52 protein-coding genes, 8 tRNA genes, 1 pseudogene and 1 riboswitch (1 of these 62 cut by a window edge) are annotated in these 56,173 nt (G+C 59.6%); of the genes and pseudogenes, 37 read left to right on the forward strand and 24 right to left on the reverse strand.

Annotation, left to right across the window (positions count from 1 at the left end; genetic code table 11):
• A protein-coding gene (lpxL, locus tag M2366_RS12000) for an LpxL/LpxP family Kdo(2)-lipid IV(A) lauroyl/palmitoleoyl acyltransferase (protein ID WP_042041704.1) crosses the window boundary here: on the forward strand, nt 1-880 show its 3' portion. The gene continues 44 nt to the left of window position 1, outside the view; the window shows 880 of its 924 coding nt (coding positions 45-924); its start codon lies beyond the left edge, outside the window; it ends in the stop codon at nt 878-880.
• 141 nt (nt 881-1,021) lie between these two features.
• Nucleotides 1,022-1,495, forward strand: coding sequence for an energy transducer TonB (locus M2366_RS12005; protein ID WP_042041705.1), 474 nt, complete (start codon nt 1,022-1,024; stop codon nt 1,493-1,495).
• Nucleotides 1,496-1,638: 143 nt separating this feature from the next.
• On the opposite strand, the gene M2366_RS12010 is transcribed toward M2366_RS12005, so the two are convergent.
• Entirely contained in the window at nt 1,639-2,589 is a 951-nt protein-coding gene (locus M2366_RS12010) for an inorganic triphosphatase (protein WP_259269842.1), read from the reverse strand.
• A 171-nt stretch (nt 2,590-2,760) separates the two neighbouring features.
• Between M2366_RS12010 and M2366_RS12015 the strand changes: the two genes are divergently transcribed.
• Together M2366_RS12015 and M2366_RS12020 are read left to right on the forward strand one after the other, a co-directional pair.
• The gene (locus M2366_RS12015) at nt 2,761-3,441 is read left to right on the forward strand and encodes a TIGR00153 family protein (RefSeq protein ID WP_005894260.1); all 681 of its coding nucleotides are present in this window, start codon (nt 2,761-2,763) and stop codon (nt 3,439-3,441) included.
• 25 nt (nt 3,442-3,466) lie between these two features.
• Complete coding sequence (locus tag M2366_RS12020; RefSeq protein ID WP_042041709.1) at nt 3,467-4,732, forward strand: inorganic phosphate transporter; 1,266 nt, start codon at nt 3,467-3,469, stop codon at nt 4,730-4,732.
• A gap of 113 nt (nt 4,733-4,845) precedes the next feature.
• Here the strand turns inward: M2366_RS12020 and M2366_RS12025 are convergent, their stop codons facing one another.
• On the reverse strand, nt 4,846-6,087 hold the full coding sequence (locus M2366_RS12025; RefSeq protein ID WP_259269894.1) for a multifunctional CCA addition/repair protein: 1,242 nt from the start codon (nt 6,085-6,087) through the stop codon (nt 4,846-4,848).
• Between the two features lie 146 nt (nt 6,088-6,233).
• Here M2366_RS12025 and M2366_RS12030 point away from each other — a divergent pair, with 146 nt between their 5' ends.
• The 5 genes from M2366_RS12030 to mltC all read left to right on the forward strand — a co-directional run bounded on the left by M2366_RS12030 (nt 6,234) and on the right by mltC (nt 11,400).
• Entirely contained in the window at nt 6,234-7,802 is a 1,569-nt protein-coding gene (locus M2366_RS12030) for an ExeA family protein (protein WP_224431977.1), read from the forward strand.
• A 73-nt stretch (nt 7,803-7,875) separates the two neighbouring features.
• Nucleotides 7,876-8,565, forward strand: a complete 690-nt coding sequence (exeB, locus tag M2366_RS12035; protein ID WP_224431976.1) for a GspB family T2SS assembly factor variant ExeB — start codon at nt 7,876-7,878, stop codon at nt 8,563-8,565.
• A gap of 206 nt (nt 8,566-8,771) precedes the next feature.
• Nucleotides 8,772-9,845, forward strand: a complete 1,074-nt coding sequence (gene mutY, locus M2366_RS12040; RefSeq protein WP_224431975.1) for an A/G-specific adenine glycosylase — start codon at nt 8,772-8,774, stop codon at nt 9,843-9,845.
• On the forward strand, nt 9,842-10,114 hold the full coding sequence (locus M2366_RS12045) for an oxidative damage protection protein (protein WP_005895067.1): 273 nt from the start codon (nt 9,842-9,844) through the stop codon (nt 10,112-10,114). Before mutY ends, M2366_RS12045 begins: the two co-directional genes overlap by 4 nt.
• Nucleotides 10,115-10,296: 182 nt before the next feature.
• Entirely contained in the window at nt 10,297-11,400 is a 1,104-nt protein-coding gene (mltC, locus tag M2366_RS12050) for a membrane-bound lytic murein transglycosylase MltC (RefSeq protein ID WP_224431974.1), read from the forward strand.
• 104 nt (nt 11,401-11,504) lie between these two features.
• On the opposite strand, the gene M2366_RS12055 is transcribed toward mltC, so the two are convergent.
• On the reverse strand, nt 11,505-11,885 hold the full coding sequence (locus M2366_RS12055) for a YgiW/YdeI family stress tolerance OB fold protein (RefSeq protein ID WP_224431973.1): 381 nt from the start codon (nt 11,883-11,885) through the stop codon (nt 11,505-11,507).
• A gap of 243 nt (nt 11,886-12,128) precedes the next feature.
• Between M2366_RS12055 and M2366_RS12060 the strand changes: the two genes are divergently transcribed.
• The gene (locus M2366_RS12060; RefSeq protein WP_224432930.1) at nt 12,129-13,133 is read left to right on the forward strand and encodes an SGNH/GDSL hydrolase family protein; all 1,005 of its coding nucleotides are present in this window, start codon (nt 12,129-12,131) and stop codon (nt 13,131-13,133) included.
• Nucleotides 13,134-13,356: 223 nt separating this feature from the next.
• On the forward strand, nt 13,357-14,412 hold the full coding sequence (gene ompA / locus M2366_RS12065; RefSeq protein WP_224431972.1) for a porin OmpA: 1,056 nt from the start codon (nt 13,357-13,359) through the stop codon (nt 14,410-14,412).
• 78 nt (nt 14,413-14,490) lie between these two features.
• Here ompA and M2366_RS12070 read toward each other — a convergent pair whose 3' ends face one another.
• The 3 genes from M2366_RS12070 to M2366_RS12080 are packed head-to-tail and all read right to left on the reverse strand — an operon-like array spanning nt 14,491 to nt 17,982.
• Nucleotides 14,491-15,054 (reverse strand): membrane integrity-associated transporter subunit PqiC, encoded by a 564-nt coding sequence (locus tag M2366_RS12070; RefSeq protein WP_224431971.1) that lies wholly within the window; start codon nt 15,052-15,054, stop codon nt 14,491-14,493.
• Entirely contained in the window at nt 15,051-16,700 is a 1,650-nt protein-coding gene (pqiB, locus tag M2366_RS12075) for an intermembrane transport protein PqiB (RefSeq protein WP_259269843.1), read from the reverse strand. The genes M2366_RS12070 and pqiB overlap by 4 nt, the downstream gene beginning before the upstream one ends.
• Nucleotides 16,693-17,982 (reverse strand): paraquat-inducible protein A, encoded by a 1,290-nt coding sequence (locus tag M2366_RS12080; RefSeq protein WP_224431970.1) that lies wholly within the window; start codon nt 17,980-17,982, stop codon nt 16,693-16,695. Before M2366_RS12080 ends, pqiB begins: the two co-directional genes overlap by 8 nt.
• 153 nt (nt 17,983-18,135) lie before the next feature.
• Here M2366_RS12080 and hfq point away from each other — a divergent pair, with 153 nt between their 5' ends.
• Nucleotides 18,136-18,498 carry an RNA chaperone Hfq gene (gene hfq / locus M2366_RS12085; protein WP_005895045.1) on the forward strand — a complete coding sequence of 121 codons (363 nt, stop codon included), beginning with the start codon at nt 18,136-18,138 and terminating at the stop codon, nt 18,496-18,498.
• Nucleotides 18,499-18,835: 337 nt separating this feature from the next.
• On the opposite strand, the gene M2366_RS12090 is transcribed toward hfq, so the two are convergent.
• The 3 genes from M2366_RS12090 to dapA form a co-directional block, all read right to left on the reverse strand.
• Nucleotides 18,836-19,426 (reverse strand): HAD family phosphatase, encoded by a 591-nt coding sequence (locus tag M2366_RS12090; protein ID WP_042041942.1) that lies wholly within the window; start codon nt 19,424-19,426, stop codon nt 18,836-18,838.
• Nucleotides 19,427-19,486: 60 nt separating this feature from the next.
• Complete coding sequence (locus tag M2366_RS12095; protein ID WP_259269844.1) at nt 19,487-21,184, reverse strand: diguanylate cyclase; 1,698 nt, start codon at nt 21,182-21,184, stop codon at nt 19,487-19,489.
• 99 nt (nt 21,185-21,283) lie between these two features.
• The gene (gene dapA / locus M2366_RS12100; RefSeq protein WP_259236874.1) at nt 21,284-22,156 is read right to left on the reverse strand and encodes a 4-hydroxy-tetrahydrodipicolinate synthase; all 873 of its coding nucleotides are present in this window, start codon (nt 22,154-22,156) and stop codon (nt 21,284-21,286) included.
• Between the two features lie 278 nt (nt 22,157-22,434).
• Between dapA and rsmC the strand changes: the two genes are divergently transcribed.
• From rsmC to M2366_RS12140, 8 genes are all read left to right on the forward strand, one after another.
• Nucleotides 22,435-23,463, forward strand: a complete 1,029-nt coding sequence (rsmC, locus tag M2366_RS12105) for a 16S rRNA (guanine(1207)-N(2))-methyltransferase RsmC (protein ID WP_224431967.1) — start codon at nt 22,435-22,437, stop codon at nt 23,461-23,463.
• A 140-nt stretch (nt 23,464-23,603) separates the two neighbouring features.
• Entirely contained in the window at nt 23,604-24,821 is a 1,218-nt protein-coding gene (gene glgC / locus M2366_RS12110; protein ID WP_224431966.1) for a glucose-1-phosphate adenylyltransferase, read from the forward strand.
• A complete protein-coding gene (gene glgA, locus M2366_RS12115; RefSeq protein WP_259269845.1) occupies nt 24,811-26,268 on the forward strand; it encodes a glycogen synthase GlgA in 1,458 nt (485 codons plus the stop codon). Before glgC ends, glgA begins: the two co-directional genes overlap by 11 nt.
• Nucleotides 26,269-26,396: 128 nt before the next feature.
• Nucleotides 26,397-26,482, forward strand: a tRNA-Leu gene (locus M2366_RS12120).
• 53 nt (nt 26,483-26,535) lie between these two features.
• Nucleotides 26,536-26,621, forward strand: a tRNA-Leu gene (locus tag M2366_RS12125).
• Nucleotides 26,622-26,665: 44 nt separating this feature from the next.
• Nucleotides 26,666-26,751 (forward strand) — tRNA-Leu (locus M2366_RS12130).
• Between the two features lie 69 nt (nt 26,752-26,820).
• Nucleotides 26,821-26,906: transfer RNA gene (locus M2366_RS12135), tRNA-Leu, on the forward strand.
• A 96-nt stretch (nt 26,907-27,002) separates the two neighbouring features.
• Entirely contained in the window at nt 27,003-27,272 is a 270-nt protein-coding gene (locus M2366_RS12140; RefSeq protein WP_042041732.1) for a late competence development ComFB family protein, read from the forward strand.
• A 7-nt stretch (nt 27,273-27,279) separates the two neighbouring features.
• On the opposite strand, the gene M2366_RS12145 is transcribed toward M2366_RS12140, so the two are convergent.
• Nucleotides 27,280-27,489, reverse strand: coding sequence for a hypothetical protein (locus M2366_RS12145; protein WP_259236871.1), 210 nt, complete (start codon nt 27,487-27,489; stop codon nt 27,280-27,282).
• Nucleotides 27,490-27,793: 304 nt separating this feature from the next.
• On the opposite strand from M2366_RS12145, the gene nhaC reads away from it, so the two are divergent.
• Nucleotides 27,794-29,200 carry a Na+/H+ antiporter NhaC gene (gene nhaC, locus M2366_RS12150; RefSeq protein ID WP_259269846.1) on the forward strand — a complete coding sequence of 469 codons (1,407 nt, stop codon included), beginning with the start codon at nt 27,794-27,796 and terminating at the stop codon, nt 29,198-29,200.
• Between the two features lie 78 nt (nt 29,201-29,278).
• On the opposite strand, the gene M2366_RS12155 is transcribed toward nhaC, so the two are convergent.
• Together M2366_RS12155 and M2366_RS12160 are read right to left on the reverse strand one after the other, a co-directional pair.
• Nucleotides 29,279-31,345, reverse strand: a complete 2,067-nt coding sequence (locus M2366_RS12155) for a tRNA(Met) cytidine acetyltransferase TmcA (protein ID WP_396021388.1) — start codon at nt 31,343-31,345, stop codon at nt 29,279-29,281.
• Nucleotides 31,327-31,629, reverse strand: a complete 303-nt coding sequence (locus tag M2366_RS12160; RefSeq protein ID WP_224431962.1) for an HlyU family transcriptional regulator — start codon at nt 31,627-31,629, stop codon at nt 31,327-31,329. Before M2366_RS12160 ends, M2366_RS12155 begins: the two co-directional genes overlap by 19 nt.
• Before the next feature lie 135 nt (nt 31,630-31,764).
• On the opposite strand from M2366_RS12160, the gene M2366_RS12165 reads away from it, so the two are divergent.
• From M2366_RS12165 to M2366_RS12175, 3 genes are all read left to right on the forward strand, one after another.
• Nucleotides 31,765-31,953 carry a bacterioferritin-associated ferredoxin gene (locus M2366_RS12165; protein WP_259269847.1) on the forward strand — a complete coding sequence of 63 codons (189 nt, stop codon included), beginning with the start codon at nt 31,765-31,767 and terminating at the stop codon, nt 31,951-31,953.
• A 107-nt stretch (nt 31,954-32,060) separates the two neighbouring features.
• A complete protein-coding gene (gene bfr, locus M2366_RS12170) occupies nt 32,061-32,537 on the forward strand; it encodes a bacterioferritin (RefSeq protein ID WP_042041738.1) in 477 nt (158 codons plus the stop codon).
• 170 nt (nt 32,538-32,707) lie between these two features.
• On the forward strand, nt 32,708-33,166 hold the full coding sequence (locus tag M2366_RS12175) for a methylglyoxal synthase (protein ID WP_042041739.1): 459 nt from the start codon (nt 32,708-32,710) through the stop codon (nt 33,164-33,166).
• Between the two features lie 69 nt (nt 33,167-33,235).
• Here M2366_RS12175 and M2366_RS12180 read toward each other — a convergent pair whose 3' ends face one another.
• The gene (locus tag M2366_RS12180) at nt 33,236-33,823 is read right to left on the reverse strand and encodes a superinfection exclusion B family protein (RefSeq protein ID WP_259269848.1); all 588 of its coding nucleotides are present in this window, start codon (nt 33,821-33,823) and stop codon (nt 33,236-33,238) included.
• A 204-nt stretch (nt 33,824-34,027) separates the two neighbouring features.
• Nucleotides 34,028-34,134, forward strand: a riboswitch (yybP-ykoY riboswitch).
• 89 nt (nt 34,135-34,223) lie between these two features.
• Here M2366_RS12180 and M2366_RS12185 point away from each other — a divergent pair.
• The gene (locus M2366_RS12185) at nt 34,224-35,210 is read left to right on the forward strand and encodes a sodium:calcium antiporter (protein WP_259269849.1); all 987 of its coding nucleotides are present in this window, start codon (nt 34,224-34,226) and stop codon (nt 35,208-35,210) included.
• Between the two features lie 95 nt (nt 35,211-35,305).
• Here the strand turns inward: M2366_RS12185 and ansB are convergent, their stop codons facing one another.
• The 3 genes from ansB to M2366_RS12200 form a co-directional block, all read right to left on the reverse strand.
• Nucleotides 35,306-36,364, reverse strand: a complete 1,059-nt coding sequence (ansB, locus tag M2366_RS12190) for an L-asparaginase 2 (protein WP_259236867.1) — start codon at nt 36,362-36,364, stop codon at nt 35,306-35,308.
• 128 nt (nt 36,365-36,492) lie between these two features.
• On the reverse strand, nt 36,493-36,687 hold the full coding sequence (locus tag M2366_RS12195) for a heavy-metal-associated domain-containing protein (RefSeq protein ID WP_224431959.1): 195 nt from the start codon (nt 36,685-36,687) through the stop codon (nt 36,493-36,495).
• Between the two features lie 90 nt (nt 36,688-36,777).
• Nucleotides 36,778-37,728 carry an AEC family transporter gene (locus M2366_RS12200; protein ID WP_259269850.1) on the reverse strand — a complete coding sequence of 317 codons (951 nt, stop codon included), beginning with the start codon at nt 37,726-37,728 and terminating at the stop codon, nt 36,778-36,780.
• A 138-nt stretch (nt 37,729-37,866) separates the two neighbouring features.
• On the opposite strand from M2366_RS12200, the gene treR reads away from it, so the two are divergent.
• The 6 genes from treR to M2366_RS12230 all read left to right on the forward strand — a co-directional run bounded on the left by treR (nt 37,867) and on the right by M2366_RS12230 (nt 46,442).
• Nucleotides 37,867-38,814 carry a trehalose operon repressor TreR gene (gene treR / locus M2366_RS12205; RefSeq protein ID WP_042041745.1) on the forward strand — a complete coding sequence of 316 codons (948 nt, stop codon included), beginning with the start codon at nt 37,867-37,869 and terminating at the stop codon, nt 38,812-38,814.
• A gap of 187 nt (nt 38,815-39,001) precedes the next feature.
• The gene (gene treB / locus M2366_RS12210; protein WP_042041746.1) at nt 39,002-40,432 is read left to right on the forward strand and encodes a PTS trehalose transporter subunit IIBC; all 1,431 of its coding nucleotides are present in this window, start codon (nt 39,002-39,004) and stop codon (nt 40,430-40,432) included.
• A gap of 91 nt (nt 40,433-40,523) precedes the next feature.
• A complete protein-coding gene (gene treC / locus M2366_RS12215) occupies nt 40,524-42,185 on the forward strand; it encodes an alpha,alpha-phosphotrehalase (RefSeq protein WP_259269851.1) in 1,662 nt (553 codons plus the stop codon).
• Nucleotides 42,186-42,188: 3 nt separating this feature from the next.
• Complete coding sequence (locus M2366_RS12220) at nt 42,189-42,794, forward strand: sugar O-acetyltransferase (RefSeq protein ID WP_259269852.1); 606 nt, start codon at nt 42,189-42,191, stop codon at nt 42,792-42,794.
• Between the two features lie 619 nt (nt 42,795-43,413).
• Entirely contained in the window at nt 43,414-44,907 is a 1,494-nt protein-coding gene (locus M2366_RS12225) for a DUF1254 domain-containing protein (protein WP_259236864.1), read from the forward strand.
• Between the two features lie 71 nt (nt 44,908-44,978).
• Complete coding sequence (locus M2366_RS12230) at nt 44,979-46,442, forward strand: DUF1254 domain-containing protein (RefSeq protein ID WP_224431953.1); 1,464 nt, start codon at nt 44,979-44,981, stop codon at nt 46,440-46,442.
• A gap of 102 nt (nt 46,443-46,544) precedes the next feature.
• Here the strand turns inward: M2366_RS12230 and M2366_RS12235 are convergent, their stop codons facing one another.
• Complete coding sequence (locus M2366_RS12235) at nt 46,545-47,189, reverse strand: helix-turn-helix domain-containing protein (RefSeq protein WP_259269853.1); 645 nt, start codon at nt 47,187-47,189, stop codon at nt 46,545-46,547.
• 228 nt (nt 47,190-47,417) lie between these two features.
• Between M2366_RS12235 and M2366_RS12240 the strand changes: the two genes are divergently transcribed.
• Nucleotides 47,418-48,242, forward strand: coding sequence for an AraC family transcriptional regulator (locus M2366_RS12240; protein ID WP_224431951.1), 825 nt, complete (start codon nt 47,418-47,420; stop codon nt 48,240-48,242).
• A 16-nt stretch (nt 48,243-48,258) separates the two neighbouring features.
• The gene (locus tag M2366_RS12245; RefSeq protein WP_259269854.1) at nt 48,259-48,864 is read left to right on the forward strand and encodes a LysE family translocator; all 606 of its coding nucleotides are present in this window, start codon (nt 48,259-48,261) and stop codon (nt 48,862-48,864) included.
• Nucleotides 48,865-48,950: 86 nt separating this feature from the next.
• Here the strand turns inward: M2366_RS12245 and M2366_RS12250 are convergent, their stop codons facing one another.
• The 6 genes and pseudogenes from M2366_RS12250 to plsY all read right to left on the reverse strand — a co-directional run bounded on the left by M2366_RS12250 (nt 48,951) and on the right by plsY (nt 50,854).
• Nucleotides 48,951-49,460: a DUF1993 family protein gene (locus M2366_RS12250; RefSeq protein ID WP_042041757.1), complete on the reverse strand. Its 510-nt coding sequence runs from the start codon at nt 49,458-49,460 to the stop codon at nt 48,951-48,953.
• A gap of 266 nt (nt 49,461-49,726) precedes the next feature.
• Nucleotides 49,727-49,802: transfer RNA gene (locus M2366_RS12255), tRNA-Asn, on the reverse strand.
• Between the two features lie 44 nt (nt 49,803-49,846).
• A tRNA-Phe gene (locus tag M2366_RS12260) sits at nt 49,847-49,922 on the reverse strand.
• A gap of 10 nt (nt 49,923-49,932) precedes the next feature.
• A tRNA-Thr gene (locus M2366_RS12265) sits at nt 49,933-50,008 on the reverse strand.
• A 51-nt stretch (nt 50,009-50,059) separates the two neighbouring features.
• Nucleotides 50,060-50,135, reverse strand: a tRNA-Phe gene (locus tag M2366_RS12270).
• Nucleotides 50,136-50,182: 47 nt separating this feature from the next.
• Nucleotides 50,183-50,854 (reverse strand): annotated as a pseudogene (plsY, locus tag M2366_RS12275) (glycerol-3-phosphate 1-O-acyltransferase PlsY).
• Nucleotides 50,855-51,006: 152 nt separating this feature from the next.
• Between plsY and folB the strand changes: the two are divergent.
• The 4 genes from folB (at nt 51,007) to M2366_RS12295 (ending at nt 54,551) form a co-directional block, all read left to right on the forward strand.
• Complete coding sequence (folB, locus tag M2366_RS12280) at nt 51,007-51,378, forward strand: dihydroneopterin aldolase (protein ID WP_042041768.1); 372 nt, start codon at nt 51,007-51,009, stop codon at nt 51,376-51,378.
• A 46-nt stretch (nt 51,379-51,424) separates the two neighbouring features.
• Nucleotides 51,425-51,931, forward strand: coding sequence for a 2-amino-4-hydroxy-6-hydroxymethyldihydropteridine diphosphokinase (folK, locus tag M2366_RS12285; protein WP_042041769.1), 507 nt, complete (start codon nt 51,425-51,427; stop codon nt 51,929-51,931).
• Nucleotides 51,932-52,067: 136 nt separating this feature from the next.
• The gene (locus M2366_RS12290; protein ID WP_259269855.1) at nt 52,068-52,649 is read left to right on the forward strand and encodes a YbaK/EbsC family protein; all 582 of its coding nucleotides are present in this window, start codon (nt 52,068-52,070) and stop codon (nt 52,647-52,649) included.
• A gap of 66 nt (nt 52,650-52,715) precedes the next feature.
• Nucleotides 52,716-54,551 (forward strand): methyl-accepting chemotaxis protein, encoded by a 1,836-nt coding sequence (locus tag M2366_RS12295; RefSeq protein WP_259269856.1) that lies wholly within the window; start codon nt 52,716-52,718, stop codon nt 54,549-54,551.
• A 94-nt stretch (nt 54,552-54,645) separates the two neighbouring features.
• On the opposite strand, the gene mdtD is transcribed toward M2366_RS12295, so the two are convergent.
• A complete protein-coding gene (gene mdtD, locus M2366_RS12300) occupies nt 54,646-56,046 on the reverse strand; it encodes a multidrug transporter subunit MdtD (RefSeq protein ID WP_224431946.1) in 1,401 nt (466 codons plus the stop codon).
• Nucleotides 56,047-56,173: the final 127 nt, after the last annotated feature.

Genomic DNA, 56,173 nt, shown 5'->3' on the forward strand with positions numbered 1-56,173 from the left:
CCCCCGCTATTGGGGCAGCTGGTTAGGGCTTTCCCTGCTCTGGTTGCTGGTTCTGCTGCCTTGGCGTACCCAGATGTGGCTGGGTCGTGGCCTGGGCGCCCTCGCCCGCCGTCTGCTCAAGTCCAGGGTGAAAATTGCCCGTCGCAATCTTGAGCTGGCCCTGCCCGAACTGAGCCGGGACGAGCGCGAGGTGCTGCTCAAGCAGAACTTCGACAGCGTAGGTTGCGCCATCTTCGAGGTGGGTATGGCCTGGTTCTGGCCGGATTGGCGCATGCGCAAGCTGATGACGGTCAAGGGGGAAGAGCATGTCCACAACGCCGTGGCCAAGGGCCAGGGCATGTTGCTGCTCTCCTGCCACTTCTTGACTCTGGAACTCAACGCCCGCTGTTTCGGCCTGGTCAGGCCCGGGGTCGGCGTCTATCGCCCCAATACCAATCCGGTGCTGGAGTATGCCCAGTACCATGGCCGCTGCGCCTCCAACAAGTACCTGGTCGATCGCACCGACGTGAAGGGGATGATCAAGGCGCTGCGCAACGGGGATGCGCTCTGGTACGCACCGGACCACGACTACGGCAGCCATGCCAGCGTCTTCGTGCCCTACTTCGCGGTCGAGAAGGCCGCCACCATCACAGGTACCGCCACCCTGGCCCGGGTCAAGAACAGCGTCACCCTGCCCTGCTACAACATTCGTACCGCCAAGGGGTACGAACTGAATATAGGGGCGCCACTCGCGGACTATCCTAGTGGGGATGAGCTGGCGGATGCCGCGCGGGTCAATCGGGAAATTGAAACCGCCGTGCGCCGAGCCCCCGAGCAGTATATGTGGCTGCATCGTCGCTTCAAGACCAGGCCCAGCAAGGAAGATCCCGGTTATTACTGATGTGAAACTGCTGGGAAAACCGCCTTTTCACGATTTCCTTATCATTTTTGACAGCCAAAGGTTTTCAATCGAAGCGTGATATTTTATTAATAATCAAAATGATAAGCAGGACAGGGCGCCAGGGCCCATGAAGGGAAGCAAATGAACAAGATCACTCTATTGAGCGTCGCACTACTGGGAGTCAGCGCCTGTAGCCAGCAATCCCCATCGCTGGATTTCGGCCCAAGACCACTCAGTTCGGCCAGTGAAGTCTCCGCCAACTGGCAGCCCAGCCGCACAGTGGAGCCCCGCTATCCCAAGGAGGCGGTCGCCGCCGGTGAGATGGGCTGCACCACCCTGGAATATCTGATCACCCCGAGCGGCGAGGCGGCCCAGATACGCATAGTGTCACGCACCGATGAGCGTTACTCCGATGCCGCCATCGAGGCCCTCTCCCGCTGGCAGTGGCAGCCGACCGAATTCAACAAGAGCCATCAAACCCTCAAGAGCCAGACCCGCTTCGATTTCTGCATCGAACTCAACGGAGAACCCTGCGAGCGCACGCTGCTCGATCAGACCTGTGAGGGGAGCGCCAGCATCACCAGCACCGCCAAGATCTACACCCAGGTACGCTAACGCCCCATCCGGGCAGACAACACCGGCTCCAGACAGACAAAAGGAGTGGGGCATGGCCTCACTCCTTTTTGCTGCCTGTTTTTTGCTGCCTGGCTATTAACTCGGCGAGTAGAAAAGTAGTGCCGCCCGGGCGACGCCCTTGCTCAGGATTGCAGCCAGGCAATGATGGCAAGCTGTAGCGGTACATAATCGGCCCGAGACAGCCAGGTCGCTTGCCCTGCCTCATCCAGGCTCGTAAGCTCGGCCCGGGTATCGGTCAAACCCTGGGCCCACTCCGGACGCTCTTGAGCGCCATCCAGCCCCTTGGCTATCAGCGCCAGACCCGCCATCAGGCCGGGCCAGCCGCTCACATCCTCTTGCAGCGCGCAGATCTGCTCATGATGCTGCCAATGTTCGAGGCCTGCCTGTACTCGCTGGCGCAGCGACAGGGCGTCCCACTGTGCCACTGAGGGGATGGCGCGCGGCACCAGCGCCTTGCCCAGCCCCGCCAAACGATAACCGCGCTGGGCCTTGGACTGCACGCCCAGTCTCAAGCCGGGAATGGCCCCCAGGCGCTCTGCCAGGGCGAGCAGGGCCGCCGTCGACCCCGTCTTGAGCTCCAGCTCCAACTCATCGATAGCCTCACATCCCCCCTTGCCCGCTATCTCCCCCTGATCCCAGGCCAGCTCTATCTCTGCTCCCTCATAGGCGATCAGCCAGTGGCGGCGCAGGAAATCGGTTCGAAACTGGGGCAACAGCGCAGCCTGCAAGGCGGCCAGATCCTCCCCTTTGGGCCAGATAGTGGCAGGAAAATCGCCCAAATTCGGCGAGTCACCCATGACAGGGGCATTATATTCAGGTCTGGCATGCAACCCCCCCACTCCCTGGCCCCGACACTTGATGGTTTGTTCAGCGAAATCATCGCTGCGGCGGATACGCAGCCCCATGTCGAGCCGACGCAGCGCCAAGTCTGCGGTATCAAAGTAGGTGTTGCCGAGCAATGCCTGGGAGTGAGAGAAAATAGTGAGTGAATTCAAAAGGATACTCAGCTTATGCCCCAAGTCATCATGGGGGGCGCTAGCGATGAGAAATTTGATTTCAATCTCGGTTTGCATAGGTTTTCCGGGCAAAAAGGGAGTTTAGGGAGGCGGCCACCAGACGGCGCGGATATACTGCCTGCGTGACGTTAAGATGAAGTTCGCTGTTTTATTGGTCGCGCAGTTCGGTTACCATGCGCGCCTCATAGAATCGTATCGAGTGTTTTTTCACCGACACAGGTTTTTACCATGCCAGTAAATACTATTTTAGGGCTTTTTGCCAAGTCGCCCATCAAGCCGTTGCAAAAGCATATTGTGAAAGTTCACGAGTGTTCTCAGCAACTTATCCCCTTCTTTGACGCCATCGCCGATGGTCGTTGGAGTGATGCCGAACGTATTCGTCAGCAGATCTCCCAACTGGAAAAAGAAGCCGACATCCTCAAGCGTGAAATTCGTCTGAAACTGCCTCGCGGTCTGTTTCTGCCGGTTGCGCGCACCGACTTGCTGGAGCTTTTGACCCAACAGGACAAGATAGCCAATCGTGCCAAGGACATTTCCGGCCGCATGTTGGGCCGTCATATGGAATTCCCCACCGAGATGCGTGCCGACGTCATGGCCTATCTCAAACGCTGTATCGATGCGACCGCCCAAGCCGAAAAAGCCATCGGAGAACTCGATGAGCTGCTCGAAACCGGCTTCAAGGGACGTGAAGTTGAGATGGTTGCCGAGATGATCCATCAGCTGGATTTGATCGAGGACGATACTGATACCATGCAGATTGGTTTGCGGCAGAAACTCCAGACTGTGGAGCACAACTACAATCCGATCGACGTTATTTTCCTGTACAAGATCCTCGAATGGGTTGGTGATCTGGCGGACCAGGCTGAGCGTGTAGGCGCCCGTCTGGAACTGATGCTGGCTCGTTCCTAATCGACTGACTGGGTAAAAATTACTAATGGACATTATCGCGAATTACGGCACCACTCTGGTGATCGTGGCGGCCTTGTTCGGCTTTTTGATGGCCTGGGGTATTGGCGCCAATGACGTTGCCAATGCCATGGGCACGTCGGTCGGCACCAAATCCCTGACCATCCGTCAGGCCATCATCATCGCCATGATCTTTGAGTTCGCCGGGGCCTATCTGGCCGGTGGTGAAGTCACTGCCACCATACGCAATGGCATCATAGATACCAACGCCTTCACCGATAGCCCGGACATTCTGGTGCTCGGTATGATCTCCTCCTTGCTGGCGGCGGGTCTTTGGCTGATCCTGGCCTCCTACTTCGGCTGGCCCGTCTCCACCACCCACTCCATCATTGGCGCCATCGTTGGTTTTGCCGTGGTGAGCGTCGGTCCGGAAGCGGTGCAGTGGAGCAAGTTCGGCGGCATAGTGGGCTCCTGGATAGTGACGCCGGCGCTCTCCGGCGTCATCGCCTACTTCATGTTCATCAGCGTGCAGAAGCTCATCTTCAACACCGATGATCCCCTGGGCAACGCCAAGCGCTACGTCCCCTTCTACATGTTTCTGACCGCGCTGGTCATCTGTCTGGTGACCATCAAGAAGGGGCTGTCCCACGTTGGTCTGCATCTGAGCAACAGTGAGGGCATACTGCTCTCCGTGGGCATCTCCATCGCCCTGGCCATTGCGGGTTGGTTCTACATTCGTAGACAGAACTACAACCCGGTCGATGACAACAAGATGCACTTCGCCAACGTGGAGAAGGTATTTGGCATCCTGATGGTGATCACCGCCTGTGCCATGGCGTTTGCCCACGGCTCCAACGATGTCGCCAACGCCATAGGCCCGCTCTCCGCCGTGGTCTCCACCGTCGAGAGTGCAGGCCAGATCACCGGCAACTCCTCGATCGCCTGGTGGATCCTGCCCCTGGGTGGGATAGGCATCGTCATTGGCCTGGCGACCATGGGCGAGAAGGTGATGGCGACTGTCGGTACCGGCATCACCCACCTGACCCCGAGCCGTGGCTTCGCCGCCCAGCTGGCGACCGCGGCCACCGTGGTGATCGCCTCTGGTACCGGCCTGCCCATCTCCACCACCCAGACACTGGTGGGTGCCGTCATGGGGGTGGGTCTGGCCCGCGGTATCGCGGCCCTGAACCTGGGCGTGCTGCGCAATATCGTGGTCTCCTGGGTCATCACCCTGCCCGCGGGTGCCATTCTGGCCATCGTTATCTTCTATGTGCTGGAAGCCTGTTTCTCCTGATACAGGCCACTCCGCCAGCAAAAAGCCCGGGTCAATGACCCGGGCTTTTTTTATCCTCATCTCCCACTCTCCAGGGACGGTGCCCTATCAGCGTTCCCCTGACCCTGGCAGCCTCATGTCTCGTCCAGGAAGGTCCACTCGTCCCTGACCCGGCTGATGGCATCGAGCCGCCGCTTGGCGAGCTGCTCGCGGATCGCCTCCCCCTTGAAACCTGCCGCCACTATCTCCTTGACCGGCACGGCCTGAGCCGCTTCGAGCGCCTGCGCCACATAATCCGGCTCGGCATAGACTCGCTCCTCAAAGCCGGTACGGCCATGGAAGTCGGCGCGGCAGGCATCGAGCAGCTGGGCGAAGCGCTCCGGCCTGCGCCAGGCATCCGCCTTGTCGAACACCTTGAGCAGGGTGGCGGGCTTGAGTTCGAAGGCGATGTGGATATGGGTGTGCAGATCGCTCACCAAGAGCGCCAGATCCCGGCAATCTCCAGGCACCTTGAAGCGCTCGCAAAAATCACGAATGAGCGGTAATCCCTTCTGACCGTGGCCATGATGGCTGGGCCAGAACTCTTTGGGGGTCAACCCCTTGCCAAAGTCGTGACACAGGGCCGCAAAGCGCACCGCCAGGGTGGAAGAGCGCTGGCAAGCCTGCTCCAGCACCATGAGGGTGTGGATGCCGGTATCAATCTCCGGGTGCCACTTGGCAGGCGCCGGTACCCCAAACAGGGCATCGAGTTCGGGGAAGAGCGCCTTGAGGGCGCCACATGAGCGCAATACCTCGAAGAAGACCGCCGGGGTCGGCCCCATCAATACCCGCTCCAGCTCCTTCCAGACCCGCTCCGGGGTCAGGTGGGCCAACTCCCCCGCCTCTGTCATCTCGCGCATCAGGGCCAGGGTCTCTGGCGCCACCACGAAGCCCTGGGCATGGAAGCGGGCCGCGAAGCGGGCCACCCGCAAGACACGCAAGGGATCCTCGCTAAAAGCAGGGGAGACATGGCGCAGCAGCCGCTGCTCAAGATCCTGCAAACCACCATAGGGGTCATGGAGCTGGCCAGCCTCATCCTCGGCGATGGCATTGACGGTGAGATCCCGGCGCAGCAAATCTTGTTCGAGCGTGACATCGGGCGCCGCATGGCAGACGAAGCCGGTGTAGCCCTGGCCCTGCTTGCGCTCGGTGCGCGCCAGCGCATACTCCTCATGGGTCTTGGGATGCAGGAACACCGGAAAATCGCGACCGACCTGGCTGTAACCTTGCGCCAGCATCTGCTCGACCGTGGCCCCGACCACCAGATGATCCCTGTCCCCTTGCGGCAATCCCAACAGGCGATCCCGGATCGCCCCCCCTACCAGATAGATCTGCAAATCGACTCTCTCCCTCATGGATGCTGCCCCGATTATATCGGCTTTGCCGCTCGGGCACGATGGCCCCTGCTTGCCGGGGTTTTCGGGTCTTTGACATAACCCCGGTGAGGCTTTAACCTGCCGCCATAACAATGGAATGGATCCTTATGTACACACAGTTCTTCGGTCTGTCGGAAGCGCCCTTCTCCATCTCGCCCAATCCCAAATATCTCTATATGAGTGAACGGCACGGGGAGGCGCTCGCCCATCTCAACTACGGCCTGCAAGATGGCGGAGGCTTCGTGTTGCTCACCGGCGAGGTGGGCACCGGCAAGACCACTGTGTCCCGCTGCCTGCTGCAACAGCTGCCCGCCGACACCGAGATAGCCTACATCCTCAATCCTTCGCTCACCGAACGGGATCTGCTGGCGGCCATCTGTGATGAGTATCAGTTGCCCTATGGCGCCGATGCCGGCCTCAAGACGCTGTTTGATCTGATCCGCGACCATCTGCTCGCCAATCTGGCGGCGGGCAAGCGCAGCGTGGTACTGGTCGATGAGGCGCAGCACCTGCTGCCCGGGGTACTGGAGCAGTTGCGGCTGCTCACCAATCTGGAGACCGACGAGAAGAAGCTGCTGCAGGTGGTACTCATCGGCCAACCCGAGCTGCAACAGATGCTGCGCCAGCCTCTGCTGCGTCAGCTGGCCCAGCGCATCACGGCCCGTTATCACCTGTTGCCGCTCTCGGCCACGGACGTCGATGCCTATGTGCGCTTTCGTCTCCAGGTCGCGGGCTGCGTGCAACCCATCTTCACCCCCAAGGCCCTCGCCACCCTGCACCGGCTCTCCGGCGGCATACCGCGGCTCATCAACCTCATCTGCGACCGCGCCCTGATCGGCGCCTTTGCCCGGGCCAGCCACAAGGTGAGCCACAAGGACATCAGTGTGGCGGCCTATGAAGTGAGTGGCATTCGCGACGAAGGAAGCTGGCAATCCGGGCTGACCGTGGCCCTGGCTGGCGCCCTGCTGGTCACCCTCGGCTGGTGGGGCTGGCAGTTCGTCGGCATCTTCCCCGAGCGTCCCGTGGTCAAGGTGGAAGTGCCGGTCAAGGTCGACAACAGCGCCGAGCAGCAGGAGCAGCTGACCCGTGCCATCAATCAGGCCATCGAGCCCGATGTCGCCATGCAGAATCTGTTCAAGGTGTGGGGCTATCAGACCAGTCTGGAGGAGGCCATCTGTGACAATGCCCCCCGCGCCGGGCTGCGCTGCCAGGAGGGCGAGGCCTCCCTCCTGGAGCTGCAAGCCCTGCAATACCCGGCACTCATCAGTCTGAATGATGAGAACGGCGGTCTCTATTACGCGACCCTCACCCAGCTCGGCCCAGACAAGGCATCCTTGCTGATCGGCAAGCAGCGCTGGCAGGTGGAACGCCAATGGCTTGAAGACAACTGGGGGGGCAGTTACACCCTGCTGTGGCGCCTGCCCAAGGGTGGGGTGGCCCTGATTGGCAACAACGCTGGCGCCGAGCAGGTACAGTGGCTCGACAATGCTCTGAGCCGGGCCTTGCAGCAACCCGAGCGCAAGGTGAAGCGCTTCGATGGCGCGCTCAAGGCCAAGCTGCAGCAGTTCCAGCGTGAACAGGGGCTCAATCCGGACGGTATCGCCGGTAGCAATACCTTGCTGCACCTGAACGTGCTGGCCGGTGAACCCATGCCCAAGCTGGAGGATGCCTCCTGATGCGAGCCCCAACCGCCATCCTGGCAGCGAACCATGTTGCCTCCGTCCGCCCTCTCCCTGGAGTGACTGCCTGATGTCGACCCTGCTCAAGGCCCTGCGACGGGCCGATGCCCCCCAGCACGCCCCCCATATTCCCGCCATGGGGCTGCCGGTCACCCGGGAAGAAGAACCAAACCGCGCCTGGATCTGGTGGTTGCTGGCACCGCTGGCCATCGCCATGGGGGCCGCGGCCAATTATGGCTGGCATCTGCTTCATAACCGCCCCATAGAAGAGAGAGTCGAGGTCAAGGAGATAGTCACGGCGCCTTTCATGCGGGTCGAACCCGGGGAGATGATCACCCGCCCGCTGCCGCCCCCCCTGCCCGAACCCGTGGTTCAGCCCAAGCCGGCCCAGGAACAGGTGATCCACGAACCCGGCAACCAGGATCTCGCCGCGCTGCTGCAAAGCGCCCTCAACAATGTGCCGCTGGAGCCCGAGCCAGAGTCCGCCCCGCTTCAGACCCAGTCTGCGGCGTCCCAGGTCGTCCCCATTGCGGCACTGCCTCCGGCACTGCGTCAGCAGATCCCTCGGCTCGCCTATGGGGCGCACCTCTACTCTTCCAATCCGGCCAAGCGCAGCGTGGTGATCAATGGCCGTGAGGTGCGGGAAGGCAACGAGGTGGCGCCCGGCGTCATCCTGCAAGCCATTGCCCAGGACTACATAGTCCTCGGCGTGGCCGGCCAATCCGTCAGCCTGAAGGCCTTGCAGGATTGGCTGGGGTAATCCCGTCCGCCGCGACCAGGCTGCCGGGTCAGGTTCGTTCAACGCGGCAAACACAAGAGAGGGAGCCTCAGAGCTCCCCTTTTTAATCAACAAGATGAGAGCAATGCGAGTCAACGCGCTGCACCAGCCAGCCCTTGTACGGGGCTCCGGCCATGGCCGCCGTCCGTTACTCCTTTCCGCTCTCAGCTAGATAACATGAGCACAATGTGAGCACACCGAGCGACACCACCTTCGCCAACCGTATCCTGGACTGGTATCAGATCCATGGACGCAAGACCCTGCCCTGGCAGCAGGAGAAGACCCCCTATCGGGTCTGGGTCTCCGAGATCATGCTGCAACAGACTCAGGTCGCCACCGTGATCCCTTACTATGAGCGCTTCATGGGGCGTTTCCCGGACGTGATGGCCCTGGCCGATGCCCCCATCGATGAGGTGTTGCACCACTGGACCGGGCTCGGCTACTACGCCCGGGCACGCAACCTGCACAAGGCGGCCCAGCAGATCCGCGACCGGCACCAGGGCCTGTTCCCCGAACAGTTTGACGAGGTGGTCGCCTTGCCTGGCATTGGTCGCTCCACGGCGGGCGCCGTGCTCTCCCTCTCCCTCGGCCAGCCTCATGCGATCCTGGATGGCAACGTCAAGCGAGTGCTCACCCGCTGGCTGGCCCTGCCCGGCTGGCCCGGTCAGAAGCCGGTGGAAAATGATCTGTGGGAGCTGGCGACCCGACTCACACCACGGCTGGGGGTCGCCCATTACAACCAGGCCATGATGGACATGGGCGCCACCATTTGCACCCGCAGCAAACCGGCCTGTGAACGCTGCCCGGTGCAGGCCGATTGCCAGGGGCTGTCGCAGGGCAACCCCATCGCTTACCCCAACAGCAAACCGAAAAAGAGCATCCCGGCCCGCAACGGCATCATGCTGATGATCCGCCAGGGCAATCGACTGCTGCTCGAGCAGCGCCCCCCCCAGGGGATATGGGGCGGCCTCTACTGCTTCCCTCAGGTTGACAGCCTGGAGGCGGTTGACCCCTGCCTGAACCGGCTGGGACTGACCGGGCAACCCTATCGGGAGCTGGCCGGATTTCGCCACACTTTCAGCCATTTTCATCTGGATATCCGCCCCCTGCTCATCGAACTTGAGCAGGCGCCACCCGCCTCGCTCATGGAAGCCGATACCCGACTCTGGTATAACTTGTGCCATCCAGATGAGGTCGGTCTGGCCGCCGCCACCGCGCGCCTGCTGGGCTATCCCGATTTGCAACCACAGAGGTCCATATGAGCCGTACCGTTTTTTGCCAACGCCTGAAAAAAGAGGCCCCCGGCCTGGCTTTCCAACTCTACCCGGGTGAACTTGGCAAACGCATTTTCGACAACATCAGCCAGGAAGCCTGGACCGAATGGCAGCGCAAACAGATCATGTTGATCAACGAGAAGAAGCTCAACATGATGAACGTCGAGCATCGTCAGTTGCTGGAGAAAGAGATGGTGAGCTACCTGTTTGAAGCGGGTGAAGTCGACATTGAAGGTTACACCCCTCCTAGCCAGTGAGTGCTACCTGTGATCTGGGCTGAATACCCATCGTCGGTGACACCTCGCCCAGATCGCAGCCAATGTGTTGTACCTGTGAGCCAGGCGGAATCCCCCTCGTCGGTGACGTGTCGGCGATGATGCCTCGCCTAGCCCACAGCCAGTGAGTGACGGGCGGCCTGGCCGCCCCTTTCGAGGATCCTATGGGCCGAATTTTTTGGTTGTTGTGCGCCACCCTGCTGCTCAGTGCCTGCTCATCCCCCCCTAAATCCAGCGATGATCAGGATGACAACCTGGTCAACGGCAAGGACGTGCGCGGCTTCGAGCACATGATCAGCGCCCTCTCCCATAACGTGAACGAGATATGGGGGCGGGAGGCGCTGTTTGCGGGCAAGTTTGACTACGTCAAATACACGGATGAATACAAGAGCCGTGCCCACATCGACTTCTCCAGTGGCCACATCATGATAGAGACCGTCTCGGGGCTGGATCCCAAGTCCCATCTGCGCCGCGCCATCATAGAGACACTGCTCACCCCGGACGATCCGGCTGAGGTGGATCTCTATTCGGACAGAGAAATACTGCCCGGCGGCGAGCCCTTCCTCTATGGTCAGGTGCTCGATAACAATGGCCAGCCGATCCGCTTCGACTGGCGTGCCGAGCGCTATGCCGATTACCTGCTCAGCACCGCCATGAAGAAGCGCACCCTCGGCATTCGCAACATCTTCTACGTCGATATCCCCATGGTGGCGAACCACGAAGACAAGCGTGGCTACAAGTACGCCAGCATCATCCGCGATGCCTCCCGCAAATACGGGGTCGCCGAGAGCCTTATCTATGCGGTGATCAAGACGGAGAGCAGCTTCAACCCCTATGCGGTCAGCCATGCCAATGCCTATGGCCTGATGCAGGTGATACCCGCGACCGCAGGGCGCGATGTCTATGTCAGGGTCAAGGGCAAGAGTGGTCAACCGACCCGGGATGACCTGTTCAACCCGGCCTACAACATAGACGTGGGCACCGCCTATCTGCATCTGTTGCAGACCGTCTACCTGGTCGACATCGCCGATCCCCGTTCGCGGCGCTACGCCGTGATCTCCGCCTATAACGGGGGGGCGGGCGGCGTACTCAATACCTTCTCCCGCGACCGCAAGGCCGCACCCGGCATGATCAACCGCCTCTCCCCCGAGGCCGTCTATCAGGTCCTGACCGAGCAGCATCCCAAAGCGGAAGCGCGTCGTTACCTCTACAAGGTCGATCAGGCCGAGAAAGGGTTCAAGCGAGCCGTGCCCAGCCGGGCGGGTTGAAGGGGCCACCCCTCAATCCCCCAACCGGACGATTGAAAACATCAAAAGGGCGCTCCAGGAGCGCCCTTTTCATATCAACATCAACTTATCGCCAGCGCCGTGCACTATTTGGAGATGAAACCGCCCTTGCTCTGGGGGGTGGCTCCCACCTTCTCCAGTTGCTCCACTTCCAGCTCTGTCTTGTTCCAGCTGTGATCCACTTCGCCACGCAGACGCACCGAGTCATCCGGGCCAACTTCCTGGCCACGCCATACGTCCGCATCGATCTCGACTTCCACCTCGCCACTGGCATCGCGGAACAGATAGTTCTCACCGCCCAGGTGCTTGACCAGCTTGCCTTCCACCGTCGCCCAGCTGTCATCGGCAACATCCTTGAGCTGGATGACAGTGACCACATTCTGCTCCGCAGGTCCGGTGTAGGCGGCCAGGGTGGAGGTGGATACAGAGACCAGGGCCAGCAGGGTAAGAGCGCTCAATGTTTTCATGTCAGTTTCCTCAGGTTTCACAGGTTGCCACAGCGGCTATGGAGGCATGATGTCAGAGGGAGCGTGAAACATATGTGAAGCCACCCCATTTGGGGGATCGGGGTGTGACCGCAATCGCTTGCGGACAAATCAATGATTGTTGAATTAAATTCGACAGGGTTATCATTCTCAAATGACTCGCAAAATGGCGAGATCTGAGCACTATCGCAGGACAGCCTGCCTCCAGAGATGAGAACCCCCATGATGAGAGCCTGTTTTATCTGCCTGCTGGGCCTGCTGGCCTGGACCGCCCAGGCGGCCGAGCCACGTCCCGCCTTCTCCCGCATTGTCGTCTTTGGTGACAGCCTGTCCGACACCGGCAAGATGTATGGCAAGATGCGCGGTTATCTTCCCTCCAGCCCACCCTATTATCAGGGGCGCTTCTCCAACGGCCCCGTCTGGCTGGAGCATCTGGATGCACAGTTTCCCGGCCTGAAGATCGCGAATGAGGCCGAAGGGGGCGCCACCGCCGTCGCCTACAACAAGATCTCCTGGCACCCCCAATATCAGGTGATCAACAACCTGGATTACGAGGTCACCCAGTTTCTGAAAAAAGACGGCTTCCAACCGGACGATCTGGTGATCATCTGGGTCGGCGCCAACGACTACCTCGCGTACGGCTGGAACAGTGAGACCGACGCCAAGCGGGTGCGCGATGCCATCAGTGACGCCGCCAACCGCATCGTGCTCAATGGTGCCAAGCAGGTGCTCTTGTTCAACTTGCCGGACCTGGGTCAAAACCCCTCGGCCCGTAGCCAGCAGGTCGTCCAGGCCGCCAGCCATGTCTCCCAATACCACAACGCCCTGCTGCTTAATCTCGCGCGCCAGCTCGCACCGACCGGCCTGGTACGGCTGTTCGAGATAGACAAGCAGTTCGACGAGATGCTGCGTGAGCCACAGAATTTCGGGCTGAGCGACACCGAGCACGCCTGTTACGACGGTGGTTATGTGTGGAAGCCGTTTGCCGCCAGCAGCGCAAGCGATGACGCCCTCCTCAGTGCATTCAGCCCGCAGGAGCGGATCGCCATCGCGGGTAACCCCCTGCTGGCTCAGGCCGTCACCAGCCCGATGGCGCGCAAGGCGACCGCCCCTGACTGCGAGGGCAAGATGTACTGGGATCAGGTTCATCCCACCCGAGTCGTCCATGCCGCCCTGGGTGAGCGGGCCGCTGCCTTCATCGAGAGCCAGTACGAATTCCTGCCCAACTAGCAGCGACGCTCGCCAACGGAGATGTAAAAAAACAGGGGGCTGACCAGCCCCCTGTTTGTTGATTAGCGCTCAGACCCGCACATTAACAATTATTGTTATTTCAGTTAGTTGCGACATTTCCAAAAGCGACTAACTTTAATCTGTCCCACGGCCATGACCGCCGGACCCATAAGGGAGGGCCATTGAGGCAAACCTCCCTCACATGAAATTGCAGAGGCACGATATGAATAAATCATTGATTACATTGATTGTTTCTGGATTGCTGGCGGCCAACGCCCAGGCGGCAGGACAAGACAATACCTGGTATGGCGGCGCAAAGCTGGGTTGGTCCAACTTCTATGGTGTCGATCACAATGACACCATCAGAGATAACTTCAACATTACCGATGAGGACGACGATGCTCTGGGGGCTGGCGCCTTCGCCGGTTATCAGATCAATCAGAATCTCGGGATAGAGCTGGGGTACGACTGGCTCGGCAAGTACAAATATGATGTCGCCGACAAGATAGATCCCACCCTGAAGGGTGATGATGAAGTGACGGCCCAGATGGCACAGCTGACCATGAAGATCGGTTTCCCGGTCGCCGAGCGCCTGGATTTGTATGGTCGCCTCGGTGGCGCCTATGCCTGGACCAGTAGCAGAGAGCTGGATAACGATGATGGGGCTGCCTTTGTCGGCGCTCTGGGTGCCGAGTACGCCATCGATCGCAACTGGGCCGCCCGCTTCGAGTACCAATACACCACGCCGCTGGGTGATATGGACATGGATCATACCGGGCTCGAACTCGACAACGGTCTGCTCTCGGTTGCCATGTTGTATCGCTTTGGCCAGGAGGCCCCCGAAGCCGCCGTGGTACCCGCACCCGTCCCGGCGCCGACCCCGGTGACACAAAGCTTTAGCCTCAGCTCGGATGTGCTGTTTGACTTCAACAAGGCGACCCTGAAGCCGGAAGCCAGCCAGGCTCTGGATACCCTCTATAGCCAGATTGAAGCCGCCAGACCCAAGGATGGCACTGCCACCGTCATGGGCTATACAGACCGCCTCGGCGCTGATGGCTACAACCAGACGCTCTCCGAGCACAGGGCTCGCACAGTCGCCGACTACCTGGTCGGCAAGGGCCTGCCCGCCGACAAGGTGCAAGTACAAGGCATGGGTGAGAGCAACCCTGTCACCGGCGACAGCTGCGCCAGCGGATCCAAACGTGAACTGATCGTCTGCCTGGCCCCGGATCGCCGGGTCGAAATCAAGGTCGAAGGCATCTCGGAAGTCGCACAATAAGCCAGACTGAAGTGATAAAAAAACGGGAGGCTTGGCCTCCCGTTTTATTTTCTGTGATTGCGCAACAGGTGGCTGAGCTCAGCCCTTGCGCAGCTCGGCAGCAATCTGATCGAGCAGCTGTTGCCAACCCATCCCCAACTCTCCCACCAAGGTACCATAGCCATCGGCGGGCAGCACGCGCTCCATATGGAAGGGGTTGTCCTGCAGCACCCGACCATCTTCGGCCAGCAGGCGCCAGCGTCCGCTCAGCACGGCGCGGCCATCGAAACGACCCTGGAAGCGCTGTACGCTGATACTGAGCACAGGCCCCTGACGAGCGCCATCCTGACGTACCACCCAGCCGGGCAGGCGGGCAGACAGGCCATTCTGGGTCAGCTGGTTCAGCTGACCATCCAGCGAGCCTGCCCAACGCTGGTACTCGGTAAAGAGCAGCTCCTTCCCTTCCAGCTGATAGACCAGGCTGACATTGTCGAGCTGATCCGAGAGCTGAACCGGGCGCAGCACCAGCTGATGCTGAGGCCGGCTGACTGGCGCGGCCTGAGGTGTGCCGTCGGCATCCAGAGAGTAGTAGTGCAGCGCCGGGGCGCTGCTGCATCCGGCCAGCAAACCGGTCAGGGCCAGGGCCATGAAGAGTGATTTCATTCGGTACCTCGCTTGGGTTCAGGATCCTGGGGGCGAGTGCGATCGAAAATCAGCGAACTCGGCTGCTCGTTGAGAGAGTGCACCAGGGGCTGCAGCTCGCGCATCAGCTGGTTGAGGGATTGCACCGACTGGCGCAGATCCTGATTGGTCTGGGAGGCCCCATCGTAGCTGCGCAGCGTCTCCTTGAGCTGTAGCAGGCTCTCGTTGAGGGAGGTTGGCAACTGTTGGGTCGACTGCTGGCTGGTCAACTTGTCCAGATTGGCGCTCAGGGAGCTGACGTTCTTCATGGTCTTGTCCAGGTTCGCCAAGCTGCTGTTGACTTGAGCCAGGGTCGTGGACATATCCATATCGACAAATTTGTCGAGGATAAGGTTCACCTTGCGCTCTATCTGATCCAGACCGCCCTGGGTGGTGGGGAATACCTCGGTACCTGCCATCTGGCGCGCGGCAAACGCGGGGGCATCCGGGTAGAAGTTGAGATCGATCACCTTGCCACCGGTCAGCAGACTCGCGGTCTTGAGTGTGGCTCTGAGCCCTTCCTTGAATTGCGTGCTGAACAGCTTGCGCCACTGCTCCCGCTCGGCGTTGGCATAACGGTGGGAGAGACGCTGCACCTCGATGCGCGCCAGCACGGGGATCACCTTGCTCTTGAAGATCTGGGTCGCCTTGTCATCGATGAGATAAGGGGACGATATAACGGTACCGACCCGCACGCCGCGATACTCCACCGCAGCCCCGGGATGCAGACCCGCCAGGCTGTCTTCGAACAAGAAAACATAGTCAATGAACTGATTGAGGCTACCGGCCAACACGCTGCCCTGATCCTTGAACAGGGTGAAGGAGTCCTTGCTCTTGACCGCACCGCCCGGAACCCAGCCAGCCGGCAAGCCAACGGTAATGCCACCATCGAGCAACCCCTCCAGGGAGTCCATCTTCACCTTCATCCCCTCGCTGGTCAGCGATGCCTCGAAGCCTGGAGTCATCCAGAAGCGGGAGTTGTTGGTGATCAGCACATCGTAGGGCGCATTGATGAAGATCTGGTATTCCAGCTCACTCTTCTCGGGTAAAAATTTCACCTCCTCCACCTGGCCTATGGTGTAGCCCTGATATTGGATGGGGGAGCCCACACTGAGGGAGCGGGTCTCGGTGCTGTTGAGCGTCAGCCTGAGCCCCTTGGCATCGAGGGAGGCGAGTGGCGGCTTGTCGAGGATCTCATAGCGCGACTTCGCCTTGCCCTTCTTGCCGGGAGAGAGCTCTATATAGGCGCCGGACAGCAAGGTGCTCAGACCCGAGACCCCTTCACGGCCAACCCTGGGTTTGACCACCCAGAACTGAGTATCCCCCTTGAGCATATTGGCCGCATTGTTGGAGAGACGCGCCGTGATGATGGCATGGCTGTAGTCATCGCTGAGCTCCACCGCCTCGATGCGGCCCACGTCGACCTCACGGGAGCGGATCACCGTCTTGCCCGCGACTATGCCCTCGGCCGTGGCCACGGTCAGCTGGAAGCTTGGCCCCTGGGAGTACCAGTGCTGAAACAGCATCCAGGCACCGATGAGCAGGGCCACCAGAGGCACCATCCAGATCGCCGCCGCCGAACCGAGGAAGTCGGAACCGACTTTTCTCACTGTCTTACGCTCACTCACGTTCGCGTTCTCCTTGTTGTAAATCCCAGATCAAGCGGGAATCGAAACTCATGGCGGCCACCATGGTGATCAGCACCACGCCAGCAAAGGCGACGGCGGCGGGGCCGGGATAAATGGTCATCAGATTATCGAGCCGGATGAGGCCTGCCAGTATGGCCACCACGAACACATCTATCATGGACCAGCGACCGACAAACTCCGTCATGCGATAGAGCTTGAGTTTACCGAGCGGCGAGGCACCGTCCCCGGTCTGTACCCGGTAGCAGAGCCAGAACAGGGCCAATATCTTGGCAAGCGGGATCACCACGCTCGCGATGAAGATCACCGCGGCGATGGGATAGGAGCCCATTCCCCACAGCAGCACAACGCCGCCGAGTATGGTCGAGGGGCTGATATCGCCGAGGAAGACGGTGTCCATGATGGGATAAAGGTTGGCAGGTATATAGAGAATGGCCGAGGTGATGAGCAGCGCCCAAGTACGTGCCATGCCACCGGGTTTGCGGCTGTGCAGATGAGCACCACAGCGCAGACAGCTATGCTGCCCCCATTCGCCGAGGGCACCGCAGACGTGGCAACCCACCAGACCCGCCTCCCGGGCACCCAGTGCGGGATCCAGCTCACGGGGCTCGCTCGGGCCAAACAGTCGCTGCCAGAACCACATGCGATCCAGCGATGAAATCGTCTTGATAAGCAGCAGGGTATAACCGACAAAGGCCCAGAAGGAGAGGCCCATCTTGATGTCGGCCATGCCCATCAACTTGACCAGGGAGATGAGTACCCCGATGAGGAACACATCCACCATCAACCAGGGCTTGATCCGGCACAGCAAACGTCCGAGGGAGCGCAATGCGTTGCTGTGCATGGGTTTATCGAGTCGCCACAGCACCAGCATGGTCGACACCATATAGACGAGGGGCAGACCGATCAGCGTCATGCTGAGGACTGCGGCCAGAAACAGGTAACCTTCATTCACCAGGGTGGTGATGCACTGCAGGAAGCTCATCTCCTGGCCCAGCCCCTTGGCGGAGAAAGACATGAAGGTGAAGCAGTTGGTGAGCACGAACATGATGATGGCTGCCAGGCCATAGGCGAGCGGTCGCCTCGCCTGATCCGGCAGGTGACTAGTCAAGGTGTGACCACAGCGGACACAATGTTGCGTCTCGCCCAGCGCCAACTCGGTGGCGGGAGCCAGCAAATCACACTCTTCGCACGCGGTTGGATCGGCACGATATGGGCTCAGTTCGGAACTTGATGGCAAATGAATATCTCTGTCTGGGTCCATCACGGACCGTGAAAGCGCGATTATCGCAGCAGGGCGCCCAGGCTGCCAGTCCCTATCTCACCCCATAGTTGAGGTGGCAACAGAATGACTTTGACAAGCCAGTGGCCATTTAGCACAATCAAACGCCACTTTTTTTCCGCGGGACAATAATTTATGACAACCGAATCCCCCAGCTACGCCACCATAGAGCAGGCCTTCTCCCTCGGGAATGGGCAAGACTCCGCTCTCAACTGGCTTCGTAAAAACCGCAGTCAGGTTGCCATCTTCCTGGTGAGCGGCATCAAGCTGGAAGGCACCATCAGTGGCTTTGACCAGTACAGCGTGCTGTTGACCGACGCCCATGGCAACCAGCAGTTGGTGTACAAGGCCAAGATCTCCACCATCGCCATGCACTCGGGTCGCCCCCAGGTCAATATTCAGCGCGCCCGCAAGCCCCGTGTCTCCATGGCACCGCGTCCCCATGGCGCCCCCGGCCGTTATGACAATAACGATCAGGGTGGCAGCAGCGAGCAGTAAGCCAGAGCTTTCTCTGTCACAGAGGCCCGCGTGACGGTCGCAGTCGCGACTTGCGTCAATCCGTGACAGATATGTCTACTCCCCTCCCAACCTGTCCCGCCGGGGAGTAGACCACCCGTTTCCCCTCAGAGATCCCCTATCGCCCTCAGCGAGGCGGGGTCGACTCGGCATCGTTTGCACACCCAGCGCCCCTGTGTGATGGCCGAGCCGCCACCATGACAGTTATGACCGAGCCCGCTCCCGTTGGTTATCCAACACCCTGACCACCTTGAGGGTGCGCTTGCGCGCGCATTGCCTTTCAAGATAGCGAGCAATCCCATGAACGATCCGATATGGCTCAGTCCGGCAATGCAGCCGGCACCCCGTCCTTGACCAGACAGGTCTGCATGCCGGCAGCCTGCCCGGCGGCCAGGCCTATGCCGGTATCCTCGAACACCAGGCAGCCGCGAGGCTCGACCCCGAGCCGCTCGGCGACCAGCAGGAAGGTATCGGGATGTGGCTTGTGCTGGATGACATCATCCGCGGTCACCACCACGGGAAAGTAGCGATCCAGGCCGGTATTGCGCAACACGGCCTCGGCATTGATGCGGGGCGAGCCAGTGCCCACCCCCATGGGTAGATGACCATGATGGGCCTGCACCAGCTCAAGCATGGCGGGGAAGACGGTCGCCTTATGCAGGTTGGCTACATAGTGGGCCGTCTTGCAGCGCGTCACTTCCAGGGGGTCCAGCGCTATCTGCTGCTCTTCGGCCACCAGCAGGGCTATCTTGCGACTCGGCATGCCGCCCAGCTCATAAAACCAGTCACCATCGAACTTGAAACCAAATTCGCGGGAAGCATGCTCCCACGCCGCCAGGTGCAGCGGCATGGAATCAACCAAAGTACCGTCCAGGTCGAAGACCAGGCCTTGAAAACGGGAGAGGATCATGGGCAGCTCTGCATCGAAAAAGAGAGCCATTCTAGCAGTCCCTGAGCGGGAGGCCATGGCCTAGACGGTGGAAATTTGCTCCGTGGGCAACGACTGCGGTTCGAAGAGCCGACTGCAGGCACGGCCAGCTGACTTGGCACGGTAGAGCGCCTGATCCGCGCGCTCGATAAGCTGCTCCCACTGCACGCCCTGATCCGGGGCCCAGTAGCTGAATCCTATGCTCACCGTGAGCTGTGATTTGACCCTGGAGGCCGGATGCTCAATGGCAAGCTTGGCGAGCTGGTGATGGATACGCTGGCAGAGGAACTCCGCCTCGCCAGGCTGGGGATTACAGAGCAAGATCACGAACTCCTCGCCACCGTAACGGGCGACCAGATTGGTGCGGCGTCGCTCACACTCTTGCAGCAGCTGGGCCACCTGGCGCAGGCAGAGATCCCCCTTGCCGTGGCCAAAGTGGTCGTTGTAGGCCTTGAACTCATCGACATCGATCATCAGCACGGCCAGCCGCCGATGTTGGCGACGCGCCATCTCCCACTCCCGGGCCAACGTCAGATCCCACTGGCGGCGGTTGGCGATGCCGGTGAGCGGGTCCTCCATGGAGAGCAGGGCCAGCTGCTCGTTGGCCTGCGCCAGCGCCTGATTCACCAACTCCAGCGCCTCATTGGTCTCGGCCAGCTGGCGAGTCCGTGCCGCGACCCGCTCTTCCAGATCCCGGTTGAATTGCTCGAGGGCGGCATGATTGCGCTGGCGGATCAACATCTGGGAGAGCATGGCGGCGAACTGCTTGAAGATTTCCCCATGGTAGGCCTTGATAGGCTTGCGCTGCAGCAGGTTGTCGGCGGCAATCCAGCCGATGGGGCTATCCCCGTCCCACAGGGAGACCATGGCGTTCCAGCCGCGCCCCACCTCCTGCTGCTCGTAATAAAGCGGCGCATCTTCCAGCACCAGCACATAGTCTTTGCGGCGCAAGGCCTCCTGCACCACAGGATGTTCCGGGATCGGGCTGACGAAGTGACGCTCGTCGGTGATCTCTCCCGCCTCATTGGTGCCCCAACTGCCCTGCATGGTGGTGAAGTCCGGATCGATCAGGAAGACGGCAACCCTGTCGAATTGCAGCAGACTGCGGGCCAGCAGCACGGCATCGTGCAGCAGACTCGACTCATTGCGGCAGCTGGAGAGCTGTACCCCCACCTGATGCAGGGATTGCAACAGATCGAGAAAGGATTGCTGGAGTGCCTGGCTCTGAACCAGGGATGCCTCTGTGGTGAGCCGTTCGTCCCGCTCCCGGCTAACCAGACTGCTCAACATGCGGCTCTCCAGCTCGGCGGCCAAATAGTGCATCAGCAGCTGTATGCCCTGCTTCTGGCGGGGAGTGAGCCGGTCAAGGCGACGACGGGTTTCGAGATAGACGCCCCCCTCCAGCCCCTGTTGCCGCTTGAGTGGAAAACAGGCTCTCAGTTGGGCCGGAGGAGCTTCTACCGCGTCGCACCAGACATGGGGATCACTCTTGAGTTCGATGAGCAGCTGACCCTTGGCCAGGGCCTGCTCGATGAAAGGCAGGGGTAACCCCAGCATGCTGGCATGATGGGGCTCAAGGGTCACCAGACCCCGTTCGGGATGGAAGGCGAACAGCTCAGGCTGCGGTCGATTCAACCACAGATAGATCTGATCGGCTTCGGTCTTCTCCCTGATAGTCGCCAGCGTCACCTCACAGAGGTGCTCAAAACTGGTGAAGTGCTCCGGATCCCATTCCAGCATGTCAATCATCCTCAACTGAACCCGAGCAGTATATAGAGCCGGGTTCATAGTGATTCAATTAACGCGTAAAAGGTCGATCCAGAGCCCATTTTTTCGCCGTTAGAGCAGGTCCAGTGCCAGCATGGCATCGCGGATCCGCTGCTTGGTTGCTTCGGCAAGCGGCATCACGGGCAGGCGGCACTCTTCACTGCACAGGCCGAGCAGGGAGGCCGCATACTTGGCCCCCGCCGGGCTGGGCTCGGCAAACATGGCCTGGTGCAGCGGGATCAGGCGGTCTTGCAACGCGCGAGCTGCCTGCCAGTCACCGGCCAGGGTCAGGTTCTGCACCTCGGCCAGCAGCTTGGGAGCCACGTTGGCGGTCACCGAGATACAGCCCTGACCGCCACCTATGTTGTAGGCCACGGCGGTCGCGTCCTCACCCGAGAGCCAGGCGAACGGCTTCTTGATGAGCTGACGCTCAGTCAGGGGGCGGGACAGATCGCCGGTGGCATCCTTGACCCCGACGATGCGTGGCAACTCGGCGAGCCGGGCCAGGGTGGCTGGCTGCACATCGACAATGGCACGGGGCGGAATGTTATAGACGATGATGGGCTTGCTCGTCGCGTCATGAACGGCCTTGAAGTGATGATAGAGCCCCTCCTGATTCGGGCGGTTGTAGTAACCGGCCACATGCAGGGTGCCATCCGCCCCCGCCTGTTCGGCGAAACGGGTGTATTCGATGGCCTCCACCGGGTTGTTGGAGCCCGCACCGGCGATCACCGGTACCCGGCCCGCCACCTGCTTGACCACCAGCTCAACCACCCGGCAGTGCTCATCGTGGCTCAGGGTCGGGCTCTCCCCCGTGGTGCCCACCGGCACTATGCCGTGAGTACCCTGCTCCAGGTGCCAGTCTACCAGGCGCAGCAGTGCCACCTCATCCAGTTGGCCATCACGAAAGGGGGTGATCAGCGCAACGATCGAACCTTGAAACATGGAATCTCCTTCTCCGTCGACTCTCGACATCAACAAAAAACCCCGCTACGGAGTGCGCAGCGGGGTTTGAAACTTCTCAGGGCGGTGAGAGGGTTACGCGCGCACGCCAGCAAACCCAGGTTTTGGGTTCTTTTTATGCTTTCGTTTCAACGCGTTGAACCGCATCACGCCATCCCCGAGGAAAAATGAGTGTTCGGGCATCTTTCTGGAACACGGCATAAATGTCAAGGCGAAAGCAGCCATGTATACTAGCGGGCCAAAACCCCCCGGAGAGAGTCATGAGTCATCCCCTGAGTGCCGTCAGCCAGATGCTGGAACGTAATCAAGCCCTGTTCGAGGGCAAGAGCCTGCTGGTGTGCGGTGCACTGGAAGATGATTATCCCCGTGAACTGGCCGGGATCGCCCGCGAGCTGATGGTCTTTACCACGGATTACAGCTACTTCCTGACCCAGCAGGAGGCGCTCGGCGAACGCATCCATTTCGGTCATGAGCTGGGGGGAGAGGCCCGCTTCGATGCCCTGCTGCTGCTGCTGCCCAAGGCCAAGGCCGAGGCTCGCTTCCTGCTCGCCATGGTGGCTCCCCTGTTGCACCCTGGAGCCGATATCTTCCTCGCCGGGGACAACAATGGCGGCATCAATGGTGCCGACAAGCTGATCGCCCCCTATGCCGGCAAGCCGGTCAAGCGCGACTCGGCGCGGCGCTGCTCCCTCTATCATGGCGAGCTCTGCGAGCCGGTCACGCCCTTCCTACTCGAAGAGTGGCTCAGCCAGTACCAGTGCCAGATAGGCGACACCCAGCTGACCATACAGGCACTGCCCGGTGTGTTCAGCGCCAGCGAGCTGGATCTGGGCAGCAAGATGCTGCTCGCCAATCTGCCTGCCATGAACGGCACGCTGCTCGACTTTGGCTGCGGCGCCGGGGTCATCGGCTCTGTGCTGGCCAAGCGTAATCCCGGCCTCGACGTGACCATGGTCGATATCAACGCCCTGGCCCTGGAATCGAGCCGCCGCACCTTGGCCGCCAACGGTCTCAAGGCTCAGGTATTGGCCTCGGACGTCTACTCGGCGCTGCCCGGTCGCTTCGACCGGATAGTGTCTAATCCGCCGTTCCACGCCGGGCTCAAGACCCATTACGCCGCCACCGAGACCTTCCTGGCCGAGGCGCCTCGCCATCTCGCCCACCATGGCACCCTGACCATAGTGGCCAATCTCTTCCTGCGTTATCAACCTATACTGGAAGCCAGCTTCCCGCGGACCGAGATCCGCGCGGCAGATACCAAGTTCAGGGTCTATCGCAGCAGCCTGTAACGACAGTCACAAATCTTGTGTAGAGTCTCACCTGGAATCTGTTATGGTATCCGCAAACGTTTAACAACCCCCTTTGGGGGTATTTTTTTGCGATACTCTGAAAGCCTTTTCACAGCAGCAGCACCGGAGATACACAGACCATGGCAGGCATACTCACTATGATACTGGCGGGCGGAGAAGGCACCCGCCTGCAACCCTTGACCACCACTCGCAGCAAGCCGTCAGTCCCCTTTGGCGGCAGCTACCGTCTCATCGATTTCGTACTCAACAACTTCGTCAATGCCGACTTCCTGCGGATCTATGTGCTGACCCAGTTCAAGTCCCAGTCCCTCTATCTGCACATGAAGAAGGGCTGGAACATTGTCGGCATCACGGATCGCTTCATCGACCCCATCCCGGCCCAGATGCGGATGGGCAAGCGCTGGTATGACGGTACGGCCGATGCCATCTACCAGAACCTGCGCTTCATCGAGATCTCCGACCCTGAACATGTCTGTATCTTTGGCTCGGATCATATCTACAAGATGGACGTGAGCCAGATGGTCAGTTTCCACAAGCAGAAGGCGGCGGCCCTGACGGTGGCGGCGCTGCGCATGCCGATTGAAGAGGCGAGCGCCTTCGGGGTGATCGAGGTGGATCAGGAGGGGAGGATGATAGGTTTTGAGGAAAAACCCAAGCATCCCAAGCACATACCGGGTGACCCCAGCCAGGCCCTGGTCTCCATGGGCAACTACATCTTCGAAACCGAAGCGCTCTATCGCGAGCTGAAACGAGACGGGGATGATGAGCATTCCAGCCATGATTTTGGCAAAGACATCATCCCTCACCTCTTTCCCCGTGCCCCTGTCTACGTCTATGACTACAGTACCAACGTGATCCCGGGGGAAGGCCCGAATGTCTATTGGCGCGACGTCGGCACCCTGGATGGCTACTGGCAAACCCACATGGACCTGGTTGCCGACAACCCGCCCTTCTCCCTCTACAACCGCAAATGGCCACTGCATACCCACTACCCCCCCTTGCCGCCCGCCACCTTCGTTGACACTGAGGATTGCAAGGTAAAAATTGCCAACTCATTGATTTCCGGCGGGTGCTTCATTCAGGGCAGCCAGATACAGCGTTCAGTGCTGGGCTTTCGCTGCAACATAGGCCCCTGCAGCCATATCAGCGAGTCCGTGCTGCTCGGGGATGTGAAAATAGGTGAGGGCTGCTCAATTCGGCGCGCCATCATAGACAAAAATGTTGAAATTGCGCCCGGCACCGTGATCGGTGAGAATCTGACCCATGACAGGGAAAGGTTCACCGTATCTGAAGGGGGTATTGTCGTGATACCCAGGGGAGCGAGAGTTGGCTATTAACCCATTAAAAATTCTGTTCGTGGCCTCAGAGGTCGAGGGGCTGGTCAAGACTGGCGGCCTGGCCGATGTGGCTCGTGCGCTACCACGCTATCTGGCCCAGCAGGGCCATGATGTGCGCATCATATTGCCCTTCTACAAGGGGATGAAGCGCCGTGACGAAGCCAGGTTGCTGGCCTCGCGCTGGCTACCCACCCCGGCCGGACAGGAAGATATCGGTTATCGCCTGCATCAACTCGAGCTGGACGGATTTCCCGTCTACCTCGTCGATTGCCCCCGCTACTTCGAGCGGGCTGAACTCTATGCCGAGCATAACCAGGCCTATGGGGACAACGGCGAGCGATTCGCCTTTCTGGCCGCCGCCGCCCTCCATGCCACAGAGCAGCTCGGCTTCGCCCCGGACATAGTCCACTGCAACGACTGGCACACAGGTCTGCTGCCGTTGCTGCTCAAGACCCGACACGCCAACAATCCCTTCTTCGCCCAGACCCGCAGCGTCATCAGCATCCATAATGCCGCCTTCCAGGGGGTATTCGATCGGGTGCAATTTGCCGCCGTACCCGAGATAAGTCATTACGAACAGCGGGTGGCCTATGACTATGGCCACATCAACCTGCTCAAGTGTGGCGTGCTCTACGCCGACAAGATCAATGCGGTCAGCCCCAACTACGCCAACGAGCTGCTGACCCACCTGGGTGCCCATGGCATGGCATCGGCCTTCCAGCAGCGGGCGGCGGACCTGCGCGGCATCCTCAATGGCTGCGACTATCAGGATTGGGATCCCGCCACCGACCTCCACCTGCCTGCCAACTACGATGATCAGGATCTGAGCGGCAAGGCACGCTGTCGCGCCCAGTTGCAGCAAGATGCGGGCCTGCCGGTGGTGAGCGACCCTATCTACGGCATGGTGTGCCGACTGACGGAGCAGAAAGGTGTTCATCTGCTCATCCCCGCCCTTGAGGACTTCCTGCGCCACCGGGTGCAGGTGGTGATCGTCGGTTCAGGGGATCCCTCTCTGGCGGCTCAGCTTCAAGCCATCGCCCAGCAACATCCGGACAGGTTCGCCTTCATCAATACCTACGACGACCGGCTGGCCCATCTGGTAGAGGCGGGCGCCGATATCTTCCTGATGCCCTCTCTGTTTGAACCCTGCGGCCTCAACCAGATGTACAGCCTGGCCTATGGCACCCTGCCCCTGGTGCGGGCCGTCGGTGGCCTCAAGGACACGGTAGTTGACTGGGACCAGGGCGATGAAGAGGCTACCGGTTTCTGTTTTGTGGATCCCACCGCCCATGGCCTGCTCGATGCCATGCGCCGCAGCCTGCTCTATTTCCTGCAAGAACCCGAACGTTTCGCTCTGATACAGCGTCGTGCCATGCAGACCCGCTTCGACTGGCCAGATTCGGTGGACCAATACGTGCAAATGTATCGGGATGCCCTCGCTCGCTAGGCTCGGATCATTCGAGAATTGCTGAAGTTTTGTCCCCTTGACCCGGCTTTCTCTGCCAAGGGCGAAAAAAGTCCATTATGGCTGTTGACGCCCCTTCAAAACTCTATAAAATCCCCGTCCGCAGTGATGCGAAGGTGGCGGAATTGGTAGACGCGCTAGCTTCAGGTGTTAGTGTCCCACGGATGTGAGGGTTCGAGTCCCTCTCTTCGCACCATACTGCAACATGCTTCATCAGTGGCATGTAAAACAAGATTGATGACCCAATGTGCGAAGGTGGCGGAATTGGTAGACGCGCTAGCTTCAGGTGTTAGTGTCCCACGGATGTGAGGGTTCGAGTCCCTCTCTTCGCACCATGCTTCTCCAGACAGCATGTAAATCAAAACTGGTAACACAATGTGCGAAGGTGGCGGAATTGGTAGACGCGCTAGCTTCAGGTGTTAGTGCCCTTCGGGTGTGAGGGTTCGAGTCCCTCTCTTCGCACCATGATTCTGACATGTAAAAACAGACAGTGCATGGCCAACTCCATGTAAAACAGGTTGGGAAAAACAGTGTGCGAAGGTGGCGGAATTGGTAGACGCGCTAGCTTCAGGTGTTAGTGTCCCACGGATGTGAGGGTTCGAGTCCCTCTCTTCGCACCATCTATTCGACAAAAGGCCCATGACGACAGTCATGGGCCTTTTGTATTTGACCCCGGCTAGCTATCCTTGCCCTGTCAACACCAAGGAGACGGGTCCATGAAACTCAGCACCGAGATCCACAATTTCTATGAGCAGCTGGTCAGCAAGGCCATCGTCCAGCAAGACTTGGCCAGGCGCCTGAGTGACGATGAGCTCGCCGACCTCTGCTGCCTCACCCTCAATCAACTCCCCGCCCACTACATACGCCATGACGTGGATATGATCTATTTTCTCAGCCAGGAAAAACGGGACGCCATGGAGCAGGAGGTCAGGCTCTCCCTTGCCCATGCGCTGGTGCGAGTGCAGAGCTCGGCCAGCCGTGACTGACTGGCCGCTAGAGCCAGGGATGTTGCCACAGCAAGGCCGCCACTCCGGTCATGCCCGCGACGGGCAACAATATGAGTACAGGCCTGAGTCTGGGCTCAACCATGACCCAGGCGGCCAGTACAAACCCCAGGCTCCAGAGCCCGTATTGCTTGTCATGGCCCCAGATCCCCACTAACACCAGCACCAGGAAAAGGGCGACCCTGTATATCCAGCCCATTGCCATCTCCATAGATCATTAATAGAAATGATTATCATTTGGTGCCAGTTCCAGTGCAATGACTATCTTCCTCTTCACGCGGATCCCAGGAGTCCAGTGGGCTGCCTCCTCCTAAAAAACCGTTACAAAATCAAATTTTGTGTAAGTTTATCAATCAAATGTTCAAAATTGCCCGGTAAGTTTGAATTTTCAGGGGAGACTCTGTGGTAGATTGCCGCCTCATTTTGGGTGGGTGCCTCGGGACATGACAGGTTCACAGGATGAGAGGTCCCCACCTTGGCGAGCAAGAGTTTAGGAAGTATCTATGCAAAACCAACAACATCCCCGTCTGCCAAGCATGTTTCAGGTGCTGGCCTGTCTGGCCATCTTTCTGGCACTGGCATTCTCGTTTACCAGCCTGCTCGATCTGCCGATCCAGCTGGCCCTGTTCATCGCCTGGTTCGTCATCATGGGCCTCGGCATCAAGCTCGGCCATGATTACAAGTCCCTGGAGCAGGCCGCCGTCGACGGCGTCGCCAAGGGGATGGGGGCCATTTTGATACTGGTCTCCGTCGGTGCCTTGGTCGGTACCTGGATCGCCGGCGGCATAGTGCCCAGCATCATCTACTTCGGCCTCAAGGTGATACACCCCTCCATCTTCCTGCTGGCGACCCTGCTCATCTGTTCACTCACCTCGCTGGCTACCGGCACCTCCTGGGGCTCTGCCGCCACCGCGGGTATCGCCATGATGGGCATAGGCCACAGTCTGGGGGTACCCGCCCCGTTGGTGGCCGGCGCCGTGCTCTCCGGCGTCTACTTTGGCGACAAGCTCTCCCCCCTCTCCGACTCCGTGGTGCTGGCCTCGACCATGTCCAATGTCGACGTGGTGGAGCACATCAAGGGCATGCTGCCCATCAGCCTCTTCTCCTATGTCATCACGGCAGCCCTGTTCACCGTGGTCGGCATGCAGTATTCGGGCAATGTCAGCCTGGAGCAGGTCAACCTGGTGATGGAGGCCCTCGACAAGCAGTTCAACATCACCCCGCTGGCCGTGGTGCCGGTGATCCTGGTGCTGGGCCTGCTGGCGAACCGCAAGCCCGCCTTCCCGGTGATCAGCTTCGGCGCTCTGCTCGGACTTGTCTGGGCCATCGCCTTCCAGGACATGGATCCGGTCAAGGCGATGCACTCCGCCTACAGTCCGTTCGCCATCGTCTCCGGGGTCGACTTCATCGACAACATCCTCGGCCGCGGCGGCATGGAGTCCATGCTGGGTTCGGTGGCGGTCATCATCTTCGGACTGGGCTTCGGCGGTCTGCTGGAGAAGGTGGGACTGCTTGAGGTGATCGCCAGCGCCTTCGAGAAGCGCATCAACAGCGTCGGCAACCTGACCACTCATACCCTGGGCACCGCCTTCCTGGCCAACGTGTTCGGTTCGGCCATGTATGTGTCGCTGATCCTGACCCCCAAGATCATGGCCAAGAACTACGACAGGCTGGGACTTGAACGCAAGAACCTCTCCCGCAACGCCGAGTTCGGCGGCACCCTCACCTGCGGCATGGTGCCCTGGAGCGACAACGGCATCTTCATGGCCGGGGTGCTCGGGGTGGCGACCCTCGATTACCTGCCCTACATGTGGTTGAGCTTTACCTGCATCATAGTGACCATCGCCTTCGCCTATCTGGGCAAGGCGGTGAACCGGGTGCCGGTGATCGAGGCGGCCAGCTCACGCTGAGCCACCCTTGATAGAAACAAGGCGCCTCAGGGCGCCTTGTTTCTATCTGGAGGCAGGATTTGTATCCCGGGCTTTGCACTACAACAGCCGCGCCAGCAAGCCACGCAATGCCTTGATGAGTGCTGGCTTGCCACTGAGCCTCTGGCGACGGGCCAGCCCCTCCCAGGGGGCGTATTGCCAGATGCTGGCGATGAGCAGGGCTCGCTCTGCGGACTGCAATCCATGCAGGCGGTTCAGGTGGGCCGCCAGCCAGCGCTGCAGACTGGGCTGGCACAGCTCGAACGGCTTGTGATGATGGGCAAAGCACGTCAGCTCATCCCCATCAAACGCCTCCCACCCTGGCCATCTGTCCGTCGGTTCCCCTTTTTCACCTTCCTTCCCCTCAACGGGGGCTACGCACTGCCAAACCAGTTCGGGATCCAACTCCCGCAGCTCACCGGCCAGCAGGGTTGGCAGTTGGCGGCAAAAGCGCTCGTGCCAGCGGGCAAGCTCGGCCTCCCGCTCGGGGCGCAAGGCACGCAGCAACAGGGCGGCATGGCTGCCACTGGCGGCATCTCTTTGCAGACCGATGCGCAATGCCTGCAGGCCCGCCCGGCGCCAGAAGGGCAGCAGATCGGCCGTGGCAGAGAAGGCGGCGCCGAGGTAATCGAACCCGGACTCCCGGTAATGGCTCACCAACTGGCCAAGCAGCAAACTGCCCAGCCCGCGTCTGTGCAGCTCGGGATGCACGGCGATGCGCAGCACCCGGCCATAGCTGCGATCTCCTGCCTCCCGCAGGCCAGCGTGCGCCAGCAAGGATTGTGGCAACAGATGACCACGGGGGCGCCGCCGCCCCGCCCAGATCTCCTCGGCCAGCTCGGCCGGGATATGGCCCTCCCGCGCCACCAGTGCCACCCCAAGCAGACCGCTCTCTTGCTCCAACAGATGAATGTCGAGATCCGGGCTCTCCAGCAGGATACGCAGATCGCTGGGGGTCGTCTGGTAGTGAGCCAGCACCAGCAGCCCGAAGACCTGATTGAGCAGAGCCTCGTCGCTGGCCAATGCCTGCTGGGTTATCTGGCACCGCACCGGGGCAAGCGCGGGCAGTGGTGCGCTCACCTCGGCAGCCAGCCCCAGCAGGCGAAACACCAGGGCCTCCAGCGGGCAACCGGCGCGCCAGCGCACCGGCTCGTCAAGGTGCAGCTCACGCCAGCCTGGGGCATGGCCGTCGAGATGGGCCTTGAAGCGCAGGTGGAAGCCACGTCCCGTCCCTTCATAGCCATGCTCTGTGGTGGCAAAGACGATGCGACTGTGACGCGCCAACATGGCCTCAAGCAACGGGGTCGGGATCGCAGCGGCCTCGTCGACCAGCAACAGATCGCAGCTTATCTCTTCTTGTATTAACTGCTGGGGAGAGTAAAAGTCGATTCCGTCCAGAGTCTGGCCAGCAGATCCCGCATGTTCGAGCAGGCTGGCGACCGTGGCCTTGGCGGGCGCCGTCACGGCGATGCGCAGCCCGGGCTGCTCACGCAGCAAGGCAGCGGCGGCCAATCCCAGCGCCGCACTCTTGCCTCGCCCGCGATCGGCACTGATCACCAAGGGCCGTCGCCGGTGGCCATGCAGCACCTGGCGAACGGCTTGGATGGCATTGGCCTGCCCCGCCGTCATGGGGCGATCGGCCCGGATGGGTTGCCAAGGGGAAGATCCGCTCGGCAGTGCGAGATCCAAGGCGGGATCCTCAGGCAGCAGCCGTGCCAGCCGGGCAATAAAACCCTGACCCGCTCGCGGCAACTCGTCCGGCGTTGAGACCAGACGTAGCCTGTCTGGATCCGCGAAAGCGGGCCACTCAGCCCGTGGCGGGGTGAGCAGGATCAGCAAGCCCCCTGCGCGAAGGGTGCCCGCCAGGGCGCCGAACGCATCGGGGTGAAAGCCGCTGAAACTATTGAACACCAGGGTATCGCACTCCTGACCGAGCCGTTGCAGCGCCTTGACCGCCGGCAGAGGGGCATATTGCGATGGCCCTTCGCCGAGCCAGAAAATATCGCCGGACAACCATGCCTGGGCGGCAGCCTGGGTCTCGGCCTCAGAGCCTTCCAGCCAGACCAGACGCCGCTCCCCCACCCTGCTCAGCGCCTGACGTAATGCGGTCATGCGCCCTGACCGGATCTGGGCTCGAACATCTGATCCCCCGTCTGATTGATGAAGGTCTGGGCTTTTTGCACCATGAATCGTTCGGCATCAGCCGGATTGACGAACAGGTCTGAGCGAATGAATCTGTGGCTGCACAATTCGCCATCAATCTCCTTGGTAATGCGCCCCGCCAGCCGATATTGCCCCCCCTCGGCCATAGGCTCTGGGTAGATGAGATAGCCGGCATATTCAGTGGGGGTGACCTCAGGTGCGACGGGAGCTGCGCCACCAAACAGTGACTTGAACAGGGTCTTGAGCATGGAACCTCCGTGGTGATGGGACATTGTCCTCAAGGGGCTGGGGGCTGGCAAGTGGCTCGGCTTATTCCCAATTGTTATTTGCACTACAAACCATTCTCATTTAGATTTCAGCCTATCCCAAGGTGAGGTGTAAATATGTACGTTTGTTTGTGCCGTGGCATTACCGATACCCAGATACGTCAGGCGGTACAGGCAGGTAAGGATCTTCGTCAACTCAGGAAAGAGCTGGGACTGGCCAGCCAGTGTGGCAAGTGCCTGCCCATGGCCAAGGCGATCATCAAGACCGAATTCGACCAGGCGCCCAGCTACTATCAGGTAGCCTGACCTTCTCGATCTCACCTCCCCCTTCCATAAGCGGGCATCTGCCCGCTCGCCCTGTTGTTGTCACCTTCCTGGTCTAAGCTTGATGGATCCAGCAAGGAGGATTGACGATGAAAGGTGATGCCAAGATTATCGCGCATTTGAACAAGGTGCTGGCCAACGAGCTGGTCGCCATCAATCAATATTTCCTGCATGCCCGCATCTATGATGACTGGGGCCTCAAGGCTCTGGGGCACAAGGAGTATCACGAATCCATTGACGAGATGAAACACGCGGACGAACTGGTCAAGCGCATCCTGTTTCTGGAGGGACTGCCCAACTTGCAGGAGCTGGGCAAGCTGCGCATCGGTGAGACGGTCGAAGAGATGCTGCGCTGTGATCTCTCTCTGGAGATGGATGCCATCCCGGATCTGAAGGTTGCCATCGGCTATGCCGAATCCAAGCATGACTATGTCAGCCGGGATCTGTTCCAGGAGATCCTCGAAGATGAAGAGGAGCATGTGGACTGGCTGGAGACTCAGATCGATCTTATCGGTCGCATCGGTCTCGAAAATTATCAGCAATCCCAGCTTCATCAAGGCTCCTGACCCTCGGCGCTCTTCACCCCCAACTGACTATACCCAGACCCGCTTCGGCGGGTTTTTATCGTGCCCAACACCCAAGTTTCACCCGGATCACAGTTATGGCGCGCCGATAGGCAGGGGGACGCGCTTTCGATTAGGATAGGCATCTCAACTTTTCACCCTCGGATACCAAGATGGAACAGATTGCACGGGAAATGGCTCCCCACAAACGGGTGGCCCTGGTGGCTCATGACAATATGAAGACGGCGCTGCTCAACTGGGTTGGCCGTCGCAAGGAGGCGCTCAAGCTGCATCACCTCTATGCCACGGGAACCACCGGCTCCCTGCTCAGCAAGTCGGCGCAGTTACCCATCACCTGCCTCTTTTCCGGCCCCATGGGCGGCGATCAGCAGCTCGGCGCCCTGATTGCCGAAGGCAAGATAGATGTACTCATCTTCTTCTGGGATCCCCTCAACGCCGTGCCCCATGATCCGGATGTGAAGGCGCTGCTGCGTCTGGCCGCCGTCTGGAACATACCGATGGCAACCAATGAGGCAACCGCCGACTTCATCATGGACAGCCCTCACATGGATCAGGCATTCAGCGTGCAGATCCCGGACTACGCAGGCTACCTCAAGGCGCGTACCCAATAGAGAGTCGTCGATAGCAGAATGGAAAAAGGCGCCAATCTGGCGCCTTTTTTGTGGGTGAGCGTGCAGAATTCAGCGCTGCAGGCTTTTTTGGGCGAACTTGGGTCTGGCGTTCATGATCTGCTCCACCTGTTCGTCACTCATCTTGCCACGGGAGAGGCCCAACACTTTGTAGGTGAGCAAGGGGCGAGCCGGCAGGGCTATCATCAGTGCCCGGATCTGGTTTTCGTCATCCTTCTCCCGCACCGGTTTGCCATAGGCATAGGTGAGCACACCGGCATCAATCAGATTTTTGACGGCGGGTTCGGTGATCGGCAGGTTTATGACGCTTTTACGCTGCAGCACGAACTCGCGCAGCACCGCCTTCTCGTTGAAATCGAGGAAGGTAATCATCCGGGAGAGCTGATCTTTCTGCTTGCGGGACAACCATTCGCCACAGGCCCACTCCCACAGGATCAACATGCCCTGGCTACAGAAGTAAGAGATGGCGATCAGCATGCCGACCCCTAGCCAGGCGGCGTGCAGTTCGGCCCAGGCACTCACGGCCCCCTTCATCAGCCCGGTCGGGAACAGCAAAATGATGCTGCAGCACAGCAGCAACCAGACCATGAGCCAATTGAGGCGGTTCAGCTGGTAAAAATGTTGGATCCACCGTTTCATCGTTCACCCTTCCCAAGTCAATGTGGACAGTAGTCAACTCATAGCAATCCCTGTGCCAAGGCGAGGATCCTGTGGGCGGGATCTGGATCCTGGCGGGCAGAACTGATGGGATGAGTCTGTGGCCAGGTTACATCCCCTTACAAGTTGCCGGGGGGACGAGCCGCCATTTTCCTTGTGGGGCAACCCATCTCTTGGTAAAAATCCCGCATTGTCATTGGGGAGTAGCAACCCGCCCGAGATCCGGGCAGGGCTCATGTCAACATTCTTGGATCATCAGATCCATGGCATGGGCGGCGATAGCATCTATCGCTCTGCAAGACCTTTGGCCTCGATACGCAAGCCAGCCGGGCGAGCCGTATCGGGTCCATCGGTTGTTCTGCTCGCCTGGCGGCTGCCCAATATGCTGATCACCCTGCTGTTATTTCTGCTCTCTGCCGTCACCATCTACCTGGCCTGCGAATATTTCGTCAACGGCATCGAATGGACCGGCCATCACCTCAAGTTCTCCCAAAGCGCCACCGGCTCCCTGCTGGCGGCCCTCGGCACTGCCTTGCCCGAATGCATCGTCACCCTGACCGCCCTGCTGATGGGGGATGCCCCCGCTCAGCAGCAGATAGGAATAGGGGCCGCCCTCGGTGGCCCCCTGGTGCTCTCCACCATAGGCTATGCCGCCGTCGGCCTGACCCTGCTGCTGTGCATGGGCCCCGAACACAGGGCCATCGATGGCGAGGTGCAGCGAGAGACTGGTCGGGATCAGACCTGGTTTGTCGCTATCTTCCTGGTGGCGGTGGCCCTCGGCATGGTGGCCTTCACCGGCAAAACCTGGCTGGCCCCGCTGTTCGTGCTGGTGTATCTGGTCTATGTGCGGCGCGAGCTGAAACAGAGCGACAGCCACGAGACCCCGTTGCCAAAGCCCCTCAAGCTGGATCCCAAGGCCGAGATCCCGGCCCTTCGCAAGGTGCTGCTGCAGACCCTGGGAGCCCTGGTGGTGGTGGCGCTGGCGGCCCAGCTGTTCGTTCATCAACTGGAGAGCATGGGCGAGCTGCTTGGCCTCTCCCCCGTGCTGGCGGCCCTGCTGCTGAGCCCGGTGGCGACCGAGATGCCGGAGCTGATGAACGTGCTGATCTGGGTGCGTCAGGGAAAATACCGGCTGGCACTGGCCAATATCTCCGGCGCCATGATGATCCAGGGCACCATTCCCAAGGCGTTCTGTCTGCTGTTCACCCCCTGGTTGCTCGACAGCACCATGCTGGCCTCCTCGCTAGTGACCCTGCTGGCGGTGGCACTGCTATGGTGGGGCTTCAGCCGGGAGCGGATGACGGCGGGCAGGCTGGCCTGCGTGGGTGTGGTGTACCTGGGTTTCTGCGGCTGGCTGATGGTGAGCTGAGGGAGCGCGCTATGTGAGGCTGCCGCCATAACAAAGGGCAGGATCGGATCCTGCCCTTTGTTCATGGGGTGAAGTTCGCGGGTTGAACCCCGGGATCAGAACTGCTGGAACCAGCGCTGGATCTGGGCCGGATCCTTGCTCTGGGTCAGGGAGAGCATCAAGAGGATGCGTGCCTTCTGCGGGTTCAGGGTGCCGGCAGCCACGAAGCCGTACTTGGCGTCGTCGATCTCGGCATCCAGGGTGGTGGCGCCGGTCGGCACGCGGGCAGAGCGCACCACGCGGATGCCGTCCTTACTCGCCTTGGCCAGGGTGTCGAACAGGCTGTGATAGAGGTTGCCGTTGCCCACACCAGCGCTGACGATGCCGTCGAACTTGGCATCCACCATGGCCTTGGCGGGCAGATCGGTGGCGTTGGCATAGTTGTAGACGATGCCCACCTGCGGCAGCTTGTCGAGCTTGCTCACGTCGAACGGCGTCTTGCTGGTGTGCAGGCGGGTCGGGCTGCGCTGGTAGTCTATTTTGCCGTTGTGGATGTAACCGAGCGGACCGAAGTTCGGGGCGGCAAAGGTCTGCACCCCTGTGGTGTTGGTCTTGGTGACGTCCCGGGCGTCCAGCACGGTATCGTTCATGGCGACCATGACGCCACGGCCCTTGGAGCTGGGGTCGGAGGCGGTGACCACGGCGTTATACAGATTCAGCGGGCCATCGGCACTCATGGCGGTGGAGGGACGCATAGCGCCGACCAGCACCACCGGCTTGTCACTCTTGACGGTGAGGTTCAGGAAGTAGGCGGTCTCTTCCATGGTGTCGGTGCCGTGGGTGATGACGATGCCATCCACCTCATCCTTGGCCAGCAGCTCGTTGACCCGCTTGGCCAGGGTGAGCCACACCTCATCGTTCATGTCCTGGGAGCCTATCTTGACCACCTGCTCCCCCTGCACCTCGGCCACGTTCTTCATCTCGGGCACGGCGGCGATCAGGGTCTCGATGGCCACCTTGCCTGCCTCATAGTTGGATTGGGTGGCAGACTGCCCCGCACCGGCGATGGTGCCGCCGGTCGCCAGTATGTGCACGCTGGGCAGGGCCATGGCCAGGGGGGAGAGGGTCAGGCCAACGACGGCGGCGAGCAGGGTCTTGCGGATAGGGAGGGTCATGCTGCAATCCTTCTGGGTAAGTGATTGCAGCATTTTTATTCTTTTTAACCCAAATTGAAGTGATCACTCTCACCAATAAAAACAGATAAACAGAATATTGGTCTAATTTTTACCCATATAGGGATAAGTCACTCCGCACTGAATCCCTTGGCTTCGATCAGCGCGATCAACTCGGCCTTGCTCAGCTCACCCTCGATGACAGCCTTGCTGCCGTCAAAATCGACCCGGGCCTGAGTGACGGCGGGCGCGGCCAGCAGGGCTTTTTGCAGACTGGCGGCGCAGCCACCGCAGGACATGCCGGATACGGTGAGTTCGATGGTCATACTGTGTCTCCTCTGTTGATGTGATCCCAGCCTAATGCTGCCGTCAGCGGTAAGGTCAAGCCCCGATTTTCTTCAGTCAACAGCCCTTCATTACCCCATCAATCCCAGATAGTTCATCAGGGCAGCCCCCAGGCTGGTGCTCACCAGTGAACCGAGGGTGGTGGTGGCGATGATGTTCGCAGCGAGCACGCTGTCGCCGCCCATGGCGCGGGTCATCACATAGCTGGCGGCCGCCGTCGGGGTCGAGCTGACCAGGAAGAGAATACCGAGCTCAAGCGGGGTGAAACCAATGAACCAGCCACCCAGAGTGAGCAGAAAGGGGATGGCACACAGACGCGCCAGGGTGGCATAACCAGTCAGTGCGGCCCCGCCGCGCAACGCCTTGAGGCTCAAGGAGGCCCCGGTACAGAGCAGGGCCAGGGGCAGGGTCAGGTTGGCAAAGTAGCTGCCCGTGGTCAGCACCAGTTGCGGCATCTGTACCCCGAAGATGGTAAAGGGCAGTGCGGCAAGAATGGCAAGGATCAGCGGGTTCTTGATGATGCCCTTGATAATAGGCTTGAGACCGGGGTCGCCACCCAGACTACGGGTGAGGGTGATGACGGCGAGTATGTTGTAGAGCACCGTCACGGCGCCGACGAAGAAGGCGGCGCCCCCCAGCCCTGCCTGGCCATAGGCGTTTTGCACATAGGCCAGCCCTATGATGCCCATGTTGCCGCGAAAACTGCCCTGCACGAAGATGCCCCGTAGCCGCCGATCGCCGATGAAGCGCGCCGCCAACAGCTCCAGCACCAGAAAACCTATCAGGGTACCCGCCAGACCATAGGCGATGAGCCAGGGGCTCGGCATGGCATCCAGATCGGTGCGCACTATGCTCAAAAACAGCAGCGCCGGCAGGGTGACCTGAAAGACCAGCTTGGCGGCGGCTTCGGTGAAGCTGTCCGGCAAGAGGCCGAGGCGCTTGAGGACGATACCGAGGATCAGCACCACGCAAATGGGGCCGGTGATGGAGAGTGAGAAATTGAGACTGGTGGTCAAATCCATGGTGCTCGTCCTGTGCAACAGAGGGCGCCCTCGCGGGCGGAGGACCCATTCTAGCGCTATGGACTTGTATTCACAGGCCTTAATCACAACAATGTCTGCACATTGTCGTCTGCCCTGCTCTCCTGCCACGGATCCCACATGGAAAAAAAACTGACCATCCTCGATATAGCCAGCCTCAGCGGGGTCGGCAAGTCGACCGTCTCCCGGGTGCTCAATCAGGATCCCAAGGTCAATCCCGAGACCCGGGCCAGGGTGGAGGCGGTGATCGCCCAACACGGTTTTGTGCCAAGCAAGTCGGCCCGCGCCATGCGCAGTCAGAGTCAGCGTGTGATAGGCATAGTGGTATCACGGCTCGATTCCAGCTCGGAGAATCAGGCGGTACGCGGCATGCTGGAGACCTTCTATGGCTGCGGCTACGACGCAGTGCTGATGGAGAGCAAGTTCTCTCCGGCCAAGGTGAGCGAGCATCTGGCCGTGCTGTCGAGGCGGGGGGTGGATGGCATTATCCTGTTCGCCTTCAATGACCTCGACTATGCCGCCATGGCGCCGCTGACCGACAAGCTGGTGCTGATGGCCCGGGAGCGCCCCGGGTTCTCCTCCGTTTGTTACGATGACGAGGGGGCGGTGCGCGCCGTGCTGGCGCACCTCAGGGAGCGCGGCATTGATGAGGTGGCCTATCTGGGGGTTGATCGCAAGGATCTCACCACGGGCCTGCGCCGCCATCAGGCTTATCTCGATGACTGCAAGGAGCATGGCCGCACTCCCCATGCCGCCCTCGGCGATCTCAGCTTGCAGAGCGGTTACCGGCTGGCGGCCGAGCTGCTCACCCCGACGACCCAGGCCCTGGTCTGCGCCAGCGACACCCTGGCCATAGGTGCTGCCAAATACCTGCAAGAGCAGGGGCGCACCGATATTCTGGTCAGTGGCCTGGGCAGCAATCCCATGCTCACCTTCCTGTTTGCCAACGCCCTCAGCCTGGATTTTGGCTACAAGGACGCCGGTATTCTGGCCGCCAGACAGTTGCTCGGTCAGATTGAAGAGGGCCAGGCCCCCAGAGCCACCATAGCCCCCTGTCAGCCCCTGTAGTCTATCTTTCCTCCTGCACCTCGGCGTTTTGCGCTTTTTGTGACCACCCCCACGAATTGGGAACGTTCCCATTGCCGATAATGGCCACTGGCTTCATGCTGGTTGGGAACGATACCAATAAGCGGGCGGTCATTGGCTAGCCAGCAAAAAAACGACCATTATTCATGGAGTCACAGAGGGAAGGCTCATGTCAAAAGTCAACACACAACATCTGGCGCAGTTGATCGAACGGATCGGCGGCAAAGAGAACATCACCACCGTCAGTCACTGCCTGACCCGGCTCAGGTTCGTGCTGGCCGATCCGGCCAAGGCCGACCCCAAGGCCATAGAGACCATACCGGCAGTGAAGGGAAGTTTCACTCAGGGCGGCCAGTTCCAGGTGGTCATCGGCAATGAGGTGGACCAGTGGTACAAGGCGCTCACCGAGGAGATCGGGGTCAGTGGCGGCAGCAAAGAAGCCGCCAAGCAGGCGGCGCGTCATAACATGAATCCCCTGGAGCGAGCCATCTCCCATATGGCGGAGATTTTCGTCCCTCTGCTGCCCGCCATCATCACCGGTGGCCTGCTCCTGGGTTTTCGCAACGTCATCGGCGACATCAAGATGTTCGATGATGGTACCCATACCCTGGTCGAAATCAGCCAGTTCTGGGCCGGGGTTCACTCCTTCCTCTGGCTGATCGGTGAGGCCATCTTCCACTTCCTGCCGGTCGGCGTCTGCTGGTCCACCGTGAAGAAGATGGGGGGATCCGAGATCCTCGGCATAGTGCTGGGGATCACCCTGGTGTCGCCGCAGTTGATGAATGCCTATGGCATCGGCGGCGCGACCCCCGATGTGTGGGACTTCGGGATCTTTACCATCCAGAAGGTGGGTTACCAGGCCCAGGTTATTCCCTCCATCCTCGCGGGTGTGGTGCTGGCCTGGCTCGAAACCAATCTCAGACGCATCATCCCGGCCTATCTCTACATGGTCATAGTGCCATTTGTGGCCCTCATCGTGACCGTCATCCTGGCTCACACCCTGATAGGCCCCTTTGGCCGCTGGATAGGTGAAGGCGTGGGTTATGCCGCCAGAGCCGCCATGACCGGCGATTTCGCCCCCATTGGCTCCGCCATTTTCGGTTTCTTCTATGCGCCTCTGGTCATCACCGGCATCCACCACACCACCAATGCCGTGGATCTGCAGTTGATGAAGGACATAGGTGGTACCCCGATCTGGCCGCTGATCGCCCTGTCCAACATCGCCCAGGCGTCCGCCGTGCTCGGTATCATACTGATCAGCCGCAAGGAGAATGAGCGGGAGATCTCGGTACCTGCCGCCATCTCGGCTTATCTGGGAGTGACCGAACCGGCCATGTACGGCGTCAACCTCAAGTACAAGTTCCCCATGCTGTGCGCCATGGTGGGCTCGAGCTGTGCGGCCCTCATCTGTGGTTTCGCCCATGTCATGTCAAACGGCATCGGGGTGGGTGGCCTGCCAGGTATCCTCACCATCAAGCCAGAGTTCTGGGGCATCTACTCCCTCGCCATGCTGGTGGCCATCGTGGTGCCCCTGGCGCTGACCATGCTGGTCTACAAACGCCAGCAGGCGGCTGGCAAGCTGGAACTGAGCGCCACCTGATCGACAAGTACCGCGGCGGAGCCCAGGCTCCGCCCTTTTCATGCCTCTTTACTATTCAACCATCCGTTTCAACAAGATGAGCGACCCGACCATGAAACAGACTCCCTGGTGGCAGAGTGCCGTGATTTACCAGATCTACCCCAAGAGCTTTCAAGATTCCGGCGCCCGTGGCACCGGCGATCTCAAGGGGATCATGGCCCGCCTCGATTACCTCAAGACCCTGGGTGTCGATGCCCTCTGGCTGACTCCGGTCTATGTGTCCCCTCAGGTGGACAACGGCTACGACATTGCCGACTACCTGAACATCGATCCCGCCTACGGCACCATGAACGATTTCGAGGCGCTGCTGGCCGCGGCCCACGCGCGCGACATCCGCATCGTGATGGACATTGTGGTCAACCACACCTCCACCGAGCACGCCTGGTTCAAATCCGCGCTGGGGGATAAAAACAGCCCCTACCGCGACTACTACATCTGGCGCGATCCGGTAGCTGGCGGCCTGCCCAACAACTGGCAATCCAAGTTTGGCGGCAGCGCCTGGGAGCTGGACCCCGCCACAAACCAGTACTATCTGCACCTGTTTGCCCGCGAGCAGGCGGATCTCAACTGGGAGAACCCGGCGGTGCGGGCCGAGGTCAAAAAGATCATCCACTTCTGGGCTGACAAGGGGATAGACGGTTTCCGCCTCGACGTCATCAACCTCATCTCCAAGGATCAATCCTTCCCGAACGACGACAGTGGCGATGGCCGCCGCTTCTACACCGACGGGCCGCGCATCCACGAGTTCCTGCAAGATGTGAGCCGCGACGTCTTCGCTCCCGTTGGCGCCATGACGGTGGGGGAGATGTCCTCCACGTCGCTTGCGCACTGCCAGCGCTACGGCGCACTGGATGGCTCCGAGCTCTCCATGGTGTTCAACTTCCACCACCTCAAGGTGGATTACCCCAATGGCGACAAATGGGCCAAGGCGCCGTTCGATTTCATCGAACTCAAACGCATCTTCAACCACTGGCAGAGCGGCATGCACGGCAAGGGGTGGTCGGCGCTGTTCTGGTGCAACCACGACCAGCCGCGCATCGTCTCCCGCTTCGGGGATGAGGGCGAACACCGGGTGGTGGCCGCCAAGATGCTGGCCAGCACCTTGCACGGCCTGCAAGGCACACCCTACATCTATCAGGGGGAGGAGATCGGCATGACCAACCCCGGCTATGGCAGCATCCATGACTATCAGGATGTGGAGAGCCACAATATCTTCGCCATCAAGCGTGCCGAAGGGATGGAGGATGCCGAGATCCTCGCCATTCTGGGCGCCAAGTCGCGGGACAACTCCCGTACCCCCATGCAGTGGAATGCCGCCCCCAACGCCGGTTTTACCAAAGGCACACCCTGGCTCAAGCCCGCCGCCAACTACCCCGAGATCAATGCCGAGGCGGCGCTGGCCGATGCTGACTCCGTGTTCTGGCACTACCGGGATCTGGTACGACTTCGCAAGGCACATCCCATCTTCACGCAAGGGGATTATCAGGAGCTGCTGGCGGGGCACGCTCAGATCTGGGCCTATCGCCGGCAATGGCAAGGACAGACCTTGTTGATAGTGAGCAACTTCTACGGCGAAGCGGTCGATTTTGTATTGCCTGCGGGGATGCAAGCGGACAAGGGTCGCCTGCTGCTCGGCAACTACCCAGACAGCCCGGCCCGCCCGCAATCCTGCGAGCTGCGTTCTTATGAATCCCTGATCTGGCTGATGGAGTAGGCGATGAGCGAGGTGATGACGAAGACCGCGGTGCGCGGTCACGAATGGCAGAAGATGGTGGCGGGGGAGCCCTATGATGCGGGTAACTCCGAGCTGAAGGCGGCCCGCGAGCGCTGCCGCAGCCTCTATCACAGCTTCAACACCAGCTGGCAGGAGCAGCCGGAGCGGGACGCCCTGCTGAGCGAACTGCTCGGCAGCCGGGGCGAGCTGTGCGCCATCAACCCGCCGTTCTTCTGTGACTATGGCGCCAACATCTTCGTGGGCGAGAACTTCTACGCCAACGTCAACTGCACCATCCTCGACGTGTGCGAGGTGCACATCGGTGACAACGTGCTGCTGGCGCCCGGGGTGCAGATCTACACCGCCGCCCACCCGGTGGCGGTGGCCCCTCGGGTGGCCGGCGTCGAGTTCGGCAAGCCGGTGCGCATCGGCAACAACGTCTGGATAGGGGGCAGCACCGTCATCTGCCCGGGTGTCACCATAGGGGATAATAGCATCATAGGGGCGGGATCCGTGGTCACCAAAGATATCCCGGCCAATGTGGTCGCGGTCGGCAACCCCTGCCGGGTATTGCGCCCCATGACGGCAGAGGAGCTGGCGGGCATTTAGCGCCCATGACAGAAAGTGCTGCTGAGCCCTGTTTGTCATCATCGATTAAACAGCATGAAATAATCATGCCCGGCAGCCAACGCTTTCCCGGAAAGCTCATGAATTCACATATTCATATCGTTTTAAACGCCACCTCAGACTAATAGCCTGACCAATATAATGTTGATAAGTCTCAATAGTCATTGGTCATGAATTCATACCACAAACATCAGTGGCAAGCATATTTCGCTTATAAGCTCGATATCCCCCCTTTGTGGCTTGTTCATCAGCCACCTGACAGCCTTATATGCTCATACTGCACGGCTATCATGCGCTTCCTTGAATAGCGAAATTTACTGTGGTACCGCCTGCTCGATCTCAAGGTCCGCAAACAATTAAATCAGCAAAAGTCCCGAGCTGGACTTTCGGATTTAATCTGGTCAGGTAAGATCATAGTGAATATCAATCAAGTAGAGCCTTGATTAATTTCGTGCAGCATGAGTGACATGATTATCTGATATCTCTGCCTTTGCCACCATTGCTGGCAATTACTACTACTCTATTCAGTGACGAGAATACCTGCGGCAATAATTTAAAAAATATATATTTTTCAGCAACTTATATTTTCACGGAGTTTTCTATGAAAAAGAACAGGTTCAGGATCCGGTTGTTGGCCAGTGCGGTGTTGATCTCTTGCCTTGCCAGCACCGCTGCTATGGCAGCAGATGCCCCCATGTCACCCTTGATGAAACAGCTCAACAGTGGCAACTGGTTGTCCCAACAAGAGGCGCACAGCCTCAGCGACGAGTTGTACTATCAGGATGCAATCCAGACTTATATCGCAACCTTGCCGCTGATGAACACCATTGGTCTGCGCGATGGTTCGGAGGCAGCCTTTGGCAGTGGTTACAACGTGCTGCCCATTTGGAAGCAACGCATGGACAGCCGTGCCGTTGTCCCCACGCCAAATGGCGACGTGATCTACTCCATGAGTTATCTCGACTTGAAAAAAACGGGTCCTTTGGTGGTCAAGGCACCCGCCAACGTCATAGGCATGTTCACCGACTTCTTCCAGCAAACCATCACTGATGTGGGTGCCATTGGCCCTGACCGTGCTCGTGGCGGCCTTTACCTGCTGTTGCCGCCAGATTATGAGGGCCCCATCCCCCAGGGTTACTACGCCTTCAAATCCTCGACCAACAACGTTTTCTTGTTTTTCCGTACCATAATGGCCAAGGGCGACGGCAAGCCAGATCCCGCTCCAGCAGTGAAAAATGCTGAAACAACACGTATTTACCCGCTGTGGGATGTGGAAAAAGATGTGAAGCCCATGAAGTTTCCCGATGCCAGCGGCAAACGCGTGACCATGATGTATCCCGTCGACAATGACTACTGGATGAAACTGAAAGAGTTCGTTGAATACGAACCCCTGACCGCCATCCCGGCAGAGACCCGCAGTGCCTTGCTGAGCATTGGCATCGTCAAGGGCAAACCCTTCAATCCGACGGAAGCTCAGCAAGCCCTGCTGAAAAAAGCGGTGGAAACGGCCCCCCGCATGATCCTGGCTCGCCGCCAGATGGGTCGTGATGACCAGCGCCAGCTCTATTACAAAGATCGCCAGTGGGAAAACTCCTGGGCAGGCGCCACCGCCGAGTGGATGCAATTTGGCACCCTGGACAAGAACCAACGCGCGGCCTTCTTCCAGATAGCTTATTCGAGCGCGTCCGCCATGGTAATGCACACCACTGGCGCCGGATCAAAATATCCCTATACGAGCCATGACAAAGATGGCAAGTTCCTTGAGGGTGGCAACAGCTATAAGTTGCACCTGCCGGCTAACCCACCCGCTGACTTATTCTGGGCGGTAACAGCGTACAACATCACCGACGGCACCATGCCGGAGACAGATCAGTTATTACCCTCCACCAATGGCTATTATGATATTCCGAAGAACAAAGATGGCTCTATCGACCTCTGGTTCGGACCATCCAAGCCGGACGGGGTTGCAGACAACGCCTTTATTAAAACTATTGCGGGCCGTAATTTCCTCGTTGCCCTGCGGCTCTATGGCACTGGTGATGGCTTCTATGACCAGACCTGGATCCCGGACGATCTGGTACAAGTCAGCAAATAAACGATATCAATGCCCCTTCATTCAGCCGCCTCCGGCTTGAGGGATACATCTTCTTACCGAGAGAGAATAATATGAAACTCAAGCATCTTGCCTTGCTCACGGCCATGGCCATCAGTACCGGCGCCTTGGCCCAATCTGTACCACTCACCATCCCGCACGCCACCAGTATTGAGCAACTCGCTCAACCCGCTGCTGGGGTGATCATGTCCGAGCATTATGTGAAGGCCATTGCGCAGCAGGCTTACATCTGGGGCTACCCCATGGTGAACCAGTTCAACCGCCGTGCGACCATCACTCAGGCCCCCTACCCAGCCCTGAATGGTGGCATAGTGCCAGTGGCGCCGATGAGCCAGCTCAGCATGCTCACCGACTACATCCAGCCCGCAGAGACCTTCGTCACCTGCCCTAACCAGGATGTGGCCTATGGCCTGGGCTTCTATGCCCTGGATGAAGAGCCTGTTGTCATTCAAGTACCTGATTTTGGCAGCCGTTTCTGGGTGTATGCCATTTACGATGCCCGTACCGATCAAGTGGGTAATGTCGGCAAACCCTACGGCACCAAGCCTGGTTTTTATCTGCTGGTTGGGCCCAACTGGAAAGGTGAGACCCCAAAAGGCATCGAGGGCGTGATCCACTCTTCGACAGAAATGGCCAATATGATCCCACGCGTTCAGATGGATGATACCCCCGAAGATCGCCTTGCCATTCAGGCGCCCATCCGCCAAATCATGTCCTATCCGCTCAGCCAGTTTGATGGAAAAATGAAATCATTCGATTACTCGAAGATCCCCAGTATTGGCGAGAAGCCAGATCCCAACGCTGGTGAGGTTAAGTGGGTTGTGCCGGAAAAATTCTTTGATCAACTCGACAACGTGCTGAATAAAGTTTCCCCTCTGCCTGGCGAAGAAGCCATGTATGCACAGTTCCGTCACCTGATTGCAACGGGAAAAAATAACCCCCAGGTTCGCCAGTGGATGAATGAATCTGCCGAGCAAACCAACCAAACTATTATTGCCGATTTCTTCAAATGGAAGCATAACGGTGTTCCAGCCGGGAATAACTGGAACCGTTCAAAAAACAATGCCCAGTTTGGAGTGGATTATTACAACCGCACGGGTACATCCAAATCAAATATGTTTGATAACAAGCCGGATGAGACCCAATACTTCTATACCGATAATGATGTCGCCGATGTGCAACTCGATGGCAAACATAATTACACCATCACCTTTGCCAAAGGAAAGCTACCGCCAGTAAAAGGCTTCTGGTCACTGACATTGTACAACGACCGTCACCTGTTCAGCCCCAATGAGCTCAATCGCTACTCGCTGGGCACCAAGAACAAGGATCTGAAACTCAATGACGATGGCTCACTGACGATATATGTGGGGCACCAAACCCCTGGAAAAGAAAAATTGAATAACTGGCTACCAGCCCCAGAGGGTAACTTCTCCCTCTACATCAGAGCCTATTGGGGGGAACAGTCCATCCTGGATGGTACCTGGACACCACCAAAAATAAACAAAGAAGATTAACATTTAAACTAACAAGGCTCGATACCGACGTATCGAGCCTTGTATTATCCCCCTTTAAGGGATTTAATAAATCCTTTATTAATATCAAACCAACCATGCACATCAATAATCATTTGGCAGTTTACGATTAATTGATATTAACCTACCTCGTTTCACCGTGATATAATCGCCATCCTTCAAGTCAGCTAGTACACGAAAAACATAACTACGGGAAAAATTAGTTCTGCGTAAAATGAAGTTGGCAATACCTTCATTTTCATGGCCGCCAACACTTTGGCGATACAGGTATCTATATAGCATGGACTTTATGGTGTGATAGCTAGAATCACTGCGACGCTCGACATGGATATCCAGCAAAAATATCAACATAAATGACAATACTGTGGTCAGCTCTTTCATTTTCTCTGGCACTGTATTGAAGAAAATACTATCGAAATCTTCTTGTCTCAGCTTCAGTAAGGTCGTCGGTGTCATACAATAATAATGAAAGGTCACGATAGGACAGTAATGTTCCAAGAGACCTATGGGCATGGAATCTATCAAATCACCAATGATACGAGGGTCATTATTTATTGCCAGTGAAACCACACCATCCTCTTTGAAATATATGAACCCCGGTTCTATAACCAGTTTGACTCCGGCATGATATAGTTCCCGAGTGGCAAGACGCTCAACATCCCCCGAGTTGGTATTAATGTTAAGGCTCTTATATAACTCATTAATCTCACCATAGTTAAACTTCAACACCCTGTCCCACCTCCTATTAAGCTGTCCCCGTCATTATATGAAAATTTCAACCCGAGTGTTTACCTAAACTCATTGACACCTAACTTGAGCATGACCCGACAAACTACATCTCAGTGATTTGCTTCCCCTAGCAGGGCCACATCGACCACAAACAGCAAGATTGTCCAAGCGGCTAGCCCCCTCTTGCCGGTAGATTAGGGCATGGCATCGCGGTCAAGAGAGGGAGAGATGGCGCAGGATAATCAGTTCATATTCGCACAGAGCCAGCACTTGGCGAGCCTGACTGCGCTGCGGGTCAACATGACAGCGTTTCGCTACGACCGTCATGCCCACGAGGAGTACTCCTTCGGCGTCACCCTGGCCGGACGGCAGAACTTCTTCTGCCATGGCAGCTTCCACTCCAGTCCGGCGGGCAGCGTCATCCAGTTCAATCCAGGGGATGTCCATGATGGCCATGCGGGAGACAACGCCAGCCTCGACTACACCATGCTCTATATTCCTCCCCACGAACTCACGCCGCTGTTTGCCAACGCGGCGGGGGAGCACACCGGGCAATACCGGCTACAGCAACCCCTGGTACGCGACAGCGGGCTGAGCGACTGCATACTCGAGCTGGCTCAGGCGGTGAACAGCCAGGCCGCCAGCATAGAGCAGGAGTTTGCCCTCTATCGTCTCGCCGCCCGGGTGATGCAGCAGGCGGGCCGCTTCGAACCGGATACCAGAGTGAGCCGCATCGACAGGCTCCTGTTACAGGGGAGGGACTTCATCCATGGCCACTTCCAGCAGGATATCTCCCTGGCCGACATCAGCGCGGCGGCCAATATCTCCAAGTACCATTTCCTGCGTCTGTTTCGCCAGCAGCTCGGCATCACACCCCATCAATATGTGATCAACTGCCGCATCAATGCGGCGCGCCGCGCCCTGGAGAGAGGAGAGTCGGCGCAGGATCTGGTGCATCGCTACGGTTTCACCGATCTGAGCCACCTCAACCGCCGCTTCAAGCGCATCTACGGCATGACCCCGACCCAATACAGCGCCAACCTGAACCGCTGAGTCCAAGGACAGTTTCATGATTGAGATCCTCGCCTATGCCATTGGCATTATGTATACCCCTGGCCCCGTCAACCTGATTGGCCTCAATGCCGGCCTGGGCGGCCGGGCCCGTGCCTCTCTCGGTTTCTTCATCGGGGTCGGCATGGCGATGTGCCTGCTACTGCTTCTGTTTGGATGGCTGGGGGCCCGGTTGGTCGGAGCGGATATCCTGATTTATGTCAGTCTGGTGGGCTGCCTCTACATCACCTATCTCGCCATCAAGATTGCCCTCGACAAGGGCGAGGTCAACGGGCAAGCATCCTCGGCCCGCCCGCTCGGCATGGGCAACGGATTTGTGATCCAGCTGCTCAATCCCAAGGCCATGATAGCGACCCTGCCCATCACCAGCATCCAGTTCCCGGCAGCGCAGATCCACGGCTGGAGCCTGCTGCCCTGGTCCCTGCTGCTTGGCTTGCTGGCGGCGGGCGCACCGGGCAGCTATTCACTGCTGGGGGATCGCGTTGGCCGCCACATTCAAGACCCACGCTGGTTCAGGTACTTCAACCTCATCATGGCCGCCCTGCTGCTCTACTCCGCCGCATCTCTGGCCTATCAACATGTCTATCTGCCACTCAGGGGCTGAGTCGCGCAGCTTCCCAGCCTGGAGACCGACCAATAAAAACGGGCCTGCCACATTGGCAGGCCCGTCTGTCTTGCATCCCGTTTGTCTTATTCCGGCTGATGGAATGCCAGCGCGCCCAGATAATCCCCTTTACCCAGCTCGACCCCGGCCCGGCGCAGCAGGGCATAGGTCATGGTCAGGTGGAAATAGAAGTTCGGCAGCGCGTACTCGTAGAAACAGGTCTTGCCATCCATCCACTTGCCATTGGCCCAGTAAGGAAAGTACTTGCCGCTCTCGAACGCACTGTAGTCAGCATCCAGGTGGCCCTTGAGGAAGTCGATGGTCCCCTGGATACGACCACGAAGATCCGCCATGGTGGCCGGTTCGTCCGTGAAACTCGGATTGTCGTTGTGGCTGGCAGTCGCCACGCAGGCCTTGGCCGATTCGCAGCAGATCAGTACCTGCTTGCTCAGTGGCAACATATCGACGATGAGCCGATCACCGAAGAAGTTATTCACGTCGTACTTCTTCATCTCGGCATGGGCCGCCGCCTTGACCAGCAGCTGGTCGAGGTTGGTGAGCATTTTGATAAACTGGGCGGTAAATTCACGGTTCATGATGCGCTCTCTATAAAGGCTGGGAGAGCCGCCCCGCAGGGCGGCGCAGCCCAATATAGCCCCTTTTTTCCTGCGCACACGCAGATTTGTGGCCCCGCCAACACAACCAGACGACAGCCTCTGCCGTAGGGCGAAACAGCGTGGCCCACTTGCAACCATATTGTCTGCTGGCCATCTCGATGAGCGCAGCCATCCGCTTGAATGGCGAGAGAAATGGGGAAAATTGCATAAAGAAAAAGCCCAGCATTGCTGCTGGGCTTTTGTGTTGGCTCCTCCTGCTGGACTTGAACCAGCGACATACGGATTAACAGTCCGCCGTTCTACCGACTGAACTAAGGAGGAATTGTACTTTTGAGACCAGATATTGCTATCTCATCATTTTAACTTGGTGCCCAGAGACGGAATCGAACCGCCGACACGGGGATTTTCAATCCCCTGCTCTACCGACTGAGCTATCTGGGCAATCTATAAATGGTGCCGGCTACCGGAATCGAACTGGTGACCTACTGATTACAAGTCAGTTGCTCTGCCTACTGAGCTAAGCCGGCACACTCAAACTGCTGTGCATGAACCAAATTTTTACTTCATGGCACCAAATATGGTGCCCAGAGACGGAATCGAACCGCCGACACGGGGATTTTCAATCCCCTGCTCTACCGACTGAGCTATCTGGGCGTGGCCGCTATTAAACGGATTTTGCCCTTGGGGGTCAACGGGAAATTTTACTTTTTGTCTCGTTCGTCTCTTTTTTGCACAACAAGCAGACTTTTGTGCATTTCTCATCCGGCTCAACCCCGATCCTGTCCCCTTTTTCCCCACAGTCTGGGCTCTTCCCCCTTGAGCAGGCGGGCAATATTTTCGTGGTGGCGGATCAGGATAAGGCAGGAGAGCAGTGACACCGGCAGCGTATATTCGGGTTTGAGCAGGTAGGCAAACAGGGGCGCCAGCAGCACAGTCACGATGGACGCCAGTGAGGAGTAACCACTGAGCAGGGCCACCAGCAGCCAGCTCACGACCACCATGGCCCCCATGTCGAGCCCGATGGGCAGCATGGTGCCAAGGGCGGTGGCGACCCCCTTGCCACCGCGAAAGTGGAAGAAGAGCGGGTACATGTGACCCAGGCAGGCGGCCACGCCGATAAAGCCCAGATAGATGGGCTTGATACCAAGAAACCAGGAGAGATAGACGGGAGCCATGCCCTTGAGCATGTCGAGCAGCAGCACCAGCAGGGCGGCTCCCCGTCCCCCGAGGCGCAGCACATTGGTCGCCCCCGGATTGTGCGACCCATGGTCTCGCGGATCCGGCAGGCCGCTGGTGCGAGACACCAGCACGGCACTGGACAGGGATCCGCCCAGATAGGCCAGAATAATCATCAAAATCGTCAGGGCCGTCATCTTGGTCGTTTTTACCACGATATGAATGGGGTATGATGCGGGCCACATTCTCCGGTCCGGGTAACCCGGGCCGTTCGTCAATGGCGCGTGATCTCAGGCCAGCATCCCTGCGCTGTTTCACAGCCCATCAAGAGTAAAGAAGAAGTACTGTCATGGACAAGGTGTTTATTCGTGGACTCGAGGTTTTGAGTACCATAGGGGTATACGAGTGGGAAAAAGGCATTCGCCAGAAGCTCCGTTTTGACCTCGAGATGGGCTTTGACAACCGCCCCGCCGCCGCAGGCGACGACATCACGCTGGCGCTCGATTACGCCACCCTCTCCCAGAAAGTGTCGGAGTACGCCAGCAGCAAGGTGGTGGAACTGGTGGAAACCATGGCCGAGCAGGTCGCCCACCTCATACTGACTGACTTTCGGGTGCAGTGGGTCAAGGTGACGCTGACCAAGCCGGGGGCCGTGCCCAACGCCGCCGGAGTGGGGGTCGAGATTCTGCGCCATCGCACCCCGACCGCGAGCGAACAGTGATGACCCGCGTTAGCATCAGCATCCAGATGCAACGGGAGCAGATCCGATGACACGCATCTACATCAGTCTGGGGTCGAACATAGAGAGAGATCACCATATCCGTGCCGGACTCGATGCCCTGCACGAACTGTGTGGCCCCCTTGAGGTCTCCCGGGTGTTTGAGAGCGAGGCGGTCGGTTTTGCCGGTCGCCCCTTCTACAACCTGGTGGTCGGTGCCGAGACGGCGCTGCCACTGGCCGAGCTCTGCCGCCAGCTGAGGGCCATGGAGTTTGCCCACGGTCGTGAACCCGATGCCAAGAAGTTTGCCCCCCGCACCCTGGATCTCGACCTGCTGCTCTATGGGGATCTCGTCTGCCAGGAGCCCGTCGCCCTGCCCCGCGGCGAGATCCTGACGAACGCCTTCGTGCTCTGGCCCCTGGCCGAGTTGGCCCCCGCGTTGCCCCATCCCGAGACGGGCCAGCCGCTGGCCGAGCACTGGGCAGCCTACGACAAAGCCTCCCAGCGACTCACCCCCATTCCCTTTGCCTGGATGCCCGCTCACGCCCTGGCCTGATCCTCGGCGCCCGCTGGTGGGCCAGCCTCTCGTCCGCCAGCTAACCCATGCGCTGAGGGGTTAATCTCTGATAAGCAGTGCTGATTGGTCAGTCGAGGGGAGAGGGGGCACTATGGGGGCCACACAGGAGCCCATCATGCCCCAAGACCACAGCACCACCCTCGCGACTGCCAGGGCCGATCTCGACCGCCTGCAACAGATCCACGCCTTCAACCTGCAACTGCTGAACGCGCTGCCCCATCGCCAATACAACCATGAACCCATTCTCGATTACGCCACGGACGAACGGGTCAAGGCGCGTCTCGGCTGGCTTGGGGTGTTCAGCAAGACACTGTTTCTGCGCTTCAAGGATGGCCGCTTCGCCCTCTTGCTGACCCACAGGGAGGGGCGCCTCGATGCCAGGACCGTGCGTGCTCACCTCGGCGCCAGCCCCTCCATCTGCGACCCGGCCGAGATGCAGCAAGAGACAGGTTGCCTGCCCGGTGCCCTCTGCCCCTTCCTGCCCCGTCCCGATATCCCCCTGCTGGTTGACCCCGCCCTGTTGACCCATTCTGCATTCACCTGGACCCCGGGCCTGCCCGACGTGACCCTGGAGCTGGATAGCGAGACGCTGCCCATCCTGCTGGCTCGATTGACCAATCAGGTGATTTATCTCCATGACAATGGCGTGACAAAACCCATCGACCCCTGCACCGCTCAGCCCGACATAAAAGGATAAAGCTGCCTTCAAGATATACCTTCGCGAGCCGATACCCCTTGCACACCATTTGCTCGTGAGGTCGCCGTGAGCGTCAAGCAAAAACTCTTGTTATCCGCCATCCTGGTGGCCGGGATCCAGGCCATCGTCATGGGGGTCGTGTTCTACTTCTCCGCCCAGGAGTCGCGCAGCAGCGCCGAGATGCTGCTGACCAAGCAGGTAGAGGCCGATCTCCTCGCCCTGAATCTGAAGGAGAAGGAGTTTCTGCTACACAAAGACCCCGTGGCGGCCACCGCCTTCGGCGCACTGCGGGATGAAGCCAGCCGCCTGCTCGCCGACATGGCCAGAGACCATCAGGGCCCCCAGCAGGCCGACATCCTCAAGTTCGCCACTCAGCTTCAGGATTATGCCCGCCAGTTCGAGGCCCTGCGTGCCCAGCAGGAGAAGATAGGGCTCACCCCGGAAAGCGGCTATTACGGTGCCCTGCGCGGTGCCATCCACGCCCTGGAGCAAGAGCTGAAGCGCCGGGATCAGCAGCAGGAGAGCCTGCTGATGCTGCAACTGCGCCGGGATGAGAAAGACTTCATGCTGCGCCGTGAGCTGCGCTATAGAGACAAGTTTGAGCAAGACCTGGCCCCCCTGAGCGCAGCCCTCGCTGGCGAACCTGCCCTCGCCGCCCTGCTCGAGCAATACCGCCAGAACTTCCTCGCCCTGGTGAGCCAGGAGCAGCGCCTGGGTCTGAGTGCCAAGGAGGGGCTGCGCGCCGAACTCAACCTCAGCGCCGAGCAGATGCGCCAGGCGGGCATGCGGCTGACTCAGGCACTCTCCCGGGAGGCCGAGGCCACCCATGATCGCATCCTCTGGATCATGGGCTTGCTCTGCAGCCTCGGCATATTCGTGGCCCTGGGCCTCAATCTGCTTATTGGTCGTGATGTCATGGCGGGCCTGCAACGGCTGGCCGACACCATGCGTCGGGTGACGGCCAGCAGCGATCTCACCCTGCGCGCCCGCATCACCTCCAAAGACGAATTTGGCGCCATGGGGCGCGACTTCGACACCATGCTTGAGCATTTCAACAAGGTCATCGGCCAGGTGATCGCCTCGGTCACGGATCTCGAGCAGCTCACCGCCCAGCTGCAACGCAACGCCAACGCCGCCCGGGAAGGGACCCAGCAGCAGTTGCAGGAGAGCGATCTGGTCGCCACCGCCGCCACCGAGATGGAGAGCACGGTGCAAGAGATCGCCAACAACACTGAGAGTGCCGCCGACAGCGCCCGCACCACTAACCTGAGCGCTCAGCAGGGCCGGGATAGCGTGGAGACCACCATGGCGGTCATTCACTCCCTCTCTGCCAAGCTGGAGGCCTCCAGCCAGGTGGTGCAGGAGCTGGCCGAAGAGAGTCAGCAGGTGGGCAATGTGCTGGCGGTGATCCGCGCCATCGCCGAGCAGACCAACTTGCTGGCCCTCAACGCCGCCATCGAGGCCGCTCGGGCCGGGGAGCAGGGCCGCGGTTTCGCCGTGGTCGCCGACGAGGTACGCAATCTGGCCATGCGTACCCAGCAGAGCACCAGCGAGATAGCCACCATCGTCAGCGGGCTGCAGGCCCGCACCCATAGCGTGGTCAGCCTGATTGGCGAGTGCCGCAGCCAGGGAGAGCGCAGCGTCGAAGCCGCCGCCGAGGCGAGCCAGCAGCTTGCCAACATCACCCGCCAGATGGATCAGATGATGGACATGAGCACCCAGATCGCCACGGCAGTCGAGGAGCAGAGCTCGGTGGCGAGCGAGATCAACCGCAACGCCGTGGTGATCCGCGACATCGCCAACGAGGCCATGGAGCAGGCCGAGCAGAACAGCCGCGCCAGCCAGAATGTGGCCGAGCAAGCCAGTCTGTTGCACCATGCGGTCGATCAGTTCCGGGTCTGATCCCTGAAAATAACAAGGGCGGCCCCGGGCCGCCCTTGTCGTTCTCCACTCGCAAGTATCACCCTGCTCCGTTCGACTCTTTCTGTCAGCCCGCTCAGGCCGCGTCGGAACGTTTTCCCTCCCGCTCATCCCTGAGCTGAGCGAAGATCATCGCCGCCAGCATCGACATCAAACCGATGCAGAGGTAGGTGAGGTGAAAACCATGCAACCACTGTTCACTGTGCGCCGCCGCAAACAGACCCAGCAGGCTGGCGGCGATGGCGACCCCCAGGCTCATGGAGAGCTGCATCACCACGGAGAGCAGGCCGTTGCCGCTGCTGGCGTGCTCGGCACTCAGATCTTGCAGCGTGAGAGTATTCATGGCGGAGAACTGCAAGGAGTTGACGGCGCCGAATACCCCCAGCCAGATGAGCAGTGCCCAGTAGGGCAAGTCATTGTCGATGAGGGAGAAGCTGGCGATCAGGGCGCCCAGCAGCAGGGTATTGCCCACCAGAATACGGCGATAACCGATGCGCGGGATCAACTTGTTGACCAGGGTCTTGGTCAACATGGCGCCGATGACCGTCGGGATCATGGTCATACCGGCCGCGCTCGGTGAAAAGCCCAGGCCCAGCTGGAGAAACAGGGGAGTGAGGAAGGGCATGGCGCCACTGCCGAGCCGGGCAAAGAGGTTGCCCCAGACGCCGATGGCAAAGGTCTTGGTCTGAAACAGCGCCAGGCTGAACAGGGGCCGCTCGGCATTGGCGGCATAGAGCCAGTAGCTCGCCATGGCCGCCAGACCGGTGATAAGCAGCAACAGAGACCAGCCGGTGGAGAGGCTGTGCTCCCCCAGCCCCTGCAGACCCACCGAGACCAGCACCATGCCGGCACTGAACATCACGAAACCACGCCAGTCGAATCTGGGGGTCTCGCGCCGCATCTCCGGCATGTAGTGCCAGCTGGCGATAAAGCCGAGCAACCCCACCGGCAAATTGATGAGGAAGACCCAGTGCCAACTCGCGACCTCCACCAGCCAGCCCCCCAGTGCGGGCCCTATCAATGGGCCGACCAGGCCTGGGATGGTCACGAACGACATCACCTTGAGCAGCTCTCGCTTGCTGAAGGCACGCAGCACGGCGAGACGCCCCACCGGCATCAACAGGGCACCGCCCACCCCTTGCAAGACCCGGGCGGCCACCAGCATGGCGAGAGTGTTGGACATGGCGCAGGCCAGCGACCCTAAACTGAACAGGGCGATGGCCCACAGATAGACACGGCGGGTGCCAAATCTGTCCGCCAGCCAGCCGGAAGCCGGGATCAAGAGCGCCACCGTCAACATGTAGGCGATGACCACCGACTGCATCTGCAACGGGCTCTCGCCCAAGGTCGCGGCCATGCTCGGCAGCGCGGTGTTGAGGATGGTGCCATCCAGGGTCTGCATGAAGAAGCCGACCGCAGTCAGCCAGGGCAACCACTTGAGCTGGGCCGCCGAGAGTTCCGGGTGTGGCTGCGTCATTGAGATCTCCGTCAGGGGTTAGCGCCAGGGAACAGGTCCCACATCCGATCCGGTCTTGTCAGAGCAACAACCGCGACAAGGCGGCGTGCTGACAGGCTGATAGAACAGCCCTTGCTGTTTGGGCAGC

The organism is Aeromonas sp. BIGb0405, from assembly GCF_024807335.1.
GTDB lineage: Bacteria > Pseudomonadota > Gammaproteobacteria > Enterobacterales > Aeromonadaceae > Aeromonas > Aeromonas rivuli.

Bases quoted from the DNA above. Each gene is read 5' to 3' on its own strand.
- M2366_RS12045 (WP_005895067.1), top strand. From the start codon at position 9,842: ATGAGCCGTACCGTTTTTTGCCAACGCCTGAAAAAAGAGGCCCCCGGC.
- M2366_RS12055 (WP_224431973.1), bottom strand. From the start codon at position 11,885: ATGAAAACATTGAGCGCTCTTACCCTGCTGGCCCTGGTCTCTGTATCC.
- treC (WP_259269851.1), top strand. From the start codon at position 40,524: ATGAAACAGACTCCCTGGTGGCAGAGTGCCGTGATTTACCAGATCTAC.
- M2366_RS12245 (WP_259269854.1), top strand. From the start codon at position 48,259: ATGATTGAGATCCTCGCCTATGCCATTGGCATTATGTATACCCCTGGC.
- folB (WP_042041768.1), top strand. From the start codon at position 51,007: ATGGACAAGGTGTTTATTCGTGGACTCGAGGTTTTGAGTACCATAGGG.
- M2366_RS12290 (WP_259269855.1), top strand. From the start codon at position 52,068: ATGCCCCAAGACCACAGCACCACCCTCGCGACTGCCAGGGCCGATCTC.
- M2366_RS12060 (WP_224432930.1), top strand. From the start codon at position 12,129: ATGAGAGCCTGTTTTATCTGCCTGCTGGGCCTGCTGGCCTGGACCGCC.
- rsmC (WP_224431967.1), top strand. From the start codon at position 22,435: ATGAGTCATCCCCTGAGTGCCGTCAGCCAGATGCTGGAACGTAATCAA.
- M2366_RS12195 (WP_224431959.1), bottom strand. From the start codon at position 36,687: ATGACCATCGAACTCACCGTATCCGGCATGTCCTGCGGTGGCTGCGCC.
- bfr (WP_042041738.1), top strand. From the start codon at position 32,061: ATGAAAGGTGATGCCAAGATTATCGCGCATTTGAACAAGGTGCTGGCC.
- treB (WP_042041746.1), top strand. From the start codon at position 39,002: ATGTCAAAAGTCAACACACAACATCTGGCGCAGTTGATCGAACGGATC.
- dapA (WP_259236874.1), bottom strand. From the start codon at position 22,156: ATGTTTCAAGGTTCGATCGTTGCGCTGATCACCCCCTTTCGTGATGGC.
- M2366_RS12080 (WP_224431970.1), bottom strand. From the start codon at position 17,982: ATGGACCCAGACAGAGATATTCATTTGCCATCAAGTTCCGAACTGAGC.
- M2366_RS12010 (WP_259269842.1), bottom strand. From the start codon at position 2,589: ATGCAAACCGAGATTGAAATCAAATTTCTCATCGCTAGCGCCCCCCAT.
- M2366_RS12005 (WP_042041705.1), top strand. From the start codon at position 1,022: ATGAACAAGATCACTCTATTGAGCGTCGCACTACTGGGAGTCAGCGCC.
- ansB (WP_259236867.1), bottom strand. From the start codon at position 36,364: ATGACCCTCCCTATCCGCAAGACCCTGCTCGCCGCCGTCGTTGGCCTG.
- M2366_RS12185 (WP_259269849.1), top strand. From the start codon at position 34,224: ATGCTGATCACCCTGCTGTTATTTCTGCTCTCTGCCGTCACCATCTAC.
- exeB (WP_224431976.1), top strand. From the start codon at position 7,876: ATGTCGACCCTGCTCAAGGCCCTGCGACGGGCCGATGCCCCCCAGCAC.
- M2366_RS12250 (WP_042041757.1), bottom strand. From the start codon at position 49,460: ATGAACCGTGAATTTACCGCCCAGTTTATCAAAATGCTCACCAACCTC.
- M2366_RS12095 (WP_259269844.1), bottom strand. From the start codon at position 21,184: ATGCTGGAATGGGATCCGGAGCACTTCACCAGTTTTGAGCACCTCTGT.
- M2366_RS12180 (WP_259269848.1), bottom strand. From the start codon at position 33,823: ATGAAACGGTGGATCCAACATTTTTACCAGCTGAACCGCCTCAATTGG.
- nhaC (WP_259269846.1), top strand. From the start codon at position 27,794: ATGCAAAACCAACAACATCCCCGTCTGCCAAGCATGTTTCAGGTGCTG.
- M2366_RS12240 (WP_224431951.1), top strand. From the start codon at position 47,418: ATGGCGCAGGATAATCAGTTCATATTCGCACAGAGCCAGCACTTGGCG.
- treR (WP_042041745.1), top strand. From the start codon at position 37,867: ATGGAAAAAAAACTGACCATCCTCGATATAGCCAGCCTCAGCGGGGTC.
- M2366_RS12090 (WP_042041942.1), bottom strand. From the start codon at position 19,426: ATGATCCTCTCCCGTTTTCAAGGCCTGGTCTTCGACCTGGACGGTACT.
- M2366_RS12200 (WP_259269850.1), bottom strand. From the start codon at position 37,728: ATGGATTTGACCACCAGTCTCAATTTCTCACTCTCCATCACCGGCCCC.
- M2366_RS12070 (WP_224431971.1), bottom strand. From the start codon at position 15,054: ATGAAATCACTCTTCATGGCCCTGGCCCTGACCGGTTTGCTGGCCGGA.
- M2366_RS12165 (WP_259269847.1), top strand. From the start codon at position 31,765: ATGTACGTTTGTTTGTGCCGTGGCATTACCGATACCCAGATACGTCAG.
- ompA (WP_224431972.1), top strand. From the start codon at position 13,357: ATGAATAAATCATTGATTACATTGATTGTTTCTGGATTGCTGGCGGCC.
- M2366_RS12030 (WP_224431977.1), top strand. From the start codon at position 6,234: ATGTACACACAGTTCTTCGGTCTGTCGGAAGCGCCCTTCTCCATCTCG.
- hfq (WP_005895045.1), top strand. From the start codon at position 18,136: ATGACAACCGAATCCCCCAGCTACGCCACCATAGAGCAGGCCTTCTCC.
- M2366_RS12015 (WP_005894260.1), top strand. From the start codon at position 2,761: ATGCCAGTAAATACTATTTTAGGGCTTTTTGCCAAGTCGCCCATCAAG.
- mltC (WP_224431974.1), top strand. From the start codon at position 10,297: ATGGGCCGAATTTTTTGGTTGTTGTGCGCCACCCTGCTGCTCAGTGCC.
- mdtD (WP_224431946.1), bottom strand. From the start codon at position 56,046: ATGACGCAGCCACACCCGGAACTCTCGGCGGCCCAGCTCAAGTGGTTG.
- M2366_RS12225 (WP_259236864.1), top strand. From the start codon at position 43,414: ATGAAAAAGAACAGGTTCAGGATCCGGTTGTTGGCCAGTGCGGTGTTG.
- M2366_RS12220 (WP_259269852.1), top strand. From the start codon at position 42,189: ATGAGCGAGGTGATGACGAAGACCGCGGTGCGCGGTCACGAATGGCAG.
- M2366_RS12175 (WP_042041739.1), top strand. From the start codon at position 32,708: ATGGAACAGATTGCACGGGAAATGGCTCCCCACAAACGGGTGGCCCTG.
- M2366_RS12160 (WP_224431962.1), bottom strand. From the start codon at position 31,629: ATGCTCAAGACCCTGTTCAAGTCACTGTTTGGTGGCGCAGCTCCCGTC.
- glgC (WP_224431966.1), top strand. From the start codon at position 23,604: ATGGCAGGCATACTCACTATGATACTGGCGGGCGGAGAAGGCACCCGC.
- M2366_RS12230 (WP_224431953.1), top strand. From the start codon at position 44,979: ATGAAACTCAAGCATCTTGCCTTGCTCACGGCCATGGCCATCAGTACC.
- M2366_RS12020 (WP_042041709.1), top strand. From the start codon at position 3,467: ATGGACATTATCGCGAATTACGGCACCACTCTGGTGATCGTGGCGGCC.
- M2366_RS12140 (WP_042041732.1), top strand. From the start codon at position 27,003: ATGAAACTCAGCACCGAGATCCACAATTTCTATGAGCAGCTGGTCAGC.
- M2366_RS12145 (WP_259236871.1), bottom strand. From the start codon at position 27,489: ATGGGCTGGATATACAGGGTCGCCCTTTTCCTGGTGCTGGTGTTAGTG.
- folK (WP_042041769.1), top strand. From the start codon at position 51,425: ATGACACGCATCTACATCAGTCTGGGGTCGAACATAGAGAGAGATCAC.